Origin of the sequence: Halorubrum lacusprofundi ATCC 49239 (assembly GCF_000022205.1) — an archaeon.
GTDB lineage: Archaea > Halobacteriota > Halobacteria > Halobacteriales > Haloferacaceae > Halorubrum > Halorubrum lacusprofundi.
Map to the genome: position 1 here is coordinate 2,133,916 of NC_012029.1, position 55,130 is coordinate 2,189,045.

Genomic DNA, 55,130 nt, shown 5'->3' on the forward strand with positions numbered 1-55,130 from the left:
GTGGATAATACAATCTTGCGACATCCTGCTAACGAAGGCGAGCGCGGTCGATCATTGCCGTCGGCGGCACCGAAGAGGACGTGACCACGTTCGCCGTCGTCGCCACCGCCACCGTCGCCGCCACCACCACCGATCGCCGACGCGAGAGACCCGCTCTTACGCCGTGCGCGGCGGCGGCACGAGAAAGACGTTCCCGGTCGCGCGGGCAACGACCTCCTCGGAGACGCTCCCCAACAGGAGCCGTCGGAGCCGGCTGCGCCCGCGAGAGCCGACGAGCAGGGTACTCGGGTCGTACTCCGTCTCAGCAGCGAGGATCTCCTTGGCGGGATCGCCGCGCCGCACCTCGGTGCGAGCGTCGAGCCCCCAGTCGCCGAGTCGGTCGGCGAGGTCGGCGAGGCGCTCGTCGGGGTCGGCTTCGCCGCCCGCGTCGTCTTTCGGCGACTCGACGTGGACGAGCGTCACCTCCTCGGTCGCGTGTCGCAGGTACTCGAACGCCTGAAAGGCGCGCTCGGCGTTCTCCGAGAAGTCCGTCGCGAACAGCGTCCGTTTAAATAGGTGGCGTCGGATCGGGTCCGGGTCGTCGACGCCGCGCTCGATGCGGTCGACGAGCAGCGGGACGACGGTCGTGCGGGCGAGATTACGCGCAGTCGACCCGATCACGCGATTTTCGAGCGGACTCTTCCCGCGGGAGCCGACCAAGATGAGGTCGGCAGCGATCGACTCGGCGATCCCGTTGATCCGGCGGTGGGGCGTCCCGCGGACGACGTGGGTTTCGACCTCGAACCCGGCGTTCTCGATCGTCGATCGATACGCTCGAAGCGCCTCTTTCCGGCGTTTCTGGAAGTTCATTCCCGGCATCCCCGAGTGGACGTTCGAGGGGACGACCGTCACGAGGTGAATCCGATCGACGCCGATCCGGTCGAGACAGGAGAGCCCCGTCTCGGACTCGATCATCGTCTTGCTCGCCGCGGAAAGGTCCGTCGCGATCACCGCGGACTTCGCGCTCGGGGGCGATTCACCGAGCGGCGTAGAGCCGCCGGTCATCGTCGTCCTCCGACCGCAATGGGTCGTCGGGTGGGGTCGCCACCCCAATTGATATTTCTCATACTGCACAATACTCACGTAGAAGCGATAAATCTCCCGGTCAGATCGCGGCGTGACGACGACAGCAAGGGCTATAACCCGGCGGCGGTCGAACCAGTGACTATGAGCGATGAGACGATCGAGGCTGCGGTCGAACACTTCCTTGACGAGACTGAGTCCTCGCTGGACAGCTACGAACAGGGGTACGCGGACGCCGACGCGACGCTCACGGTGCTCCGGACGCACATCGACGAGTTAGCCGCCGCCGTCGACGACGAGAGGTCGGAGTAGACGGGTCGGTGCCCGACTGACCGCGATCGCCGAGGCCGTCTTAGGGCCCCGCGCCGATCAGCTCCCGCACGCGGGCGACATGCTCGCCGAAAGCGGGGTCGCCGCGCTCGCGCGGTCGCGGCACGTCGACATCGACGAGCTCGGCGACGCGACCGGGTTCGGCCGCCATCACGACGATCCGGTCTGCGAGCGTCACCGCCTCGGCCACGTCGTGCGTGACGAACAGGACGGTCTTGCCGGTCGACCCCCACACGTCGAGCAGCTCGCGCTGCAGCATCTCCCGGGTCTGGGCGTCGACCGCGCCAAACGGCTCGTCCATTAAGAGTAGTTCGGGGTCGACCGCGAGCGACCGCGCGATGGCGACGCGCTGTTTCATCCCGCCCGAGAGCGACTTCGGGTGCGAGTCGCGGAACTCGGTGAGCCCGACGAGGTCGAGCATCTCGTCGACCCGCTCTGCCTGCTCCGCCTCGGAGCGGTCGCTCCGTTCGAGCCCGAAGCCGACGTTCTCCTCGACCGTGAGCCACGGGAACAGGTGGTACTCCTGGAAGACGACGCCCATGTCCGTCGTCGGCCCGGTGACCGGGGTGCCGGCGAGGCGGACCTCGCCGTCGGTGGCCTCCGCGAGTCCGGCGATGATCCGGAACAGCGTCGTCTTCCCGCAGCCGGAGGGGCCGACGAGACAGACGAACTCCCCCTCGTCGACCGCGAAGGAGACGTCGTCGAGCGCGCGGACGGGATTACCGTCGCCGTTGCCCTCGTACGTCTTCCCGATGCGGTCGACGGCGACGCCGGACTCCTCGACGGCGCGCTCGGCGTCTCCGTCCGTATCGGTCTCGGCCATCGACCCGTCGTTCACGCCCGCCACACTAACACCCTCCGTTGGACCGCGCGGAACGCCACGTCGACGAGGAGGAACATCAGGCTCAACACGAGGATGTACGCGATCACCTTGTCGACGAGGAGGTTGTTGCTCGCGCGCAGGATCTCGCGGCCGACGCCGGGCACGCCGAATATCTCGGAGGCGACGACGAGCATCCAGCAGCGTCCGAGCCCGGTGCGGATCCCGGTCGTGATCCCCGGCATCGACGCCGGGAGGACGATCGATCGGACCATGTCGAGGTCGCCGCGCACGCCGAGCGTCCGGCCCACGTCGAGTAAGTCCTCGGAGACCCCTTCGACGGCGCCGTACGACGCGTAGAAGTTGATCCAGAACGCGCCGACGGCGATGATAAAGGCCGCGCCGGCGTGGTTGATACCGAACCACGCGATAGCGAACCCGATCAGCGCGAGCGGCGGCACCGGTCGGAGCGTCCGGACGAGCGGGGCGGTCACGTCGTCGAGGAGGCCGCTCCACGAGAAGGCGACCCCGGCGGCGACGCCGAGCCCGGTGCCGACGACGGTTCCGGGTATCCAGTGGCGGATGCTCGACCACAGCGCGGTCGTCATCGTCCCGGAGGCGAACTCCTCGGCGAACGCGTCCCCGACCGCCACCGGCGACGGCAACACGTACGCCGCCTGCGTGAGCGATATCAGGTGCCACACGACCACGAACCCGACGACGCCGGCGAGTCCGCGGAGGAGCCGCCGGGGATCGTCGAGGCCGAGGCCGCTGCGCAGTTCGTCCCCGTCGAACTCCCGTCCGGTGTCGGTGGCCATCAGAGCGAGTCGTACACCTCGAAGTCGAAGATCGCCTCGTTCGACAGCTGTTCGTCGATCTGTCCGTTGTTCGCCGCGAACTCCGAGAAGACCGGGGTCGCCTCGGTGATCTCGCGGGGGTCAGTGACGAAGTTCGACAGCGGCGAGTCGAGCGCCCGGCGGGCGCGGTCAGCCGGCATCCCGATCCCCGACTCGACGTGCCCGGCGGTCGCGTCCGGGTTCTCGTCGATGAAGTCGGTGGCACGGACGTGCTGCTCGACGAACTGCACGGCGAGCGGAGAGTCGCGGACCGCGTCGCTCATCAGGGTGACCGCCGCGGGCTGGCCGGGGAGGATCTGCGCGGCCGTCCGGAGCATCGTGACGGACGAGCCCTCCTCTTGGGCGATCGTTGGCACCGGCTCCATGATCGAGGTGCCGTCGATCTCGTCGTTGGCGATCGCCTGCCAGACGGCGCTCGCGCCGTTGATCTCGATTATCTCGACGTTCTCGTTCGACTCGGGGTCGACGCCGATCTCCTGGAGCCAGTAGCGGAGCAGCACGTCCGGGACGCTGCCCTGCGGGAAGGTGCCGAACCGGAAGGGCCCGCCGTTCTCCTCGGCCCACGTCGCGAACGCGTCGCCGCCCTCCGCCTCGAAGGTCTCGTGGAACGACTCCTCGGCCATGATCCCCATCGGTTCGCGGATGTTCGCCGCGGTCACCTGCGCGGGGATGTCGCGGTCGATGACGATCATCGCCGGCACGATCCCGAACATGGCGACGTCGATGTCGCCGCCGCCGATCGCCTGCACGATCGACGGGCCGTCGGTGAACTCTCGGCCGGTGATCTCGGCGTCGATCTCGGAGAAGTAGCCCTCGCCCTCCATCACGTACCACTGGAGGTCGGGGTAGATCGGCATGTGTGCGACCGTCAGTTCGTTGAGTCCGCCGTCGTCGCCGCCGAGACAGCCGGCGAGACCGACCGTGGCCGCTCCGCCCGCGGCCGCAAGAAAGGACCGTCGCGAGGCTCCCGCGTTTCGCTCGTACATACCGATCACAGGGGTCGTGCGTGCAATACCCCCTCGCCACCAGCAACTGGAGCGGATACCGGTGACGGCGCATATCGGACAGAAGCGTCGGTACTCGTGGATCCGGTCGCCACGTCCGGTGATACTCCGTTGAAACTGCGTCCGTGGTCGACGCAATACTTGCGAGGGCGATCGGCGTGATCGCTGCCGGCCTCGGCCGCCGCCGCCGATTCGCCACCGATCCGCCGGCGACCTGCCGCCGATCCGCCGTCGGCCTGCCGCCGATCCGCCAACAATCCGCCGCCGCCAACCTGCGCCGACCCGCCACCGACCTCCGCATCCGCCGCCGACCCGCCGCCGACCCGCCGTCGTTTATGAGGCCGCCCGCCAACACGCGCGTATGGTCTCGGATATCTTCGACCCCGATGCGTGGGAGCCGGTCACCGACGAGTTCGACGACATCACCTATCACCGCGGCGTCGACGTGCCGGTCGTCCGGATTGCGTTCGACCGCCCGGAGGTCCGGAACGCGTTCCGCCCGGGCACCGTCGACGAGCTGTACGCCGCGCTCGACCACGCGCGCAAGCAGGCCGACGTTGGCTGCGTGCTGCTCACCGGCAACGGCCCCTCGGAGAAGGACGGCGGCTGGGCATTCTGCTCCGGCGGCGACCAGTCGGTGCGCGGCGGCTCCGGCTACGAGTACCGTGACGACGACGAGGCGGGCGACGAGGACGACCCGCTCGTCAAGGAAGCCCGGGCGGGTCGACTCCACGTCCTCGAAGTCCAACGGCTGATCCGGTTCATGCCCAAGCCCGTCGTCGCGGTCGTCCCCGGCTGGGCGGTCGGCGGCGGCCACTCGCTGCACGTGATCTGTGACCTCACGCTCGCCAGCGAGGAGCACGCGAAGTTCCTCCAGACCGATCCCGACGTGGCCTCCTTCGACGGCGGGTTCGGCTCCGCGTACCTCGCGAAGCAGATCGGCCAGAAGAAGGCCCGCGAGGTGTTCTTCCGCGGGAAGACCTACTCAGCCGAAGAGGCCGCAGACATGGGGATGGTCAACGAGGCGATTCCCCACGAGGAACTGGAGGAGGTCGCGATCGAGTGGGCCGACGAAATGACGAAGAAGTCGCCGACCGCGATGCGGATGCTGAAGTACGCGTTCAACATGACCGACGACGGGATGGTCGGCCAACAGGTATTCGCGGGCGAGGCCACCCGCTTGGCGTACATGACCGACGAGGCGCAGGAAGGCCGCGACGCGTTCTTGGAGAAGCGGGACCCCGAATTTCGCGACTACCCGTGGCACTACTGAGGGGCCCACCGTCCGCCGTCCGCGTCTTACCCGTGCGTGTACCCACGGTCGGGAAGCGGGTCGCCGTCGGCGGTCACCCCGTCCGCGGCGTCGACGACTCTCCCCACGCGGGTCAGCCCGCCCGGACACGTCTCGCTGACGGGCTCGACCGCGTCGTCGGGGAGGGTACAGACGAGCTCGAAGTCCTCACCGAAGTGTGCGGCCAGTTCGAACCGCTCGGCCGGATCGTCGGCGACCGCGTCGACGGCGGGGTGAACGGGAACGCGGTCGGGATCGAGTTCGAACCCGACCCCGCTCGCCTCCGCGAGCTGGTGGAGTGAGCGCGCGAGCCCGTCCGAGGAGTCCATCATCGCGGTCGCCCGATCCGCGAGCGCCAGCCCGTCGGCGACGCGTGGCGTGAACCGGAACAGGTCGTTGGCGCGCTCGACCGCCTCGTCGTCGCCCCTTTTAAACAGCCGGAGCGCGGCCGCGGAGCGCCCCCACTCGCCGGTGACGCAGAGCGCGTCGCCGGGGCGCGCGCCCGACCGCGTGACGACGCCCGCGTCGGTCACGTCGCCGATCGCGGTCGAGGCCGTGGTGAACTCGTCGTGGGTGTCGAGGTCGCCGCCGACGTACTCGGCGTCGACCGCCTCGCAGACATCGATCGCGCCGGCGACGAATCGGTCGAGGTCCCCCTCGTCGAAGGCGGCATCGGCGTAGACCGCGACCGCGGCGGTCGCCGCCGCGCCCATCGCCGCCACGTCCGAGAGCGACGCGCCGACCACGCGCCACCCGGCGGTGTACCGCGTCGTCCCGGGCGGGAAGTCGGTCCGCTCGTGGAGCATGTCGGTCGTGATCACGGTGTCGTCCACGACGGCGGCGTCGTCGCCAGCGTGCGGGAGATCGGCCGTGAGCGCCCGAAGCGCATCTCGCTCGTTCACGATACCGACGGATCGGGACGGAACGGATTATAAGGGATCGATCCGGGCGGCGCGGGCTCGCTTCCCGATCGCTCATCCACGATTTGCTGATTGTTACCAAGACCCATTTAAACGAGTAATACACATTAACGAATATTATCATTATCAATCATTATGTTTATTACTCACCACTCTGACGTACCGAGTGCAATGACAGTATCCGTACACGGACACGCAGCAGCCCGAGCCGCCGACAGCACGATCACCAGACGACCACCGCAACCACCCACACGACCCGATGACGACACCTAACGACACCACGCCCACCGACGACCCGACGAATCAGACGGCCCGAACGACCGATCAAACGTCGACCGATCGACGCAACGCCGACACTTCTCCCCGGACGATCCCCGGGCGCACGCCGATCACCGAAGAAGCGGGCGCCCCGATCGTCCCGACGACACGTCCGACGACAGCGGGGTCGACCGCGACCGACACTCCCCGACGCCCGAGCCCGCCGCCGACCGACGACGAGCGGGACGCCCCGCTGGTCCCGGACCTGCGACCGACGCGTCGCCCGCGGACCGACGGGAGGTCGCGATGAGCGCCGTTCCCATGGCGGGGACCGGGCGCGGACCGCGACCGGACCCGACGACGTTCACGCGGTGTGCGACCGACCAGTTCACCGACGACGCGACCACGCGGATCGACGACACGAGCGACCAGTTCACCGACGACGCGACCACGGAGTGACACCAATGTATCCCAACGAACTCGACGACGACGTCTTCACGAAAGATATCGATAACCCCGCCGGCCGCCGGCTCCGCGAGCTGTTCGAGGAGCAGGACTACACGTTCGCGCCCGGGATCTACCACGCGCTCGACGCCCGCCTCGCGGAGATGGCCGGGCTCGACGCCGCCTACATGAGCGGCTACTCGACCGTCCTCGGCCAGTTCGGCTTCCCAGACCTGGAGATGGTCACGATGTCGGAGATGGTCGAGAACGCGAAGCGCATGGTCGAGGCGACGAACCTCCCGGTTATCGCCGACTGCGACACCGGCTACGGCGGCACCCACAACGTCCGCCGGGCAGTTCGCGAGTACGAGAAGGCCGGTGTCGCCGCGATCCACATCGAGGACCAGACGACGCCCAAGCGCTGCGGCCACATCGCCGGGAAGGAGGTCGTCTCCCAGGAGCAGGCGCGCTCGCGCTTCGAGGCCGCCGTCGACGCCAAGCAGAGCGAAGACACCGTCATCATCGCTCGCATCGACTCGTACGGCTCCGCCAACGGCGACTGGGAGGACCACCTCGAACGCGGCCGGATCTACGCCGACGCCGGCGTCGACCTCGTCTGGCCGGAGATGCCCGACCCGTCGCGCGAGGACGCGATCGAGTACGCCGAGACGATCCACGAGACCCACCCCGATCTGGATCTCGCCTTCAACTACTCCTCCTCGTTCGAGTGGGGCGCACAGGAGGACCCGCTCACCTTCGAGGAGCTGGGCGATCTGGGCTACCAGTACATCTTCATCACGCTGTACGGGCTCCACTCGGGCGCGCACGCCGCCTACGAGGACTTCGCGAACATCGCCGAAAACGACGAGGAGGCGCAGTTCGACCTCGAAGAGCGGTACATCGGCCACGAGACCGAGAGCCACCACGAGCTCTCCTTCGTCCCGCGGTACCAGGACATCGAGGCCCAGTTCGACCCCGACGCCAGCCGGCGCCACGAGGAGTCGGCCGGCTTCACCGACGAGGAGAGCGACCCGATCACCACCGAGAGCAACGACGACGACTGATCGCGTCGACGGACAACTGATCGCGTCGACAGACGATCGACCGCCAATCGCGGTGCCCGGCCGTCACCGGTTCGGGATCGCGCCCCGTTTTTTCAGCTCGTTGAGATCGCCGTCGCCGTAGCCGTACTCTCTGAGGACCGCCTCCGTGTGCTCGCCGAGCGACGGCGGATGCTGTCGGACCGTCGTCGGCGTCCGCGAGAAGTGCATCGGCGACCCCGGCACCCGCATCGGTCCGGCGGTCGGGTGATCGAACTCGGCGATCATGTTCCGCGCGGCCAGTTGCGGGTCGTCGAACACCTCCGCCATGTCGCGGACGGGACTCGCGGGGACGCCGTGCTCATCGAGCCGATCGAGGGCGTCCTGCGTCGTCAGATCGGCGAACGCGGCGTCGAGTTCGGGGTCGAGCGCGTCCCGGTTGCGCACGCGCTTCTCGTTGGTCCCGAACCGGTCGTCGGCCAGCAGGTCGGGGCGGTCGAGCGCCTCACAGAGCCGCGGCCAGAACGCGTCGGACGCGCAGGCGACGACGACGTACCCGTCGCGCGTCTCGAACGCCTGATACGGAGCGATGTTCGGGTGTTTGCTCCCCATCCGTCCCGGCGGCTCGCCGCTCGCGAAGTAGTTCGCCGCCATGTAGCTGGTCCATGCAGCCTGCCCGTCGAGCAGGCTCACGTCGATCTTCTGGCCCGTCCCGTCGCCGAGTTCGCGTTCTAAGAGGGCCGCGAGGATCGCCTGCGTCGCGTACATCCCGGCGCCGATGTCGGCGAGCGCGACGCCGATCCTGACCGGGGGGCCGCCATCGACACCCGTGATCGACATGAACCCGCCGCGCGCCTGCATCATGATGTCGTAGGCGGGCTTGTCGCGGTCCGGACCCCACTCGCCGTACCCGGAGATGCCACAGTAGATCAGCTCGGGGTTCTCCGCGGCGAGGTCGGGGTAGTCGAGGTCCCACTCGGCCATCTTCCCGACCCGGAAATTCTCGACGACCACGTCCGCCTCGCGCGCAAGGTCGCGGAACACCGCTCGCCCGGCCTCGCCCGCGAGGTTCAGCTCGACGGAGCGCTTGTTGCGGTTGACGCTGGCGTAGTAGGCGCTCTGGGCGCCGTCGCCCTCGCCGAAGGCGGGCGGACGCCACGTCCGCGTCTGGTCGCCCTCGCCCGGGCGCTCGATCTTTATCACCTCGGCACCGAGGTCGCCGAGCTGCATGGTGCAGAACGGCCCCACGAGCACCCGCGAGGCGTCGAGCACGGTGAGTCCGTCGAGCGGTCCCGTGTCGCCGTCGGGGTCGCGCGCCTCACCGACCACGCCGGGTCACCCCCGTAGCCGGCCGCCGTGTCACGTTCATGCCACCGACTCGGGCGGGCGGGTAATGAGCCTCTCGGCATCCGCCCGGAGCAGCCCCATCGCCAGCGCGGACACCGGGTTCGCCTCGCTGAACGTATTCGTCACGACGGTCGCGTCGGTCGCGTCTCTGACCCTGCTGGTCGAGTTGATCGGCGTCGTGGTGTGAGGCGGAGCGAGCGGCGGCCCAGCTCCCGGTTCTGGCGAGTCGACAGCGAGTGACGGAATGTGGAGAACGGAGGCGTTGCGGCGGGTGGTTACGGTGAGTCGACGTTGTGGTTGGGTCGGACGGGTGTCAGGCCGGCAGCGTGTCGATCCCGTTGATCTCGACGTAGCCGTACCCGCACTCGGGGCAGCGCCACTTCGTCTTCTCGCCGAGGTGGAGCGTCATCGCCGCGGTCCGGTAGAACGACTGCGTCTCTCCGCACGAGGGACAGTCAACGTCCTTTTCGAGCGCCATGTGCGCGGATCCGTTCGGCGCAGTTTTGAAGCTACTGATCCGGTGTTCCTCGCATCTCACGTGACCCCGCTCAGCCACGCCTGCCTGAGGGTCGCGGCGACGAACTTCTGTTCGGCGGCCCGATGATCTGATGGAAGGTTGGCGAGGAGATGTCGAACCGCTCGGCGAGCGACTGCTCGGGATGCCCCGTCGAGCGCGGGAAAGCGGAGTTGCGGATCGGAGAGAAACGGGGTGTGTCAGATGTGTGCCTCTGACAGTAACGTAGAGTGCCTCCTTCGGGATAGTCGCATTCCCTATTGAATTAGGTGGGGGGGGAGTCGGCGACGGTAGTCGCTACGTCTCGTCGACGTGCCGGACCTCGCTGGCGACGCCGCGCGTCGACTCGACCATCTCCGGGCCGGACATCTCGGCGCGACCGATCGCGAACGCCTTCGGTCCCTCGATGACGACCTCGTCGCCGACGCGAATATCGTCGTCCGCGTCGACGACGCCGGGCGCCAAGACGGAGCCGTGCGGGACGAACGGGTCGATCTCGACCCGCTTGGTGGGAGCGTCGCTCTCGGCCCAGCGGCGCGCGCCGGCGAGAGTAAAGGAGAGGGTGCCATACTGCGGCACCATCGTCGCGAGCTGTTCGCCCGGCTCGCCCTCGCGGCCGGCGTCGGGGTCGTCGCCCCACACCTGCAGTTTGGGGTAGCGTCCGGTGGTGCGGATGTCGGCCTCGCCGGGGCCGCCGAACAGGTCGTCGCCCGCGCCGTCGCCGAGGAGGTAGTCGGCGAGCGCCCGGACCGTGTTGTGCTCGCGCTCCCGCTTGCTGTAGGCGGGCTCGCCCTGTAAGGCGGCGTTCAGCTCCCCGAGCGACTCGTCGCTCGTCGGGTGGCCGACGCAGGTGTACTCGAAGGACACGTCGATCGCGGGGTCGCTCTCGACGCGCTCGCAGATCTCGCGGTAGCCGTCCTCGGGGACGTGCGCGACGACCCGGGAGTAGTCGTTCCGCTCCAGATACCGCCGCAGCACCTCGGCGACGAACCCGATCTCGTCTTCGCTCCAGTCGCCCGTGACGACGGCGTCGTAGTGCTGGGCGGGGTAGGTCGTCTCCAGTTCCTGGGGCACCACGCCGATCGGCGAGGTCATCGAAACGGTGTGACCGCGCCACTGGATCGCGTCGTGGAACTGCCCGTGGCTCTGAGAGTCGCTGTACGGTTTGGTGGCCGAACAGGGGACGAGGACGAGCGGCTGGTCGGTGAACCGATTCTGGTACCGGCTCGTGACGCGGTCGGCGAACCGCCGGATCTCGACGCGGTCCAGCGTCTCCGCGGTCGCCGCGGTCACCTCGGCGTCACGCATGAGCGGGGTCCGCTCCTCGACGTACCCCCACTGGTCGTCGAACTCGCGGAACGCCGCCGTGAGCCACTGCTCGTGACGGGTCTGGCCCTCGATGTAGTCTCGCAGACGACCCGCCCGGATCCGCTCGCGGACCCGTCGGAGCTCGGCGCGGAGCGCGTTGACGTTGTGCTCGGCGCAGTCCGCGCGCGTGAACTCCTCTCGAGGCCCCGCGCAGGCCGGACAGGCGCACGGGAGCTCGTCGAGGTCCTCGAGGAAGTGCTCGGCGTCGGCGGTGCAGTACATCCCCTGCGCCCCCTTCGTTCGCGCGAGCGTCTCGTCAACGAGGTCGACGCCGGCGTACGCGAGGAGCGCGACGTTCCGGGGCGTGGCGACGCCCGACAGCATCAAGGCGGTGTCGGCGGGGAGCGACTCCTTCGCGGAGACGATCGCGTCGCGGAACGCCTCGCCGTGGCCGACGAACCCGGAGGCGTCCGCAAGGACGTACGCGTCAGCGCCCACGTGGCGGGCGCTCTCGCTGTCGACGACCGCCGCGGCGGGGAAGTCGACCTCGGGGTGATCGACCGCGAACGACTCGCGGACCTCTCCGCGGGTTCCCGCGGGGAACGCGCGATGCGGCAGAACGGTGAGCGAGGCCTCGTCGCCGTCGGGGACCGTCCGCTCGGCGGCCCAGAGGCTGCCCGCGTCCGCTAAGAACGGGTCCGCGAGCGCCGGCGTCGTCACCGGGTCGGCGAGCCGGAGCTCCCCGAGCCGGGCGGCGCCGTCGCGCTCGTGGATCTCGAAGTAGTCAGTCATACCTCCTCTCGCGGGGGGACGGTCAATTCTCTTGTGTTCCGCGGCCGCGAGGCGGGCCGGAGGGTGTACCTGGTGGGAAGGAAAGAGGCCCCGGTTCGGCCCCTCCAATCTCACGACCGATACCCGCGTGCGAAACGTTTTATTTTGGACTATCGTCGCCGGAGGCGGATGACTGGACGGTACGACACGCGGGACACGAGGGAGGGCCGACTGACGGAACTGCTCGTGACGCTCGGGGTCACCGAGCCGGACCACGTCTCCGTGGAGCCGGAGGGCGGGATCGCCCGCGTGGCCGCCGCGCTGTTCGTCTCGGTTTCGGGATTCGCCCTGCTGATCCCGAACGTGACCCCGCTGGTCTCGGGAGGCGAACCCCCGATCGGGATCGCCCTCTCGGTGCTGGGGACCGTGCTTTCGGTCGCGCTGGTGCTCGTCGGCGGGCTCTTATACAGGAGCACGTTCACAACGCGCAACGCGGTCCGCATCGCCGTCTGGAGCCTCTTCGGGATCGTCGTGCTCGGCGGGATCATGCTCGGGATCATCCGGTATCAGGCGCAGCTCGGGACGCCGATGGTCGCGCCCACCTTCACGGTCGCGAAGGTGCTCTCGATCGGCGCAGTCGCACACGTGATCATCGGGGTCTACGACGCCCGACGGGTCCGCGCCCAGCAGCTCGCCAATGAGCAGCGCCGAGTCTCCGTGCTGAACCGGATGATCAGGCACAACCTCCGAAACGAGACGACGGTGCTCGGCGGGCACGCGTCGCTGATCGCCGAGCGCGTCGACGATCCGGAACTCCGCGACTCGGCTGAGGCGGTGGCGAAGAGTGCCGCAGTGATCGGCGGGCTCGCTAAGGATGCGAACCGGCTACAGGCTGCCTTCGAACGTCGCCCCGACGCGCGTGGGGCGGTCCCGGTCGAGCCGCTGATCGAGGACGCCGCCGAGGCCGCCCGCGAGGCCGGCGCCGAGACCGTCGCGGTCGATGTCGAGCCCTGCGCGGCGCTGGCCGACGACCGGCTCGCGACCGCGGTCGAGGAGCTCGCGACGAACGCGCCCGAACACGGCGCGACCGCGGTCGAGCTATCGGCTCGCGCGGTCGACGGCGGCGTCGAAATCGCCGTCACCGACGACGGTCCCGGGATCCACGAGTCCGAGAGCCGCGTGATCACCGGTCGCGACCCGGAGACGCAACTGGAGCACGCGAGCGGGCTCGGGCTTTGGATCGTCCGGGCGACCGCCGACGCGTTCGACGGGTGGCTGTCGATCGAGACGAGGCGCGCGGGCGACGAGGGCGCGAGCGACGACGAGACCGGCACGACGGTGACGATCGGGGTTCCGGCACCGTAGCCGGAGTTGCTGTCAGACCGCCGCTCCCGGCCGAACCGTTAGGTCCCCCGCGTTCTTACGGCACACATGGAGATCACCGGCCCGTGGGACCGCGAGCGCGTCGACGAGTTCCTCGACGAGGCGCGGGTCCCGGTCCGTCTCGGCTGTCGCACCCCGCGCGACGCGCCGTGGATCGTCTCGCTGTGGTTCGCGTGGGACGGCGCGATCAACTGCGCGACGAGCGCGAGCGCCGACCTCGCCGACTTCCTCGCGCACGACGATCACGTTTCCTTCGAGGTGTCGACGAACGAACCCCCTTATAAAGGCGTCAGGGGACGAGGGCACGCGACGGTAACACCGGACGCGGACAAAGAGCTGTTGCGCTCGCTGTTGGAGCGGTACCTCGACGGCGTCGATAACCCGACCGGCGACCGGCTCCTTCGGCCGGAACGCGAGGAGATACGGGTGCGGATCGAGCCGGAGCGGCTGCACTCGTGGGACTACAGCGGGCGGATGGGGCCGGCCGAGCGCTGATTCTACTTCCGCAGCTCAGCGACCGAGGTGCCGCAGATTTTCCGTCTCGACGCGGTCCGGAACCGCGTCGACCGCGCGCGGCACCCAGTCGTCGTGGCCGAGCGTGAGTTCGGTGTCGGGGTTGGACTCGGCGAGACTCGCGACGCCCTCGGCGGCCGCGACCTGCGCCGCACCGTCGATCCGCTCCGGGACCTCTGCGGTGAGCGGGTACGTCTCGGAGAGCGCGCGAGGGAAGGGACCGAACGGGGGTTTCACGCGCCACACCGCGTCGTAATCGTGGTTCGACGGCGCGTCCGACTCGGTGAGGAGAAGGCGGTCGGGGACCGCGAGCCGCGAGAGCCGGTCGTGGTGTCGACTGACCTCGGGGCGGCGGGCCGACTCGTGGGAGGTGTAGAAGAACGCGTCCTTCGAGACCGGGTCCGTCCGCTCCAGTTCGTCGGCGTGATCGAGGAGGACCCGGAACCCGTCGAGCATCGCGGGGTGGCCGCGGGCGCGGCGGTCGACGAGCTGAAGGAGGTTTCCGGACCGGATCGCGGCCTTCACGCGCCGTAGCTCTTCGAAGGTGACGTGGAGGTTGTGCTCGGCGAGGAGCTGCTCCGCGGACTGGTCGGCGCTGTCCCCGCCGCTCCCGTCCATCTCTCGGAGCTCCGCGGGCGTGTACTCGGCGCAGACGGGACACGAGCAGGGGAAGTACTCCATGTCTTCGAGGTGTTCGGTCCCCGAGACCGTCAGGTACCGGCCGTCACGGGCCATCAGCGCGTAGGCGGCCGAGTCGAACAGGTCACAGCCGGCCGCGACCGCCAGCGCGAGCATCATCGGGTGGCCGGCGCCGAACAGGTGGACCGGCGCGTCCGGGTCGAGCCCGCGTTTGGCCGCCCGCACCGCCTCAACGACCTCGGCGTAGCGGTAGGAGTTCAGCAGGGGAACCATCGCGCCGACCGGGAACACGTCCAGATCGGTCGCGCTCGCGTGGCGTCCCGCCTCCTCGCGGAGGTCCGGGAACGTCGACCCCTGCACGGGGGCGTTGACCAGCATGTCGCCCGTCTCAGCGGCCTCGGCGTCGGCGAGCGCCTGCTTCGTCGTCTCCAGTTCCCGCTCGGCGCGCTCGCGGTCGACATCGGGCGGCGTGGGCACGTCCACCGGGGTGGCCACGTCGCTGCCGATCTGCCGCTGGAACTCGATTATCTCCTCGGTGGTCACGTCGATGTCGCCGTACTCGGCGAGCTGGAAGGAGCCGGAGTCGGTCATGATCGCGCCGTCGAACCCGAGGAAGTCGTGGAGCCCCTGATCGAGGACGCGGTCGCGGATCCGGTCGGTGCTCCGGATGATGTAGGAGTTGGTGATCAGCATCTCCGCGCCGAACTCCTCGGCGAGCCGCCGCGGCTCGATCGTGAGGACGTTGGGGTTGACGACCGGCAGGAGCGCCGGCGTCTCGACGGTCACCCCGGCGCGGGGGACCTCCAGCCGCCCGATCCGCCCGGCGGCGTCGTGGTCCCGGATTTCGAAGTGATCGCGCATACCCGGAGTCCGGGGACGCGGGCGGTAAGGGTTGCGTTCGGGGGCGACGAGTCGATACTCCTCAGAGCCCGGTCGGGTGGCTCACGTACGTCGTCTCCAGTCCCCACTCCTCGGTCAGCGCCTGTAGCGACCGAACGCCGAACGTCTCGGTCGCGTAGTGGCCCGCGAGGAAGACGGTGAGTCCGGCCTCGCGCGCGTCGTGGTACACTTGCCCTTTCCCCTCGCCCGTGACCAGCGCGTCGGCGCCCGCGTCGACCGCCTCGTCGAGCCAGTCGGTCCCGGAGCCAGTGACGACCGCGATGCGCTGGATCTCGTCGGGCCCGAAGTCGATGACCTGCGTTGGCGACTCCTCATCCTCGCCGTCCGGCTGGCCCTCGAACCCGTCGAGCGTCTCACGGAGCGACGCGGCCGACCGCGGCGCGTCCGCCTCGCCGATCGTTCCGATCGTGACCGGTCCGATATCGCCGAACGGCTCCCGGTCGTCGAGACCGAGTTCCGCCGCGACGCCGGCGGCGTTGCCGAGGTCGGGATGGCCATCGAGCGGGAGGTGCGAGACGTACAGGGCGAGGTCGTGGTCTGCGAGCGCCGCGACCCGGTCGTACGTCCGGTCCGTGACGCGGTCGATCCCGCCCCACGAGATCCCGTGGTGGACGACGAGGACATCAGCGTCCGCGTCGGCCGCGGCTTCGATCGTCGCGTCCGCGGCGTCGACCGCGAACGCGACGCGCTCGATCTCCCCTCGGTCCGACCCCACCTGTAACCCGTTCGCGCTGGCGTCGACGTCGGCGTACGCGGCCGTGTCGAGCCGATCGTCGAGCCGCCGCACGTACTCGGAGCGCTCCATACCGACGCGTGCGTCGGGCGGGAGATAAAGCGCGCGGCTCCGGCGAGTCGGTATCTCGTCGACTGCTACGCTCTCTCCGCGACGAACGCCTCGACGGCCTCGCGGTCGGGGAGCGCCGTCATCCCTCCGTGGTCCCGCACCGAGAGCGCGGCCGTCGCGTTGGCGAACGCGAGCGCGTCGGCGAGGTCCGGCGGGTCACCGGCGTCGTCCGCCCCCGCCGCCAACCGGTTTATCAGCCCGGACGTGAACGCGTCGCCGGCGCCGGTGGCGTCGACCGCATCGACGGTGAATCCCCCGTGACGCGCGGTCGTCTCGCCCCACGGCGCCGCGTCCATGCTCGCTGCGACCGCGCCCGCTGAGCCGAGAGTGACGACCGCCGTGTGCGGGCCGAACTCCAGTACGTCCCGGGCCAGACCCTCGCCCTCGCGCGAGGAGATACCGGTCGCCGCCACGTCCTCGTCGCTGGCGAACGCCACGTCGGTGTCCGCGAGGATGTCGCGAATCGCCTCGACCACCGCGTCCCGCTCACCCTCCGGAACCAGATCCGGGCGGTAGTTCACATCGAACGAGACCGTACAGCCGCGCTCGTCGGCGACGGCCGCCAGCTCGCGCATCGCCGTCCGACCCACCGGGTGCGTCAGGGCGACGCCGCCGAGGTGGACCCACGAGGCGGACGCCAGCGCGTCGGTCGGGACCGTGTCGGGCTCGAACCCGAACGTCACGTCCCGCGAGCCGTAAAAACGGAACCGCCGACCGTCGACGCCGGGCGGCGATACCACCGCGAGAGTGGTGTTGCCGGCGACGCGCTGAGAGAGCGCGTCCGGGACGCCCTCCTCATCGAGCGTCTCCCGCAGGAAGTCGCCGAAGGGGTCGTCGCCGAGCCGGGTCCAGAACGCCGGCGGCGAGCCGAGCCGCGTGAGCCCGACCGCGACGTTGGCCGGAGCGCCGCCCGGTCGGTGCGTGAAGCCGTCCACGTCGTGCAGCGTCTCGCCCGCCCCGGGAAGCAGGTCGACGAGCGTCTCTCCGGCCACGAGAATGTCCGTCATGAGTGGAAGGAGGGGTGCCGGCCGGTATGAAAGTTCGCGGTTCGTCGACGGGGTCGGCAGCTCGCGGACGACCCTACTCGTCGGTTTCGGTCTCGTCCGACTCGTCCGCCGCCGCGACCTCTTCCGCGACCGCCTCGAACGCCGCGAGGATGACCCGCTTGCAGGCCTGCCCCTCGGTCGTCCAGTGCTGTGCGTAGTCGAGCATGTCGTCGTAGATGTCGGGCTTGCAGCCGGCCGCCTGCGGGTGGCCGCCCCCGTTCACCTTCCCGGCGACCTCGTGGGCGTGCTGGAAGTCCTCGGAGCCGCGGATCGACGCGGAGCCGGCGGGCTTGACGATCACGGCGCCGTCGGCACCCTGCTCGCGAAGGGCCTCGGCGACCTCGTTCTGCGAGCAGCGGCCGTACGTCACCGCGACGGTCCACTCGCCGATGTCGTGGGTGACCGCGCGGTCGACGGCGGCGTCGATCCGAGCGTCCTTCTCGACGCGCCGATCGGCGACGAACTCTCGGACCGTTTCGGGGAGATCGGCGCCGTACGCGCCCACGATCGTCGTGTACTCCTCGCTGCCGGCCCAGTAGGAGTAGTCGGCCAAGTCGTCGGAGCGCGAGTCCTCCTTGATCCAGAGGTCGTGGTCTCGCGTCACGACCGCCAGCTCGGCCCACCGGTCGTCGAAGTCGTGATCGAGCGAGCGGAGCGCCACGTCGGCGGTACACTCCTCGTCGGACTCGCCGACGACGAGGTCGACGCCGAGGTCGCGGACGGCGGCGGCCGTCGACTCGTCCCACTGGTGGTGGTCGAACCACCGGATCGAGGCGGTCGACTCGGCGAGCGCCTCCAGCGGCTCGGCGATCCACTTGTAGTCGTCGGGACAGAGGTCACAGACGAACAGGTCCACGTCGTCGTCGGCGTACGCGAGCACGCGTTCGAGCGACGTGTCGATGGAGTACGGCCCGGCGGCGATCAGCCCGACCGACGACTGCGTGTGGGCGTTCTCGGTGGGGTCGTCCTCGCTATCACCGTCGTCGGCCTCGCTCTCACCGTCGCCGAGCCGCGCCGTGATGGCCGCCTCGAAGTCCGCGGCGTCGAGCGCGGCGTCGTACGCCTCTCGGACCATCGCCGCGCAGGCGAGCCCGTCGGCGTCGCCGTCGGCGATCACGATCGCCTCGCTCCCCTCGATGACCTCTTTCGCTCGCGTCTCGGCGCGCTCGTCGTCCAGCGAGTCCGGGTAGAAAAAGCCCTTTCCCGGCAGTCGCGTGTACCGCGAACGGGGGATATCCGCCTCGTCGATGAGTTCGTCGTCCATACCGTCGAACCGAGCGGGAACGGGAAAACTCCGCCGTTCTCGGGCGATCAAAGCACGTAAATCCGTGCCGCAGGCCCTCAGATTGTCGTCCGCCGCGGGCCCTCAGATTGTCGTCCGCCGCGGGCCCTCAGATTGTCGTCCGCCGCGGGTCCTCGTCGGTGAGCTGTCGGACGGTGAGCACGGGAATCGGACACGTCCGGACGACGCGCTCGGCGACCGAGCCGATGAGGAACCGATTCTCCCCGTGTCGCCCGCGCGTCCCCATCGCGACCACGTCGGCGTCGATCTCGCGCGCGTACTTGGAGATCTCGGCCGCCGGCCGTCCCTCGCGTGCCTCGATCGTGATGTCGAGGTCGGCGTCGCGCGCGGTCGCGGCGTCGGTCACCTGGTCGAGCGCGGCCTCACCGTGATCGTCGAGCGCATCGCGGAGGTCGTCGCGGACCTCGTCCGGCGTGGACTCGACCTCGCCGCTGTCGACGACGTAGACGGCGTGGACCTCCGCGTCGAACCGCGCGGCGACGTCGACCGCGACGTCGACGGCCCGGCGGACGCTGTCGGAACCGTCGGTCGCGATCACGATCGTGTCGAACATACGCACCCGTTCGCCGAGGTGATAGTTAAAAACAGGCGGTCGGGTTCGGTAGGGCATATAAAACTGCGACCACGGCAGCGGCGGTTGCTTATAAATAGACGGCTGAGTCCGTTGAGATCCTCAGGAAGTGAGATGTTCTGACTCAGCCACGGTCAATACAGGGGTGTATGTAGCAAAAGAAATGCGTTCATTACCAGCGGCTCCCTCGAACCGTGTCGCGGATATTGTCGGCTTATTTTCGGAGTAATTTGAAGGAGCAGCATAACTTTCAGATTCGTTTGCGAGGTAGACTCATGACGCAGTCAGTGCCGGCTCCTCGATCGCTGCGGGAACGACTGGCTCGAGGCTACAATCGGGTGAGCGGCATCGTGTCCTCAACGAACAAGCAGATCACGGTGAATTATCGGATACCATGAGACTCACGCTATCGGCATCCATGACCCGTGTACTGCTCGTCAGTCTGTGCATTGGACTGATTGTTCTATCTGTGCCAACCGCTGTGGTTCAGTCGATGCCCGACGACCAAGTAACGGCATCGCCGAATCAATCAGTTCAGTCAGCAACGCCAGTTGAGTTAACAAACAGTACAACTGAGGGTCCTCCAGGGACATCAGATACCGGGATAGATAACGTGACGCGCCTCATTGAGGCCCATCAATCGACATTGAATAACAGCATCTACGAGGAGCAGATGGAGTGGGACCAGGTTGCTGCTGTGTCGAGCCAGGGTATTGATTTTGTGCCGATATCGCTAACAAGTACTAATGGTGCAAACGTTTCCCGCACCAAGATTGCCAGCGAGGGCGTTGTGAATGAGTATTGGGTCACCGAGAATTCGACTGCAGGTAAGACAACCACGGACTACCTAGGCACACAATCCGCAAATTATGATTATCACAATCGTCCACTGTCGTTTCAGGATGCAGGAAGTGAAACGGTACACGATTGGTTGAACACCTCCACGTACGATTTCACGGGGACAATCACCCGAAGCAACGGGACACTATACGAGTTCTGGGCCGATGGACTCCGGGGAGATACCACCCCAATTGAGGACGCTCACGCCCGCGTATTGATCGACCAAGAGGGGGTTATTCACGAAGCCGTCGTCACACGGATCTACAGCCAAGGGAACGAAACGGTGACCGCGAGGCTGGCCTACGCGGTCCGGCGGACTGGAACGACCCCACCAACACGGCCCGACTGGGTCACTGCTGAACTCCCCCATTTGGACGCGTCGGTAATCGGGAACGGAACGGTCATTGCGTTAGAACACACCGGCGGCACGAACGTCTCGACGGCAACGATCTCTACGTACTTTCCGGATGGCCCGCAGCCCGAGACGGAGATTGAGACCTTTGAGCGCGGCGAGACCTTGTACCTCTACCGAACCGAAGCCGATCCTGACCGGGTTTTGGTGAGCGAGAATGAGGCTCCCGCGGTGAACGACTCATTCATACCCGTCGGCGAGGATCAGGTCTTTGTTAGCGTCTTCAAGTGGCCGGCGGCATTTTCCGAGGGGAACGGAAGTCTGCACATCGAACTAGAACCCAGCAATAGGTGAGCTTCGAGGCGCGAAGCGTTGATCGGTTATTTATAAGTAATCGAGTGGTGTTGCTGGCGGCTGTTTATAACTGACCGACAATTCCGCGGTGAACACTTCCAAAGCCTCGGTCGCCCGCAACCGTACCGTGCCTCACACCTCCCAAGCCTCGTCGGCACGCAGGGCGAGAGCGACGCTCTCGCTTGCAGACGGCGGCAAAGCCGCCGCCGACGCCACCGCCGAGTTTATTTATAAGCGATCGCCGCTGTCGCTCACGACTATTTAAATACGGTATCGATGCCACCGATCTGCGTCACACCCTCGATATCGATCGAGAGATTCGTCTACCGAGCGGTCGGTTCACGACGATAGATGTCTGGAAACGAGGATTTTGACAGAACACTCACTTTTAGTTGGCCCCGTACGTTCGGTCGGTAAACCCGTCTCTCCGGCGACTGCGCCGGGGTGCCCGATCCCACCATGCAACAATATCTCGATCTCGTCGACGACACCCTGTCGACGGGCACGTACAAGCCGAACCGAACGGGCGTCGACACGATCGCGACGTTCAGCGGGCAGTACACCGTCGACCTCTCGGAGGGGTTCCCGCTCCTCACGACCAAGAAGATGGACGGCTACCGCTGGAACTCGCTGATCCACGAGGTGCTCTGGTACCTCTCCGGCGAGGAGCACATCCGGGACCTCCGCGAGGAGACGAAGATCTGGGACGCGTGGGCCGACGACGAGGGCCGCCTCGACACCGCGTACGGTCGGTTCTGGCGCCGGTTCCCCGTGCCGGACGGCGTCGACGCGCTCCCCGGCGAGACGTGGCCGAAGGATGCGCACCGCTGGGTCACCGTCGAGGAGGGGCCGGAGGGCGTCGAGCGCCGGACCTTCGACCAGATCCAGTACGTGCTCGACACCCTCGACGAGAACCCCCGGTCGCGCCGGATGGTCGTGAACGCGTGGCACCCCGCCAACGCCGCTGTCTCGACGCTGCCGCCGTGTCACTACACCTTCGTGGTGAACGTCCAGGACGGGCGGCTCAACCTCCACCTCACGCAGCGCTCGGGCGACATCGCGCTCGGGGTGCCCTTCAACATCGCCGCGTACGCGCTGCTCGCGAACGCGCTCGCACAGCGAACGGGGTTCGAGATCGGCGAGTTCGGCCACACCGTCGTCGACGCCCACATCTACTGCGGGCGCGGCGATCGCGGGCAGTGGTACGCGAACAACCTCCGGTACGTGCAAGACCGGCTCGCGACCGTCGAGAGCAAGGCCGACTACCTCGACGTGAAGAGCTGGGTCGAGCGGACCGCCCCCGACGAGGCGGACGGCGAGGAGAGGTACGACCACGTCCCCGGGCTGCTCGAACAGCTCTCGCGGGAGCCGCGCGAGCGACCCCGGATCGAGATCGCCGACAAGCCGCTCGACGAACTCACGTACGAGGACATCGAGGTCGTCGACTACGACTCCGCGGACGGCATCTCGTTCGCGGTCGCGGAGTGATGGCCGGCGACGCGTCCGCCGGCGGCGACGCTGATGCGGCCGACGGCACCGACATCGACCTCGTCCTCGTCGCCGCCGTCGCCGAGAACCGCGTCATCGGCGACGACGGAGGGATGCCGTGGCACTATCCGGCCGATCTGGCGCGCTTCAAGCGGCTCACGACCGGTCACCCCGTGATCGTCGGCCGCGCGACCTACGAGAGCATCGCCGACCGGATCGGCGGCCCGCTCCCCGACCGAACCAGCGTCGTGTTGACGACCCGCGACCTCGATCTCCCCGAGGGCGCCGTCGTCGCGAACGACCTCGACGAGGCGGTCGATCTCGCGGGCGCCGACGCCGCCGACCGCGGTGTCGACGACGTGTACGTCATCGGCGGTGCGACCGTCTACGAGCAGTTCCTCGACCGCGCCGACCGGATGGTGCTGACGGAGGTCCCCGAGCAGCCCGACGGCGACACGCGCTTCCCGGACTGGGACGACGAGGAGTGGGTCGAGACGGAGCGCGAGGTGGTCGGAGCTGACGGCGAACGCGGCGGCGAGGCCGACGCGCTCGCGTTCGTCACCTACGAACGGGTCGACGGGTGAAGACGAGAGACCGAGCCCGCTATCGGTTCACCGATCATAGTCTGCTACTGTGGAATCAGAACAGGAATTTTTCTTTATATTCATACAGTATTCAGTAGAGGCTCAACGAATATCCCACACTGTATCCGCGTAGTAGCGATCGACCAAACATTTTTGAGCCCATGGTGTGTTAGGAGTTCACATGGCACTATCAGAAACCTCGATCGAGCCCAGCCAGTGTCCGTTCTGCGGGACGGAAATCGCGTCACCCGGTGCGGGGTTCATGCGCCACGTCGAGAACGAGCCCGAGTGTCGCGACGCGTTCGACACGTGGCGCGACCGCGTCACCGACGACATGCGGGGCGGCTGGGCGGGGTGACGGCGACGCCGGCGCGCGTCGCGTTGTCTGGCGCTGACTCAGCTCCGCAGCGCCTCCACGGGTCGCTCGTTCGCCGCCTTCCACGCGGGGTACGCCCCGCTGACGATCCCCACACCGACGCCGAACACGAGCGCCAACAGGAGGTAGTAGCCGTTCGTCGGGTCGAGCACGAGTGCAGCGTCGACCGCGGGCGTCGTGGCCACCAGCCCGGCGACGAGCAGCACGGTCAGTAGGGTCCCCGCCGCCGCCCCCGCTGCGCCGATGAGCCCGGCCTCCGCCAACAGCACGCGCAACACGTCCCGACGCGTCACGCCGACCGCGCGCATCACGCCGATCTCCTGTCTGCGCTCGACCGTACTCATCAGCATGACGTTGAGGATCGAGACGCCGGCGACGACGAGCGAGATGGCACCGAGCCCGAGCAGGAAGGTGCTCAAGAGATCGAAGAAGTCGTTGATCTCGTCGACGACCGCGGCCAGCTCGAACAGGTCGACGCGCTCTTCGCGGACGTTCACCGTCTCGCGGATCGCGTCCGCGGCGGCTCGCGCCGTCGCCCCCGACTCCGCGACGACCAGCGCCTGTGCGTAGCCGTCGGCGGCGAACGCCGACTCCGGGAGGAAGACGGCGTTGTCGGGCGCGACCGGGCTGAACGTCTGGCTCTCGGCGAGCACGGCGACGACGCGGACCTGCGACCCCGCGATCCCGACGGTGTCGCCCGCACTAACCTCAAGATCCTCGGCGATCCCCGCGCCGACGATCGCGCCCCGCCGGTGGCGGTCCGGGAGCCTGCCTTCGGCGGCCTCGAACGCGAGGCCCGGCTCCTCGACGCCGTAGACCGTCACGAAGGTCTGTGTGCCCGCGCCTTCGACGACCGCGCTGTCCGAGTACAACGGGATGACGGCCGCGTCCCCGACCGCCGGGTCGTCAACGGCGCGCCGGATCGCCGCCACGTCGGCCGCCGAGAGCGACTCCACGCCGGCGTCGGCGTTCGGCGAGACCACCACCTGCGTGCCGATGTCGCCGATGGCGTCGTTGGCGCCGAGCGCGAGCACGTTTCCGAAGATCCCCAGCGCCGCGACCGCGAGCACACCGATGCAGACGCCGAGCACCGCCAGCACCGTCCGCACCCTGTTTCGCCGGAGGTTCCGCGCGGCCATCGAGACGACGGGGCGCCAGCCGCGAAACCAGCCGCCGACCCCTTCGCGGAGTCGACCGCTACCCCGCCCCTCCGACTCTCCGCTCCCCTCCGACTCTCCGCCCCCCTCCGACTCTCCGCTCCCCTCCGACTCTCCGCCCCCCTCCGACTCTCCGCCCCCCTCCGACTCTCCGCCCCCCTCCGCCTCCGCCCCCGGATCCCACGGCGGCCCCCTCTCGCCGCCGGTCATCGTTCCTCCGGTGCGGGTGCCGAGTCGGCGTCACGGGCCGACGAGAAGCCGTCCGCCGAGGACGCCCCGTCCGGGATTCCGCCGACCAGTACCCCGTCCGTGAGTTCGACGACGCGGTCCGCATACTCCTCGACCAGCGGATCGTGTGTGACGGCGATGACGGCGACCCCTTCCTCCTTCACGCGTTCGAACTCGGCGAGGATCGACTTGCCGGTCTCCGTGTCGAGGTTCCCCGTCGGCTCGTCGGCGAGCAGCACCGCCGGCTCGTTGATGAGCGCTCTGGCGATGGCGACCCGTTGTTTCTGCCCGCCGGACAGCTCCGCGGGTTTGTGATCGAGCCGGTCGCCGAGCCCGAACCGCTTGAGCAGGTCGGCGGCGCGGTCGCTCTCGTCGCCCGGATCGAACGCGGTCGGGAGCGCGACGTTCTCGACCGCGGTCAGCGTCGGCAACAGGTGGAAGTCCTGGAAGACGAACCCGATCGATTCCTTTCGAGCCGCGGTGCGCTCGGCGACCGTGAGCTCGGTCACGTCGGTACCGTCCAGCAGGCGCTGCCCCTCGGTGGGGTCATCGAGGAGCCCGAGCACGTTGAGGAGCGTCGACTTCCCGGAGCCGCTGGGGCCGACGACCGCGACGAACTCTCCCGGCTCGACCGCGAAGTCAACAGTGTCGAGCGCCACCACCGGCTCGCCGCCTCCGCCCGGGTACCGCTTGGTCACGCCGCGGAGCTCGACGCTATACATCGCGACGACGGATCACGCTCCCGGCGACCGCGACCCCCGCGCCGCCGACGAGCCCGACGATGCCGATCGCTCCGAGCGTCCCGACGGCGCCGGATCCCCCTCCACCACCGTCGCCCGAATCGGGAAGCGCCACCGTCTCGGTCTCGGTGTATCGGACGCCGCGCTCGGTGTACGCGATCCGGATCGGGACCTCGTCCGCCACGGAAGCGTTCACCGCGGTCCGCAGGTCGAAGGCGACGAAGTCGCCCGCGCCCACGCTGCCGACGAAGTACTCTCGGCCGGCCGGAGTCGGCTCGACCCCCTCGGCGCCGGCGACCGAGACGACGACGCCCTCTAGCTCGCCGGTGCCCGCGTTGCCGAGGTTGGCGTCCACGACCACTTCGCCGTCGGCGGTCGTCTCGACGGTCGCGTCGGTGACGGTCGGGCTCCCCTCCCGCGGCGGATACCGGAGCGTCGACGTCGCCGTCCGGTTCGCACCGGTGCCCGCTCGCGCGTCGAGTTCGGACCGGAACGCCGCCGTGACCGTCACGTCCGAGCGCTCGTCGAGGGGACCGAGGTCGACGACCACCTGCCGCTCTTCGCCGGGCGCGACATCCTCCACGACGAAGGGGCCGACCTCGACGGTCGGATCCGTTTCGTTACCGTCGCCGGAGCCCTCGCCGTCGCTCGTCCCGACCGGTGTTGTGACAGCGGTCAGGCTCACGCGGTCGGCCGTCGATGTCCCGGTGTTGACGACGGTCACCGCGACCGGGGAGTCGGCCGACTGGACCGACTCGGTCTCGTCGTCTTCGGCGGTCTGGAGCCCGCCGCCACCGCCGAAGACGCCCTCGATGCCGCCGAGGCTGATCCCGCCGGCGTTCTGGTCCTCGTCGTCGCTCCGGAGGTCCGCCGGCGAGAGCGCTCGGGTGCGCACGTCGAGCGCGATCTCGGCCGGCTGGACGTCGACGACCACGTCGCGGGTCACGGTGACGGTCCCGCCGTCGTCGTCGTCGCCCGTCGCCTCTTGCTCGGCGACGACCTCGACCGTGAGCCGGTGCTCGCCCGGCTCGCCGAACCGGGTCCAGAGGACCACGTCCGTCGCGTCGCCCGCCGAGAGCGCCCCGACCGCGGTCGCCTCGTCGCGGGGGTCGCCGTCTCCGTCGTTCCCTCCGTCACCGTCCCCACCGCTTGCGTCGAGGAGGCGGACGCTCGTCACGTCGGCCGCCGCGGGGCTTCCGCCGGAGTTCGAGACGGTCACGTTCAGGGCCGTCCGCTCGCCGACGGCGGGATCGCTCGAACTCACGTCGACCCCGTCGATCGCGATCCGGGCGTCGGGCACCGCCGTGACCGCGCCGACGGCCCCCAGTAGCGCCAGCAGGGCCAGCAGCGCGGCTGTGGTTCTCGTGGGTGTCAATGTCACCCCTGTTAGGGGGCCGCGCGGCATATATCCGTCGTAGGTGGGGATTGCTGACCGACGCGGACGCATATATGATGCGGGGTCTCGGACCGGATGTACCGGTTAAGGAGGGTTTTTCAACCGTCCGACGCAAGGGACGGTAATGAGCCAACGCGACACCGCGAGAGCGGGTGATCGGCGATGATGGGCGGCAACGACCAGCAGGCGTACGACCGCGGCACGTCACTATTCTCGCCCGACGGCCGGATCTACCAGGTCGAGTACGCCCGCGAGGCGGTCTCGCGCGGCGCGCCGAGCGTCGGCGTCCGGACGGCCGACGGCGTCGTCTTCGTCGCGATGTCCCGCCCCTCCTCGACGCTGATGGAGGCCGAGAGCATCGAGAAGCTCCACAAGCTTGACGACCACCTCGGCACCGCGAGCGCCGGCCACGTCGCCGACGCCCGCCAGCTGATCGACCTCGCGCGCCGCCAGTCGCAGGGGAACCGCCTGCGCTACGGCGAGCCCGTCGGCGTCGAGACGCTGACGAAGTTCGTCACCGACCACATTCAGGAGAACACCCAGCGCGGCGGCACCCGGCCGTACGGCGCCGCGCTACTCATCGGCGGCATCGACAACGGCGAGCCGCGTCTGTTCGCCGCCGACCCCTCTGGGACCCCCAACGAGTGGAAGGCGACCGTCATCGGCGGCGGCCGCTCCGACATCCAGGGCCACCTCGAAGAGAACTGGACCGAGGAGCTCTCGCTCGACGCTGGCGTCGAACTCGCCATCGCCGCGCTCGCTGCCCACGACGACGAGTTCGAGCCGACGGATCTGGCCGTCGCCACGGTCACCGAGGCCGACGGCTACCGGACCGTCCCCGTCGAGGAGGTCACCGAGGCGTTCGAGGCGGCCGGGCTGACGGTCGAAGAGGACGACGAGGGTGACGAGGAAGAGGGCGCAGACGCGGACGCCGACGACGAAGCCACCGACGCCGACAACGAAGAGTAAGCCGCTTCGCTCTTACCCTACCCCCTTCCGGACCCTTTTCTCGTCGCCCCCCGAACCGCGGGTATGGCACGCATCGCGGCGCTCGTCGCGTACCCGCTGAAGTCGAACGACGGCGCCGCAGTCGACCGCGCCGAACTCGGGCCGAACGGCGCCCTCCGCGGCGACCGTTCGTACGCACTCGTCGAAGCGGGCGTCGACCCGCACACGACCTCAGTCGGCGGCGACGGTGGCTACGTCAACGGGAAACGCGAGCCGGCGGTCCACGGCCTCTTGGCGCGCTACGAACGTGTCGGCTCGGCCGACGCGACGCCGACCGCGGTCACCCTCTCGCGGCCGGCGCGTCCCGAGACTGGGGCCGCCGCGGGCGAGCGCACCTTCGCGCTCCCCGAGGACAGCAAGGCGCTGGCGACGTGGGTCGGCGAGTACCTCGGCTACGGCGTCGACCTTGTCCGCGAGCCGAACGGGGGGCTCCCAGACGACCGGGCGGCGCCGGGGCCGACGGTCGTCTCGCGGGCGACGCTGGAGACGGTCGCCTCGTGGTTCGACGAGATTGCTGACGCAACGGAGATGCGGCGGCGGCTCCGGCCGAACCTCGTGCTCGACGACTGCCCGGCGTTCTGGGAGGACCGGCTGTTCGCCGACCACGGAGAGGCCGTGCGCGTCTCGATCGGAGCGACCGAGCTATTCGGGGTCAATCCGTGTCAGCGGTGCGTCGTCCCCTCGCGTGACCCGGACACAGGCGACGAGATCGACGGGTTCCGCGAGACGTTCCTGCGGAAGCGCCGCGAGACGCTCCCGGCGTGGACCGAGAGCGACCGGTTCGACCACGACTTCCGGCTCATGGTCAACACGGTCGTCCCGGATGAGGAGTGGGGCTCGACGCTCGCGGTCGGCGACGCGGTCGCCATCGAGGGTGTCGAACCGGAGCCGGACAGCGAAACCTGAAAAAGGGATAAACAGCCGACTACCGTCCACCGTCGGTCATCGCGACCGGGTCGTTGTCCGCGATGTCGCCGTCCGAGGCGTCGGCGTCGACCGCGCCGCGCCCCTCGGCCGCCGGGTCCGCGGCGCCGAAGTGGGTCCAGAGGGTGGCGCCGACGACCGCGTAGGCGACGAGGTCGTAGTGGACAACCCCGTCGAAGCCGGTGAACGCGGCGGCGGTGCTGTACGCGAACAGCGCGGTGACGCTCGCCACGAACACGCTCTCGTTCGTCACTCGCCCCGCGGCCGCCGCGGCGAGAGACCGCTTGATCATCGGGCCGCAGGCGACGAGGAACGCGATCCCGGAGAGCGCGCCGAGGTTGACGAAGAAGTGTGTCGCCATCTGCGAGTCGAGGAGCGACTGCAGGTACGCGACCGTGAGGGGGTCGTAGAACAGCCACTCGAGCCGGGTCGGGTACAACACCGCGATGTACGGCGTCGCGACCATCAGCCCGAACAGCACGGCGACGGCGACGCGGGCCGACGCGAACTGCGAGGCTCGGCGGATCTCGAACGCTCGGTCCGCCGGATCGACGACGAGGCCGCACGCCTCCAGCATCTCCTGAAGGTCACCACGGGACACCGACGGGTCGTGGTGGACGCCGACGGTGTCGTTCCGCGCTGTCGCCGACGCGGCGCTCACACCGTCGCAATCGCGGAGGACAGCCTCCAACAGCCCCTCCCGGCGCTTCGTGTCGATCCCCTCAACGGAGAAGGTGTCGTGGACGTGCGGCTTGGGCACATGCGCGACCCGCGGCCCGGCGCCGGAATCGGACACGCTAGCCGGGGATTCTCCGGCCGGCGCGTCGATTCCCTGCTCGCGGACCACGGCGTCGAGCCGCGTCGACCGCCCGTGGTGGTCGTCTGTCATGTGAACTACCTACACGCGCACGGGGATGAAACTTCCCCCGTTCGGGGCCGAATACGGTCTAACTTCCCCCATTCGGGGCCAAATACGGATCTAACCGGAATACGGGGAGAGAGTCAGCTAGGAGTTGACCGACTCCATGTACGAGGTGACGATCATCTGTCCCTTCCGCGTGAGCGCGGCGCCCGCGTCGCCGTCGACGACGAGGCTCTCCTCGCGGAGCGTGTCGAGGATCATCTCCGTTTGGGTGACGTCGCCGGTGACTACGTCGGCGATGTTCGCCTCGCCGCCGGCGGAGTAGATCGACACGAGAATCTCCAGCTGTTCCTCCGTCGGGTCGAACGCCTCGACGTCTTCCATCACCTCGTCGTATTCCAGCTTGATGTACCGGCCGAGCACGTTGAGGGTTCGCTTGTCGGGAACGGTCGCGATCGACGTCACGGTCTGGGTATCCGGGACGTGGCGGAATACGAGCGCGGGGCGCTTGGTGCCGGCGATCGTGCGGTTGGTCCGCTCGTAGTCGATGACGGAGGACAGCTCGACCGTGAACGGGTCGGGGCAGTCGGCAAAGCCGATCGCGCCCGGCGAGAGGCTGATCGACGCGGTGTGGTCGGCCGCGTCCGTGACGCGCCCGCCGAGCTTCGCCGGGTGACGAACTGTGACCGTCACGCCGCGCAACAGGGCCTTGAACAGCAGTCGGGTGAACCGCTCCATGTCGTCCGGCTCACCCTCTACGAGGGCCGTACACCTGTCGCCGCCTTGCTCGTAGGCGACGGTGACGCTGTCGCTGAAAAACGACTGGAGGTCGCCGGGGACGGTGCCGACGACGATGTCGAACACCTTCGAGAGGGGGACAGTCGTCTTCATGTCGTCGGTGGCAAGCACGAGCCGGCGCTGGCTCAGGAGGACGCGGCCCGTCACGGGTTCGCCGCTTCCCAGACCGGAGGTGTGGACGCGGCCGACAAAGTCGGCGACGACGGACTCTTCCATCGAATCCTGCTTGCGCCTCTCGGCTATTTACTGTTACTCACGATGTATCAGTGGTGATAACATACCGATGTGTGGAAAACGAACGTGTTCTGACGCTTAGGGCGGTCGGATCTCCAGAGAAAAGCGCGGAACAGCAAAGCCTAATGAGGTGGGCATCAAACCGGCAGGTGATGCCCACAGTAGAATACCTCAACTACGAAGTGCTCGACGACCACGGCTGGTCGATGGACGACGACGACCTGTTCGAAGAGGCCGCTGACGCGGACCTCGACGCCGAGGATTACGGTAGCCTCGACGTGAATCAGGGCGAATACATCCTCGAATCCGCCGAGGCACAGGGCTACGACTGGCCCTTCTCGTGTCGCGCCGGCGCCTGTGCGAACTGCGCCTCCATCGTCATGGAGGGCGACATCGAGATGGACATGCAGCAGATCCTCTCCGACGAGGAAGTCGAAGAGAAGAACGTCCGCCTGACCTGCATCGGCAGTCCGGCGACGGACGAGGTCAAGATCGTCTACAACGCGAAACACCTCGACTACCTGCAGAACCGCGTCATCTAACGCCGCTTCGACCACGCCGCGGTCGAACTGACAGACGGTGTTCGATGTGGGTCACCCCCATCGGTGCCACCGTTTTTTCGAAGAAACTGTCTCGACGAGCGACCGCTCGACCCGAACCCGCTTCCCGCCTACCAGGCCGACCACGCCGTCAGACTCTCGTCGCGGGCGTACACCCGCTTGCAGTCCTTGGCGTACGCGAAGTCGCCGTCGTGGTCCAGCTTCTCGTGGCGGTACTCGGGGGCGTCCTCGCGGATCTGGACGCCCTCGACGACGAACTCCTCGTCGCCGAACTCGACGGTCTCGCCGACGGTGAACTCGTAGTCGCCGGGGACGTTCACTCGCAGCGAGCGCGTCTGGTCAGCGTTGCCGTCCTTCGGGTGGAGCGTCACCGGGACGGTGACGTTGTCGACCGCGCGGGTCCACAGCGTCTCGACGTCCTCGATGTCGGCCTCCTCGACGCGCTGTTCGGGCCCGACCTCGATCCCGGTCACCCGGACCTGCATCAGGGCGTCGGGGGAGTCGACGACGAACTCCTCGCCCGTGGAGACGTAGGTGTCCGCGGGCACGTCCATCTCGGTCGAGAAGGACTCGCCGTCCTGCGAGACGATGACGGTCAGCCCGACGGTCTCCTCCTCCGGGATCTCGGTTTTGTACGTGTGATCGCAGTCGGTACAGCGGACGGTGGCCTGCCCGCCGGGACGCAACACTTCGTGAACGGTCTCCTCGCCCGGCGAACACGACGGGCAGGCGAGACCGACTCGGTCTCCTGTTTCGGTCATTACGGCGTCGTATCCGCCGCTCGCGTAAATATCCGCCCCTGTGACCGCGGTGCGTCACACGCTCGCGTGGGGCTCGGTCGGCGGCCGCTCCGCGAGGCGGGCGAGTAAGGAAACTGGTTTACCGGTGTCTGGGGTACGAACGCCCATGATCGTACCCGGATCCAGCTCACAGCTACTCGCGGCCACGCTCGCCGAGGAGACGGGTCGGCCGCTGGCGACGCCGACCTACGACCGGTTCCCGGACGGCGAGGGGCTCGCCGCAGTGCCCGACTTCGACGACGATGAGGCGACGATCGTCGCCGCGACCGACTCCGACGCGGCGTGGGTCGAACTGCTCCAGCTACAAGACGCCGTCCGCGAGGCCGGCGCCGAGCGTGTGACGACGGTGATTCCCTACATGGGGTACGCCCGACAGGACGAGTCGTTCGGCGATGGCCAGCCCGTCTCGGCGCGAGCAATGGCGCGGGCGGTCTCGACCGGCACCGACCGGGTCGTCCTCGTCAACCCTCACGAGGCCGGCGTCGCCGACTTCTACGACGTGCCGGTCGAGACGGTCGACGCCGCCAGTGTGCTCGCGGAGCCGCTCCCGACCGACCTCGCGGACCCGCTGTTCCTCGCGCCCGACGAGGGCGCGATCCGCATCGCCGAGACGGTCCGGGACGCGTACGGCACCGGCGAGACCGACTATTTCGAGAAGCACCGCGACCGCGACACGGGCGAGATCGAGGTGTCGCCGTCGGACGCCCACGTCGAGGGACGGGACGTGGTCGTCGTCGACGACATCGTCGCCACCGGGTCAACGATGAGCGAGTCCGTCGCCGTGCTGAACGACCGCGGCGCGGCGCGGGTGCTCGCGGCCTGCGTCCACCCCATGCTCGCGGCCAACGCCGTGACGAAGCTCCGCGGCGCCGGCGTCGACCGTATCGTCGGCAGCGACACGCTCGAACGCGGCTGCAGCGTCGTCAGCGTCGCGCCCGTTCTCGCCGACGCGCTCGACTGACTCTATTCGATTCTACTCGATCTCTCGAATCACCCGCGCCGGGTTCCCGCCGACGACGACGCGGTCCGGCACGTCGTCCGTGACGACCGCGCCAGAGCCGATCACCGCGCCGTCGCCGACCGTCACGCCCGGGGTGAGCACGGCGCGACCGCCGATCCAGACGTCGTCGCCGACGGTCACCGGCTCGGCGCGCTCGCGGCCGGTCGCGCGCTCCTCGGGATCGATCGGATGCGTCGGCGTGTAGACGTGAACGCCCGGCCCGAGCAGACATCGATCGCCGAACGCGATCGGGTTGCTGTCGAGGAACACGCAGCCGTAGTTCGCGAAGAAGCCGTCGCCGACCGCGACGTTGTAGCCGTAGTCGCACCGGAACGAGGGGTGGACGACCGGGTCGTCGCCGACCGCGTCGAACAACTCCCGTAAGAGCGCCTCGCGTCCCTCCGCCTCGCTCGTCGCGTTGTATCGCCGAGCGAGGTCGCGGGCGCGCTCCCGGTCGGCGACCAGTTCCGGCGCGCTCGGGTCGTAGGGCTCCCCCGCGAGCATCCGCTCCGTCTCGGTGGGCATACCCGACCGAACGCGCGCGGTCGGATAGCCGTTTCCGTCGGGGGCGATCTCTACTCCCTTTTAAATCGCCGTCACCCACGCCCGGTAGTCGTCGTCGAGTCCGTAAACCTCGCGGAACGCGCGCTCGACGAACCCTGCCACGCGGTTCGCGTCCGACCGGGCGGTGACGACGGCGTTCGTCCCCTCGGCCTCCTCCGGGCTCACCAGTTCGTCGATCCGGAACTCCGGGAACTCGCCGAGCAGGTCCTTCAACAGGTCTAGCTCCGCGTCGGTACAGTCGAGGATGAGTTCCGTGCCCGCGAGCTGGATCCACGGCGGCACCTCGCCGCCGCCGGTGGTGTCGCTGTCGGGGTCGACGTCGACAGTCATCACCTCGCTCGATCGGGCGCGGTGAGCGGTCGCCGCGTCCGCGAACAGCTTCAGCCGCTCTCCCTCGGTCGCGGCGTCGAATCTCGTCATGTCCGCACGTCTGCGCCGCCGGTTCTTAAAAAGCCGCACCGCGCGCTGGTTCGGCTCCTCCTGCTCCGCCGCAGCTTAAAAGGGCTACTCCCGTTTCGTCTCCGCCAGCACGTCCTCGGCGATCGAGACGGTTCGCTCCGCCTCGCGAACCCGGTCGTCGATAACGCCCCGTTTTAAAAGGCCTCGCTCGGGCTCGTCGAGCGCGTCGCGCACCACGGCCGCCCGGCGGAGCCGGTCGTACTCCTCGTCGCGCGCGAGGTCGCGGACTGACCGGAGCGTCGCCACCGTCTCGTCGTCGGCGACCCGCGAGACGAGGGGGATCAGCTCGTCGATCTCGTAGGCCAGCTCGTCGCCGCCCGCCGGCGGCCAGTCGAGCGTCAGCGGCTCGGCGTCGAGCCGCTCGACGTAGGTGCGGTGGACCGCGACCGCGGTCCGGAGCGCGCCGGGATCGTCGACGTAGTGCTCCAGCTTCGAGTTCGAGTAGTCGGCGTACTCCAACAGCGTCGGAAGGGGCTCCTCGCCTGCGTCGTAGTCGGTGACGTACTCGCGCAGGTCAGTCGGCGGCACGTCCGCGTCGACGAACGGGGTGCCGTCGGCGCGGTCGAGGAAGGAGAACACGTCTCGGGCCGACGCCGATTTATAAAAGGAGTCGAACGCCTCGCGGACCGCGTCGTTGTACGACTCGATCGGCTCTCGGAGCCGGTCCACGTCGGCGTCGAGGTCCGCGTCGGCCATCCCGGCGACCTCGCGCAGGTCGTCGAGCCGGGCGTCGAGCGCCTTCCGGGCCTCTCTCGCGGCCTTGCGCGCGGCCCGGTAGTCGTCGAGGGCCTCGTCGCGGTCGGCGAGCAGGTCGACGTAGTTGCCAGCCGGCTCCAACGCGTCGCGGGCGGCGGCGAAGTCGGTCTCCGAGAGCCGGCGTTTGTCGACCGCATCGTCCGCAGCGGCGAACGCGTCGGCCGCGAGCGCGTCGTCGGCGGCGTCGACCGCCTCTCCGAACTCCCCCCGGAACTGGACGTACGAACCGAAGTCGCCGGTGCCGACCGCGTCCTCCTCGTACTGATCAAGCACGCGGTGCGCCCGGCGGTACGCGTCGGCGGCGGTCTCGATCCGATCCCGACCGAGGTCGGCTATCCGGGCCTCGATCCGGGCGAGTTCGTCGTACCGCTCGCGCAGCGTCGCGGCCGCCTCGCCGGCTTCGCGGACGGGGTCGGAGGCGTCCCCACCCGGCATCAGTACACCTCGTCCGGGTCGAAGACGCGCTCGCCGACGTGTTCACCGTCGACTGTCCGGTAGAAACACGAGCGGTGCCCCGTGTGACACGCCCCCACGTTCTGGTCGACGAGGTACAGCAGGGTGTCGGCGTCGCAGTCGACTCGCACCTCGCGGACTTCCTGGGTGTGCCCCGAGGAACCGCCCTTGTGCCACAGTTCGTCGCGCGACCGCGAGTAGTAGTGCGCCTCGCCCGTCTCGCGGGTGCGTTCGAGTGCCTCCGGCGAGACGTACGCGAGCATGAGCACCTCGCCCGAATCGGCGTCCTGCGCGACCGCCGGGACGAGGCCGTCGTCGCCGAAGTCAACCTCGATAGCCCCCTGATCCGCGTCGGCGTCGGTCATGTCTCGCCGGACGCGTGGGGCTCGAATAGGCCTTTTGTCTGTCCCCACGCGGCGAGGGCGTCGGACGCCTGACGAGAGCGCGCCTCCGCCCTCATTCCCGGCGCAACACCAGCGCGTCGCCGTCGGCGTACGCGTCGGCGCGCCGGTCGACGACCTCGAACCCCAGTTCTTCGTACAGCGACAGCGCGGCGTCGTTATCGGGGTGCGCCTGTAGCGTCACGGGACCGGTCGCGTCGGCGAGGACGGCCGAGAGCAACCCGCGAGCGCGCCCCTTCCGGCGATAGTCGGGAGCGACGGCAAGCTCGGCGAGATGGACGCCGGGGCGGTTCGGCGCGTCGACCGGGAGCAGGTAGCCGACCGCCCGGCCGTCGGCGACGCTGACGAGTGCCGACCCGACCGCGAGCCCGTACTCCAGCAGGTCCGGATTGGGCTGTCGGAGGTGGCCTTGTAGCCCCCGGATCTGGTTGGCGTCGGCTGGGCGGGCGGCGCGGACTCTGGGGTCGGGGGCGTGGCGGTCCCCAGGTGACTCCCCCGTCATCTCACAGCCCCACCCCGAGCGCGACGGCAGCGGCGACGCCGACGATCGCCCCCGACAGCGTTGCGAGGAAGTTCACCGCTTGGTTCCCGATCCGCTCACCCTCGATCAGCGCGCCGAGGAGGCTGTCGACGGTCATCCCCGCGACGCCCGCGAGGACGACGATCCCCCCGCCGGCGATCGCGTCGCCAATCGGCATCCCGAACGCAGCAAGGCCGGCGACAAGGAGCGCGCCCGCGAGCCCGGCCAGTTCGCCCTGCCACGTCACCGCGCCGTCGGTGCCCGGCTCGACTCGGCTCAGGGTCGTCACCAGCCGAGGACCGTCGTAGAGCCCGCCGATCTCCGAGGAGAGCGTGTCCGCCATCGCGGTCGCGGTCGCGCCGGCGAACGCGAAGCCGAAGAGCGCACCCGGTACGCCGACGTGGGCGGTCGCCGCGTAGCCGACGACGGCGACGAGCGCGACCGCGGAGTTCGCCAGCACGTTCCCGGTGCCCCGGGCGCCCTCGTTCTCCTGTGCGACGCCTCGGTCCGCCTTCTCGTCGAAGCGGTACTTCGACGCCAACCCGCCGATCGCGTAAAACGACATGAGCGTGGCGAACCAGCCGACGCCGCCGAGGACGACGGCCAGCAGCGCGGACAACACGCCCGTCAGCATACCGGGGACAGAGGCCGTGCCGAGCGCGAACGAGACGTAGCCGAGCGCGCCGGTCACCGCCAGCCCGAAGGCGACGAGGGAGGCGGTGACCGCCGGGTCCAGCGCGACGAATCCCCAGACGGCGAACGCAACGAGGATGACCGTGATGTGGGCGTCTCGGTCGAACACGAGCGATCTGACGAGCGCCGCCGTGAGCGCAGCCACGGCCGCAAGGAAGACGAGTTCGGGAAGGCCGTCGACGAGGCCCGCCCTGTCGGTCTGGAGCAGCACGCCGACCTGTCCCGCGAGAGCGCCGAGCGTCCCGCCGGCGACGTATCCCGCCACGAGGGGGAACTCGTCGGTGGCGCGTCCGGCGACGACTGTACGACCGAGGCGACCGCCGCCGACCGCGAGCGTTGCCGCGGCGAAGGCCTCGTACGGGAGCGGGGCGCGGGGGAGGGAGGCGAACAGCGCGAGACCGGCAGCGGCGAGCGCGAACGCGACAAATCCGTAGAGGCGCTCTTCCTCGCGGTCACCGCGCAAAGCAAGCGTTTCAAACCATCTGCCGTCGCGGACCCCGAAGAAGGCGAGGCCGGCGGCGGCGAGGAACGGCACGGCGGCGGCGTCGCCGAGTGCCGGCGCGAGGACGGCGACCGCGGCCACCGCGGCAAAGATACTCGCCCGTCGAAGCCTCCGTATCACACCCTCGGATACCTGGGACGCGCACTTAACGGTCCCGACACTGCCCCGTCGCCGTCGGGGAACGCTCGCCGCGGTCGCGCAGCCGTTCGGTAACTCGACGAATCAGTAGCGGTACTCGTTGAACTGCACTGCGTGTCCCTCGATCACGCGAACGGCCTGCTCCGGGTCCTCCTCGTCGTCTCCCGTCTCGTTCTCGTGTGAGGTAACCTCTCTCATACTTTGATGGAAGCAACTATTCAATATAAATGTTACCCGTGAGGCGGAAGTGGTCGACGCCGCGATCAACACCTGAGGGGTCGGCCGTGTCGATGTGCCCACTCTCAGCCGATGACGCGGTCGATATCCCCGAGATCGTCGAGCACGTAGTCCGGCGAGACGCTCGCGTCCGCGACGGCCGCCTCGTTCGTGACGCCGGACAGCACCAGTGCGGTGGTCATCCCGGCGCGTTCGCCGAGCGCGATGTCGGTGTTGAGCCGATCCCCGACGACGAGACACTCTTCGGGGGGGTACGGCAGTCGCTCGCGGACCATCTCGATCGCTGTTTCCGAGGGCTTCCCGAGGACCGCGTCCGGCTCGCGCTCGGCGACGCCCGCGATCGCGTTGATCACGGCCCCGGAACCCGGCACGTCGCGCTCGGGAGCCGGGATGACCACGTCGGGGTCGGTGCCGATGAAGGGGATGTCACGGTCGAGTGCCCACAGCGCCGTACAGAGGTCGTCGTAATCGAACTCTCGATCGATCGAGGCCACGAGCGCGTCCGCGGCGTCGACGTCGTCGGTCGTCGCGAGCCCGGCCGCCTCGAACTGGTCGAGCAGCCCCGAGCTGCCGATACACAGCAGCTCGTCGTCCGCGTGGCGCTCGCGCAGGTACCGCGTCGTCACGGTTCCGGCCGTGAACACCTGGTCCGGATTGATCTCGTAGCCCGCGGTTCCGAGCCGGTCGACGTACGCCGGCGGGGTCTTCGTCGGGTTGTTCGAGACAAACAGCGTCTCGACCCCGGCCTCGCGGAGCCGCCGGTAACCCGCCGGCGCGCCGGGGATCGGATCGTTGCCTCGTACGACCGTACCGTCCACGTCGAGGACGGCGCCGCTGAACTTCATGCGACGGCTCAGGGCGCCACAATGGTAGGGGTTGCGCCGCTTCCTCTTCCGCATCGCTCTCGCCCTATCCGCATCGCGCTCGCCCTTCCGCCTCACCCCCACCCTTTCGACTCGATCACCGTTATTTCACATCCGGTACCCGTTCCATCTTCGGGATAACGGAAGCGTAAAGCGGGGTCGTTCCCAATCGGGAATCACTGTGACGACGACTCAGGTGACGCTGATCCAGATCGACAACTACGGGCCGTGGACGGTGACGCCGGAGCCGCGCCGGGAAATGGATCTCCAATCCCTCCAGTCGCGGCTCTTCGCCGACATCGCCCAGTTCATGGGTCCGCGGGACGCCTACGTCTTCTCCACCCGCTACGACAACATGATCGCCGTGACGAACGGGCTCGACGGCGCGGCCCACGCGGCGCTCCAGGAGTCGATCGGGAACCGCTACCCGGTGAGCGTCAGCCTCGGGACCGGGGTCTCAGAGCGTCCGATCGACGCCCTGGAGGCGGCGAACCGCCTGCTCCAAACCGAAGGGAGCGCGCAAGACGAGAGCCGAACCGAGGTGCTCGCCGGCGACTACCTCACCGAGACGGCTCCGTCGGACCTCCAGATTGCCCACTTCGACGTGGTGAACGTGACCGGGAAGTACACCGACCGCCTCAACGAGTTCGACACGTTCCTCAACATCGAGCGTGCCTACGGCTCGCTGACGCGATACCTCCGAGAATCCCACGGCGCCCTCTCGTTTTTCGTCGGCGGCGACAACGTCGTCGCCGTCTGTCCGGACCTCCCCGAGGGGGCGTTCGCCGACACGGTCGCGCACGTGGCCGACGACGTCGACATCGAACTGCAGGTCGGCGTCGGTCGCGGTGCCTCCGCCCACGAGGCAGGATTCGCGGCCAAACACGCGCTCGAAGCGTGCCGAAACGACGGAACGAGCGTCGAACTGTCAGTCGCTCCGGCACTCAGCGACTGAGCGTCGGGTCTGCGGAAGTCGTCTTTTCGACGCTCCCGAAGGATTATCACTCCAGATAATTTGGTTGTGACGTTTTTATAGGCCCGGTCGGAACACTCGGTCAACATGTCCGATGACATAGTGTTCGTCTGCACGGCGGACAACTGCGACGAGGGGCCGTGGGAGGGGTCTCACGACGCGATGGCCCACTGCGCCGAACACCCGGACCACGGTTACACCGGGCGTCCGCTCGATGAGGTCGACAAAGTCATTCCCGCGACGGCAACGCGAAAGCGCGATAATCGAAATCTCCAGCACAAGGGGCATCCAAAGGGTGCGCTCGCGCAGGACGACTGACCGCGCCCGCGAACGGACCGCCCGCGGGACTCGCGTTTGCGGCCGGGGGCGGCTCCCGGCGATCCGCGTCTCGCGGCCCCGCGACGATTGACGAGCGCTCCGCGACACCTCCCATCTCTGATGGGTCGTTCTCGCGGTTTTCGCCGTTTCTGCGTTTCTCGTCTCCGCGTTCCCCGTCAGGCTTCGTCGAAGAGTCCGAGGTCCTCTGCAACGAGGTCTGCGAGCTGGTCTTTCAGCGCGGGGTCGACCTCCGCAATCTCCTCTCCGTCGTGTTTCCCGTCGTTGTGTTTGGCGAGCGCGTCCGCCACGTCGGACAGCGGCACGCTGGTTTCCGTCTCGCAGTCGGTACACACGATTGGGACGGACGGTTCGTCGGTGGACATTGTCCGGATAGACACGGGTGACCCGTATAGACTTTCGGGACGGGGGCGGCCGGCGGGGTCCGTTCCGGGGGAGGGGGCGCGTGCTCCGTTAGTCCACCGCTCCGGACGACGCGGACTCGGGGTCCTCAGAATCGTCCGTGTTCGACTCCTCGCCGTCCGCAGCGCCGCCTTCGGCTCCCTCGGTCGCTTCGTCACTCGCTTCCTCTCGCTCGTCGCGTTCCGCTGCCGCGGAGAACTCCTCCGGCGTGGCGTCGATCCGCTCAAACGCCCCGAAATCGCGCTCGTGATGGCGGATTATCTGCTCGACGATCCACGCGCTGTAGCGCTCGGAGTACGCCCACTCGCCCTCGGCGTCGTCCACCTCGAACCGGTCGTCGGTGGCGAGCGCGGCGTACAGGTGGTAGAAGCCGAGCACCACGTCGCCGAACTCCTTCGCCTCGGCACCGATCTCGCGGCGTTTCTCGACGAGTTCCTCGCGGCCCGCGTCGGTGAGCGCGAAGTACTTGCGGTCGGGCTCGTCGGCGCGCTCGACGCGCTCGGCGACGCCCTCCTCCTCGAACTTGTAGAGGATCGGGTACACCGACCCGTACGAAGGCTCCCAGTGGCCGCCGCTGATTTCGGTGATATCGCCCAGCAGCTCGTATCCGTATCGGGGTCGCTCGGCGAGTAGCTCCAACACGAGATACGAGATCAGTCCTTTCGGCGGCCCGCTTTTCCGCATCGTCCCTACGTTTCTGAGTCGTCGTGAAAGGGTTTCGGTCGCGGCGATCGGTAGTCGAACTGCGAGGTCGAACCGCGAGCGTGTTCACCTGTGAGTATCGCTTCGAGACGCGTCGTCCGACTCGGCCGAGAGCGTCCGGATGGTCTCGTGAATGCCGAGGACAAGTGCCGGCACGACGATCATGAAGAGGTGCTCCTCGATCGGGATCCCGAACAGGTCGTATCCGGTGCGCATCGTGATCTCGAAGACGCCGATCTCCAGCGTGTACCAGTCCCAGAGGTACGCGATCGGATACAGGGCGGCGATCGTCCGGGCCGACTGACGGAGCGCGCCGGCGTAGCGGAGCAGGCCGAACGCGAGCGCGCCGAAGACGATCTCGGTGGCGAGGTACGTGTACGACCCGAGAACGGTGATGTCCGGAAGCGGGGTGCCGGACAGCGGTCGAAACCAGACGGCCACGATCAGGACGGCCAGGAAGACGTAGGCGCCACGGATCAGTAGCATCGTCGCGATCGTCGGGCGGGCCCGTCTGGCCACCAGTGCTATCGGGGCGAACGCGAGCGCCGCGGCCGGCGCCGACGGGGGAAACAGTCCGTCGACTGTCCCCCAGAGAACGCCGACGAGCCCGGCCATCAGCAGAGAGAACGCCAGCGTCCGGGCTCGGGGTCGGCCGAGCAGTACCGAGACGGTCCGTTTGTCGATCGATCTGTCGTACGCGTAGTCCTGTTCGTCGTCGATGATCTTCACCCCGGCGAGTGTCACGAGGAAGACGAGCGCGAATCCGAGTATCGCCGCGGTCATCTCGGTCGTCTGGACGTAGAACCCGCCGAGCAGCGCGAGCGCGATGCCGCTCGGGTACCCCAGCGTCGTGGTGAGCGGATTCGTATCGAGCTGTGGCGCGTGGAGATACCCGATGAACCAGGTCGGAAGGGTGACGAGCGCGGCGCCCGGGCCGACGAATACTCCGAGCGTGAGCGTACAGACGGCGAAGCCGACGCCGGCGGCGAGAAGGGAGAGGCGACAGCCGCGGATCGTCATCGGATGGTCGTCGTCCTCGCCGCGCCGATGGAAGTCGACGTAGCCGTCCTTCACGTGTGCCGTATACACCGCGAAGAAGATCGCGGTCATGTGAATCGCGCCCACCGAGAGCGCGAACTCGCCGGCGACGGCCGCACCGAACCACGAGGCCGCAAGCGGCGGCAACATGAACACCGGGTGGACCTGCGAGAGCAACGCCCGCAGGTCAGCCTGTAGTCCGTGTTCGTGCCGAGCGATGGCCATGCGTCACCAACGCGCTAATCATGATTAATCTTGTTGGCGGTTTCACACGTGTGGCTACTCGACTCACCGAGACGACTTCGGTCCCGGAGACGCGACGGCGACGACTCGCAAACCCCTAAGTCCCGGCGACCCAAGTCGGCGTATGGTCGAGGCACCACAGACCGAGGAGGGGTGGTTCGCGCTGCACGACTTCCGCTCTATCGACTGGGACGCGTGGCGAGACGCCCCCGAGCGAGAGCGGAAACGGGCGATCGAGGAGGGCAAGGCCTTCCTGAAACACCGGGAGCTGGTCGCCGACGCCGACGAGGGCGACTCCGGGCTGTTCTCCGTTCTCGGGCACAAGGCCGACCTGCTGTTCGTCCACTTCCGCCCCACGCTCGACGACCTCTCGTCGATCGAGCGCCGGTTCGAGGACACTGCGCTCGCGAACTTCACCGAGCGGACGACCTCCTACGTCTCCGTCACCGAGGTCTCCGGCTACGTCTCCGACGAGTTCTTCGAGGACCCCGAATCGGTCGATACGGGGCTCAAACGCTACATCGAGGGGAAAATGACGCCGGAGATCCCCGACGACGAGTACGTCTGCTTCTACCCGATGAGCAAGCGCCGCGGCGAGGAGTACAACTGGTACGACCTCTCCTTTGAGGACCGCGCCGACCTCATGGCCGACCACGGCGAGGTCGGCAAGGAGTACGCCGGCAAGATCAAGCAGGTGATCGCCTCCTCCGTCGGCTTCGACAGCCACGAGTGGGGCGTTACCCTGTTCGGCTCGGACCCGACCGACATCAAGGACATCGTCTACGAGATGCGCTTCGACCCCGCCTCCTCGCGATACGGCGAGTTCGGCGAGTTCTACATCGGTCGCCGGTTCCCGCCCGAGGATCTGGGCGCGTACTTCGCGGGCGAGACGGTGCCGACGCCAGCGGGCGACGGCGATACCGGAGATACCGAGGACGGGCACGGACACGCTCACGGCGAGGGCCACGACCATGCCGGTTCCGGCGGCGGATCCGCACACGGCGACCACCCCCACGGCGAGGAGGAGACGAGCGGCGAGGGCGACCACCCGCATTCGGGTGAGGAGGGCGGACACGGCGGCGAGGATGGTGACGACCCCTCCGACGCCGATATCCGCGGCGAGCTCGCGGATCTCAACATCTACGCCGGTAAACCCAGCGGCGAGGACGTGTACGCGACTGTGCTCTACAGCGAGGCCGACGTCGACGAGTTGTTCGACGAGGTCGAGGGGCTCCGCGGCAACTTCGACCACTACGGCACCCACGTGAAGACGGCGGTGTACGAGGGTCGCGTGACCGATCGCGCCGCGGTCGTCTCCATCTGGGACACGGCCTCCGCCGCCGAGACCGCGGCCGGCTTCCTCTCGGAGCTACCGGAGGTCGTCGCCCGCGCCGGCGAGGAGTCCGGATTCGGCACGATGGGGATGTTCTACACCGTCAAGCCGGAACATCAGGAGGACTTCACCGACACCTTCGACGACGTCGGGGAGATACTCGCGGAGATGGACGGCCACGTCGAGACCGACCTGATGATGAACGTCGAAGACGAGAACGACATGTTCATCGCGAGCCAGTGGCACGCCAAGGAGGACGCGATGGCGTTCTTCGGCTCCGACGAGTTCCGCGAGACGGTCCAGTGGGGCCGAGAGGTGCTGGCCGACCGGCCGCGTCACGTCTTCCTGGCGTAAGTCGGGGCATACGCGGAGCGGTATTTATAAGCGGTTTTCCGCGCGGTTAATCGCTTATAAGCGACTTTATAATCGATCAACAGCGCCGACAGCAGCAGTACAGCCACGGAAGAGTTACTCGAGAAAGCCGAGACTACTCGGCTAGACCAGTTAGAAACCGCACCGGCCGAGACTCCCCGCGAGCAGAGAGGGACCGATGGTCCCTCTTGCAGCCGGCGCGTAGCGCCGGCGACGAAGCGAACGAGGAGTCTGGGCGGTGCACGACCGAAGGGAGTTACTGAACGAAGTGAGACAAACGTCGACTGACGCAGTTACTCGGTGATTTCTCTCACTATGTTCGAGAAATGCACCGGCCGAGATTTGAACTCGGGTTGCAACCATGGCAAGGTTGCGTGATACCACTACACTACCGGTGCGTGCTTCGCATCCACTGATTGGATGGAGGGTTACTTAAATCTGTCACATCCGACCGACTCGACTCACCTCCGGCGCTCTGCCGCGATGTCGTCGGCGTATGTACGCACGAGGTCGGCGAACGCGGTCGCCTCCGCGCGCTCCTGCGTCTCGTCCTCGCGCCGGTCACGTATCCGGCGTTTGATCACGTGGAGCGCGTCCGGCTCGCCGCTCGCGATCGCGTCCGCGACCGATCGCGGGTCGTCGACGACCCGAGAGACGAGCCCGGTCCGAAGCGCCTCGTCGGCGTCGAGCACGCGCCCCGACAGTGCGAAGTCGAGCGCGTCTCCCTCGCGCATCACCCGCGGGAGGCGGACGGTTCCGCCCCACGCGCCGAACAGCCCGAACTCGACGCCCGGCTCCGCGAACGTCGCGGCGGGCGTGGCCACCCGGAGGTCCGCCGCGAGCGCAAGCTCGACGCCGCCGCCGCGAGCCGCGCCGTCAATCCCGCAGACCACGACCGTCTCCGCGTCCGCGATCGCCGCGGCCGTCCGCTGGCCCGCGCGGGCGAACAATGCCGGATCGTCGAGGTTGGCGACGACATCGAGGTCGGCGCCGGCACAGAACGCCTCGCCGGCACCGCAGAGGTACGTCACCGGCGCGTCGGTATCGGTGACAGCCGTGCGAAGCGCGGTCAGGTCCTCGGGCCGGAGGGCGTTCCGGTGCGCCGGTCGGTCGATCGTCACCACGCGGACCGCGTCGTCGTCTCGGGTGCGGATCACGTCCGCGTATCCCGTTCGTTTCCAAAGGTCTTTGCCCCTCGATCGACTACCAATACATAATGGACGATGCCGCGCGAGCGCGTGACGCCGCGTGTGAGGCGCTCGCCGACGTCGAGCCCGATCAGCTGCGTGAGGCCCTCGAAGACCGGATCGCGAACGCCGCCGTGACCCCCGGCGTGCTGGTACTAGTCACCGCTCGGGCGGTCGACCCCACGGTCGATCCTGACACGGTGGTCGATCGGGCAGCCGGCGTGCAGCTCATCTACGAAGGGCTCCGGCTTACCCGGTCGGTGGCCCACGAGGAGCCGTGGGTGACCGCGGCCACGCAGGAGTCGGACATCGACGCCGACATGGACGTGCTCACTGCTGACGTGCTCGTCGCGCGTGGATTCGCCCTACTTGCATGCACCGACGCCGCCGCAGCCGCGGTCGAGGTCGTGCGCGCGTTCGGCCGCGACCAGACGCTCCGAGAGCGCGAGGGGACCGACCCCGCCGCGGCGACCGCGCTCGACCGGAACCTGGAGATCGACGCTCTCGAACTCGCCGTCGTCGCCGGCACCACCGCGGTCGGCGGCGACCCGCCCGAAGAGCTGTTGACGTACGCCCGCGATCTGGCGGCCGACTACGACGGCGAGTTTCCGCCGCCGGGCCGCGCGCTCCCCGAGACGACCGCCGACCGGATCGCCGACATCTCCGATCGCGCCGTGAGTGCGACCGATCGGTGAGGTCGCCCGACGGCAGTGGAGTGGTGTGTGTCTCTGTGTCGGGACGCCCCCGAATCGAAACCCATAAAGTCGAATCCGGTCAACGATTGATTGCGCCTGGGTAGCTTAGCGGTAAAGCGCGTCCTTGGTAAGGACGAGACCCCGAGTTCAAATCTCGGCCTAGGCTTCCTTTGCGATACAACGCTTCGAGAGCGACCTATCTCCAAATCCACCATCGGTGAGAATCGTCTCAAGAACGGCCGGTATCGCCAACTCTCGGATTCGGGGCGTCTACGGCGTCTCACCTCGTGTGGCTCACTCGACACCGAGTGCGGCCGCGACGTCGAGGCGGCCGTAGCCCTGTTCGTCCTCGCGCAGGCCCACGTCGGCCGCGGTCTCCCGGAGACGCTCGCGGGCCTCAACGTTCGAGAGGCCGACATCGCTCATTAACAGTGCGCCCGCGCCGGCGACGTGTGGGGCCGCGAAAGAGGTCCCAGACAGTTCGATGTAGCGGTTGAACGGCTCCTCCACGTTCGAGTAGATGTTGATCGGCAGGGCCGTGGACAGCACGTCCGTGCCGGGGGCGGCGAGTTCGACCTCCGGACCGACCGAGGAGAACGCCGCGAGGTCGTCGTTCCGGTCGGTCGCGCCAACGGCGATGACTTCCTCGAAGGCCGCCGGGTAGGAAACCGCCGATTCTCCGTCACTCGCGGGCGGGTCGTTTTCGAGGAGGCCATCGTTTCCGGCCGCCGCCACGAGGAGGACTCCGCGCTCGTAGGCGTCCGCTACCGCGTCCGCGAGCACGTCGACCCGTCCGGTCTCCCCTAAGCTGAGGTTTGCGACATCCCATCCCTGATCAGCCACGAACTCCACGCCCGCCGCGATGCCGGCCGCCGAGCCGCCGCCGAGCACGCCGATAAGGACTTTCACGGCGTGGAGAGTCGCCGCGGGACTGACACCGACGATACCGGTGTCGTTGTCGTTCGCGCCGACCACGCCGGCGACGTGCGTGCCGTGCGAGACGAGGATGTCGTCGTCCTGGCCGGCCGGGAAGTCGAACTCCTCGATGTCGCTGACGCTCGGGACGAACGCGGCCCCTCTCCCCCGGTTCGTCGCGAGGTCGGGGTGCGTGCTGTCGATACCGGTGTCGAGTACCGCGACGTTCGCTCCGCTACCGGTGTAGCCGTGTTCCGCGGCCACGTCGGCCCCCGTCACGGCGACGCCGTACGGGACGCGCTGTCCGTCGACCTGACGGCGGGGTTGCCTCCGCGGCGTAACGATACCGCCGAGAGCGCGGTCCTCCTCGACGTACCGGATCTCGCGTTGGGCCGCCAGCGCGTCGGTCTCCGACTCGGGCATCTGGGCTGTGAGCGCGTCGAAGCCGAACTCGTGGTCCACCGCCGACGCGCGAGACAGCGCGGCGCTCCGGCCGCTCTCCGACGCGTATCCAACGTTGACGGTCACGGTTTCGTCGGCGGTTCGCGTCGCCGCGCCCGTTCCGGTCCCGAGCGTCGCGAGCGATCCGACCGCGGATCCACTCCCGATCGTTCGGAGCACGCCACGACGGGTGTAGGCTGGCTCTGTCATGGGAGAGCGACACCACGAGAGCGCTTTGCTATGCGCAGCCTACGGAAGCGTAACCCCAGGCAACCGCACGCTCGGAGAGCGTGGTCGGCGCCACTCACGGCGAGAGAGCGATGCGCCGCCACCGCATTCTCGCTCCTCGTGCACACCGATCTCGGCCAAACACTATCCCGGCACGGACCGTACCCGCGCTCATGCGCTCCGAAGACGAGGTTCGCGAGCAGTACGAGTTCCTCCGCGAGCAGTTGGACGACGAAGAGATGCACCACCGCGGTGTCGAGGAACTGTTCACCCACTACAAGCGCGCGCTCGGCTGGGTGTTAGAAGAAGAACACATGTAGCGCGCGCTCGTTAGGTTTATCAGTCGGTACCCTCTACAAACAGGTGACGCTTCGTCTGGAGGGCCGAAGCGTCAGCGGGGACCAACGGCAGGCCCGACGCGGCTTTTTTCCGCGTCGGGCGTGCCTCTTTCCGACCTGATGACAACATCGAAGAGCGACAGCGTCGTCGCCGTCGGCGCGTTCGACAAGATCGAGTCGCTCGGAGATCGTCGAAGGGCGCTTCAGGCGTTTGATCGACGCTCTTGACGCCGTCCGTTGGCCGCTCGATCCGCTGCACGTATCAGAGGGCCGGAATGAGTTTGCTGCGGCTCGACGACGACGGGATCCGAGAGATAGTTGATCCGCTGACACAACTGATCCCGTGATATCCACGGATTACGCGGGGTGACAGAAGGATAGGCGTCTCTTATAACGGTATATTTATTTATTCAGGATGGGTATGTACGAACCGTTGCATGTACGACCTCACAGGTTTCCAGCGTGACCTGCTCTACGTGATCGCCGGCTTAGACGAGCCCCACGGACTCGCCATCAAGGAGGAGCTCGAAGACTACTACGAAAAGGAGATCCACCACGGCCGACTCTATCCCAACCTCGACACGCTCGTCGAGAAGGGGCTCGTCGAGAAGGGCCAACGCGACCGGCGTACGAACTACTACACGCTGACCCGTCGCGGTCGACGCGAGATCGACGCGCGGACCGAGTGGGAAGCGCAGTACGTCGACCACTGATCGATCGATCCCGCCGACGGATCGACGGTCCATAGCGATTGGTCCTCGCCTCTACCACTTTTCCGTCTCCGGTTCTCTTCTCCGCTGGAGTCGCGCGCCTTTTTCAACTCTTCCCCTCGTTCGGCCAGCCCGTTTCGTCCGTCTTTTGTCCGCGTCTGGGCGCTCCGCATCGAGAGTTGGACGTTTCTCCAACTCGATCGAGGACGCCTGTACTTTATTCTCTCGGGGTGCCACACGACCGCATGGATCGCGATACCGCCGCGCCCGACGTGACTGACCTCCCGGGCGACCGCGCACGAGAGTGGGTGGAGTACCACCACGAGTCGGCCGCGCCGAGCACGTACGTCTACGAGTTCGTCTGGGACCGCACCGCGCCCGCCGAAGGACCGTTCTGCACCGACGTCGACGGCAACGTCCTCATGGACTTCACGAGCCACGTCGCCGCCGCGCCGCTGGGGTACAACAACCCGAAGATTATGGAGCCGCTCGCGGAGTTCGACCTCGTCGACCCGCTGAAGATCGCGGGCCAGGACTTCTACGTCGCCGGCGGCGAGTCGCCCGGCGACGGGCTTCCGGGTTCGTCCGGGTTGATGGAACGGCTCACTGAGATCACCGCCCACTACGACATGGACACCGTCTTCCTCTCGAACTCGGGGGCAGAGGCGGTCGAGAACGCGATCAAGATCGCGTACGACGACTCCGGCGGCGCCAAACACGCGATCACGTTCGACGGCGCGTTCCACGGGCGGACGCTCGGCGCGCTCTCGCTCAACCGCTCGAAATCCGTGTATCGCCGCGATTTCCCGGAGATCAGCGGGATTCACGACGCACCCTTCTGCGACGACCGGAACTGCACCGCCGAGACCTGCTCGTGCGGCTTCTTCGTCGACGGCGCGTCGCAACTCCGACGCAAGCTCGACCCCGAGCGCGGTCACATCGACCCCGACGACGTAGCGTACCTCATCTTAGAGCCGATCCAAGGGGAAGGGGGATACCGGTTCCCCTCCGACGCGTTCACCGACGAGATCGCCGCCTTGGTCGACGAACACGACATCACGCTGATCGCCGACGAGATCCAGTCGGGCGTCGGTCGCACCGGCGAGATGTGGGGCTCGGACCACTACGCGCTCGAACCCGACGTGATCACCAGCGCGAAGGGACTCCGTGTCGGCGCCACGATCTCCCGCTCGGACGTGTTTCCCGAGGAAAAGAGCCGGCTCTCCTCGACGTGGGGGGCGGGCGACATCATCGCTTCCGCGCAGGGCGCGCTCACGCTCGACGCGATCCGTGAGCACGACCTGATGGACAACGCCACGGTTCGAGGGCGACAGTTCAAAGAGACGATGCGCGACGCCGACCTCCCGGGCGTCGACGACGTGCGCGGGAAGGGGCTGCTGCTCGCGGTCGAGTTCGACTCGAAGGAGCGCCGCGACGCGGTCCAGAAAGGCGCGTTCTCCCGGGGCCTGCTCACGCTGGCGTGCGGCCACGACGTACTCCGCGTCCTCCCGCCGCTCGACGTCACCGAACGCGAGATCGAGCTCGGCTGCGACCTCCTCACGAGCGCGATCGCCGACGCGGCGTAGTGGAACAGTCGCGCGCGCGACGACCTAGCGGTCCGTGTACCACTCAGCGAACTTACCGGTCCGCGTACCACTCAGCGAACTTCTCTAACGCGCGACCGCGGTGCGACACGGCGTTTTTCCGGTCGGTGTCCATCTCGGCAAACGTCTCGCCGTCGTGTTCGAAGATCGGGTCGTAGCCGAACCCGCCCTCCCCGCGCGGCGCGACGATCCGGCCGGGGACGTACCCCTCGAACAGTTTGACCGGGAGTGTCTCGACATCGCCGCGCTCGACTCCACCGTCTTCACCGTCCCGTCCACCCTCACCGTCCGGCCCCGCCGCCGCGGCCGCGTCGCGGTCCCCGCGGTCGACCGGGTCCGGACTCGCGGCGAACCCGTCGCCGTCGCAGTAGCCGAGCACGCACCGGAACGCGGCGCGGCGGTCGGCGAGGTCGGCGGCGATGTCGTGAACGCGCTCGATCCCCAGCGTCTCCTCGACGTACGAGGAGTAGGGACCGGGGAACCCGTCGAGCCCCTCGACGAACATTCCCGCGTCGTCGACGAGAACCGGCTCGCCGGCGTGACGGTACGCCTCGCGAGCGCCCTGCGCGGCGATCGGTCCGAGTTCCGCCGCCTGAATCTCCGGATAATCGAAGTCGAGACGCTCCACCGAGCCGTCCGGGAGGTAGCGCTCCGCCTCGCGCACCTTCCCGGGGTTCGTCGTCACGTATCTGAGCACGGATCCAGATGCGGGTGGGCGGAACGAATAGCCGTCGGTCGCGGGCGACACACCGCTCTCGGAAGCCCGCCTTGAACGAACACCCTCTTAAGAGCCGACCGTCAGGAACGGACGGACATGCTGATCGCCGGAACCGTCATCGCCGACCCCGAGACCGTGATCCCCGACGGCGCCGTCGTCGTCGAGGGCGAGACGATCGCCGCGGTCGGCGACGCCGAGATCCTCCGCGAGGCGTACCCCGACCACGAGCGACGCGATATCGACATCGTCGCCCCCGGGCTGGTCGGCGGCCACGTGCACTCGGTGCAGTCGCTCGGCCGCGGGATCGCCGACGACGCCGCCCTCCTCGACTGGCTGTTCGACGCCGTGCTCCCGATGGAGGCCGCGATGGACGCCGGCGCGACCCGGGCCGCCGCCGAACTCGGATACCTCGAATGCCTCGAATCGGGAACGACGACGGTCGTCGACCACCTCTCCGTCAACCACGCAGAGGAGGCGTTCGAGGCCGCGATCGAGACGGGGATCCGCGCACGACTCGGAAAGGTGCTGATGGACCGCGACTCGCCCGAGGGGCTGCTGGAGGACACCGACGCCGCGCTCGCCGAGAGCGAGGCGCTGATCGAGGAGTATCACGGCGCCGCCGACGGCCGGGTGCGGTACGCGGTGACACCCCGGTTTGCCGTCACCTGCTCGGAGGCGTGTTTGCGGGGCTGTCGCGACCTCGTCGACCGCCACGACGGGGTGACGATCCACACCCACGCCAGCGAGAACGAGGACGAGATCGAAACGGTGGAGGCCGACACCGGGAAGCGGAACGTCCTCTGGCTCGACGAGGTCGGGCTGACGGGGCCGGACGTGACGCTCGCGCACTGCGTCCACACCGACGAGCGCGAGCGCGAGGTGCTCGCCGAGACCGACACGGTCGTCACCCACTGCCCCTCGTCGAACATGAAGCTCGCGTCCGGGATCGCTCCGGTTCAGGACTACCTCGACCGCGGAATCACCGTCGCGCTCGGCAACGACGGACCGCCCTGCAACAACACGCTCGACCCGTTCACCGAGATGCGGCAGGCGAGCCTCCTGGGGAAGGTCGACGCCCGCGACCCGACTCGACTCCCGGCCTCGACGGTGTTGGAGATGGCGACGACGAACGGGGCGCACGCCGCCGGCTTCGACCGTCTCGGCACCCTTCGGGAGGGTCAGCGCGCCGACGTGATCGGGATCACCACCGACCGCACCCGCGCCACCCCGCTTCACGACCCGCTCTCGCATCTGGTGTACGCCGCCCACGGCGACGATGTGGTGTTCACCATGGTCGACGGCCGGATCCGGTACGACGACGGCGAGCACGTCGGGATCGACGCCGACGCGGTCCGCGAGCGCGCCACGCGCCACGCGAAGCGGGTCGTCGAGGAAGCGGGTATCGACACGGCCGAGTCGTAATCGTCGACGGAGCAATCGCCCGCCCACTTATAAAGAACCGAGAAGAACCCCCGCAAAACGGGCTTGATTCACACTAATTCGGATAGAGGATCTTCCTTATATACCCGTGCAGAGCGCGTTCGGTGAATCACCATGACGGACCGATCGCGGACGACAGACGACGACCGCTCACAGGACACTTCCACCGACGGCTTCCGGCGACGGGAGTTCGTGGCGCTCGGCGCGGGCGTGAGCGCGACGATGCTCGCGGGCTGCGCCGGAGACGGGGGGGCCACCTCGTCCGACGGGTCCGACGGGTCGGACGGATCGGAGACGCTTACCGGCAACTTCAGACTGCTCATTAGCGACGCGCCGGCCGACATCGGCGACTTCGACCAACTGAACGTCACTCTCGACGAGGCTCGGATCTTCGAGGCGAATGAGGGAGGAGACGACGACGAAGAGGCGGACGACGACGAAGAGGCGGACGACGAGGAGGAGACCGATGAAGAGGAGGAAGACGACGCGGATGCGGACGACGAAGACGACGAGAGCAATCAGACCGGCAACGAGACCGAAGAGGATGACCCCACGAACGGAACCGCGGACGAAGAAGACGATGCGGACGTGGAGGACGAGGACGACGCTGGCGACGACGACGAGGAAGCGGACGACGACGACGAGGAAGCGGACGACGACGACGAGTCCGACCGCGGCTTCACCGTCGTCGAACTCGACGGTGCGACGGTCGATCTCACACAGGTGATCGAGGACGACGCGATCGCCGTGTTCGACGGCGAGATCTCGGCGGGAAGCTACGAGAAGATCGAGCTCTCCGTCACCGACATCGAGGGGATCGTCGACGGCGAGGAGGTCGACGTGAAGCTCCCGAGCGAGAAGCTCCAGATCACGAACGACTTCGAGGTCACGCCCGACGAGCCCGTCAGCTTCGTCTTCGACATCAACGTCGTCAAGCGTGGTCCGAACAACGGCTACATCCTCCAGCCCGTGATCTCCGGGAGCGGGGTTGCCGGTCGAGATATCGATGTGAACGAAATCGACGAGGACGGTGACGACGGAGATGATGAAGATGGCGACGAGGGCGACGACGACAACGAAGACGACGACGACAGCGAAGACGACGACGACAGCGACGACAGCGACGACGACAGCGACGACAGCGACGACGACAGCGGCGAGAGCGACGGATCGACCACCGGCGGAAGCGAGACCGACGACGGGTCGAGCGGCACCGAAAACGAAACGGCCACTGGGAACGTAAGCGAGAGCTGATCGAGACTGACAGCGGGAGCGTGAGCGGGGGCCGAACGCGGCACAGCACACCGATCATGCGGTCGATTTTTGACGAGGCGGACCCGACAGAGCGTATGACCATCGATCCGGCGGAGATCGCAGACCTCATCGAGGACGGAATTCCGGATGCCGTCGCCCGGGTGACGACCCCGCGCGTCCACGACGACGAGGACGAGGACGCCCACTTCGCGGCGTGGGTCGTCTCGCCCGCCTTCGAGGGGGAGTCGCTCGTCGACCAGCACCAGCGCGTGTACGACGCCGTCGGCGACCACATGACTCGGTCGGTCCACGCCTTAGAGATCAAGACGTACACCCCCGAAGACTACGCGGAACACGGCGACGGGGCCCTCAACGACGACCTCCGGGAAGCAGGGTTGTTCCCGATCGAGGGAGAGTGAGGCCGGACCGGTGAACCACGTCGTCGGACTCGCGCTGATCGGCGCGGTCGCGTAGGGGTTCTGGGCGGTGTTGGCGGACGTGGCGACGCGCTCGATGGCGCCGGAGGCGGCGATGATCGTCTCCTACACGGTCGGGATCGGCGTCGCCGGACTGTACGTTCTCCACCGGGGGACGACGGTCCTCGGGAACGACCCGACCGCGATCGGGATCGCGGCGCTCGCGGGCGTCGCCTCCGGGATCGGCGCAGTCGCGTACTACGGGGCGCTGCAGGCCGGCGCGGCGGGGATCGCGACGACGATCACGGCGATGTACTTCGTCGTGGCCGCGGCGCTCGGCGTCGTCGTGCTCGGCGACTCGCTCGCCGCCACCGACATCGCCGGTATCGGTGCCGCGGTCGTCGCGGTCGTGCTGATCGCGTACTGAGCGATCGGCGGAGCCGACGGCGCTCGCACCCGTTCGGATCTCCCTCCCGGCCCGCTTCCAGTAGCTTTTACCCGGTCTCGCGGGAACGCGCACGTATGAGTGAGGACTACCGCACGGAGGAGGACAGCCTCGGAGAGATGCAGGTACCGGCGGACGCCTACTGGGGCGCACAGACCCAGCGCGCCGTCGAGAACTTCCCCATCTCTGGGATCCCGATGAGCCGCCGGTTCATCCGCGCGCTCGGCGTCGTCAAGAAGGCCGCCGCGCAGGCCAACCGCGATCTGGGCCTCATCGATGACGACACCGCCGACGCGATCGTCGCTGCCGCCGACGAAGTCATCGCCGGCGACCACGACGACCAGTTCCCGGTCGACGTGTTCCAGACAGGCTCCGGCACCTCTTCGAACATGAACGCAAACGAGGTCATCGCCAACCGCGCCGCCGAGATCGCGGGCGCGGAGATCGGCGACCGCGTCGTCCACCCGAACGACCACGTCAACTACGGCCAGTCGAGCAACGACGTGATCCCGACCGCGATGCACGTCGCGGCGCTCGAAGCCGTCGAGAAGGACCTGGTCCCTGCCCTTGAGACCCTTCACACCGAACTCGAAGCCAAGGAGACCGAGTTCGACGGCGTCGTCAAAACCGGTCGCACCCACCTCCAGGACGCCACCCCGATCCGACTCGGCCAGGAATTCAGCGGCTACCGCACCCAGACCGCCAAGGGGATCGAGCGCGCCGAAACCGTCCAGTCGAACCTCCGCGAACTCGCCTTGGGCGGCACCGCCGTCGGCACCGGGCTCAACACGCACCCCGACTTCCCCGAGCTCGCCGCCGAGTACATCTCCGACGAGACAGGCACCGAGTTCCGCGAGGCCGACAACCACTTCGAGGCGCAAGCCGCCC

At 68.1% G+C, this 55,130-nt stretch carries 60 protein-coding genes and 2 tRNA genes (1 of these 62 running past the window's edge); 29 read left to right on the top strand and 33 right to left on the bottom strand.

From position 1 onward, the window contains the following. Nucleotides 1-156: 156 nt before the first annotated feature. A complete protein-coding gene (locus HLAC_RS10675) occupies nt 157-1,044 on the bottom strand; it encodes a universal stress protein (protein WP_015910845.1) in 888 nt (295 codons plus the stop codon). A gap of 162 nt (nt 1,045-1,206) precedes the next feature. Between HLAC_RS10675 and HLAC_RS19300 the strand changes: the two genes are divergently transcribed. Then, the gene (locus tag HLAC_RS19300; protein ID WP_169304929.1) at nt 1,207-1,374 is read left to right on the top strand and encodes a hypothetical protein; all 168 of its coding nucleotides are present in this window, start codon (nt 1,207-1,209) and stop codon (nt 1,372-1,374) included. Nucleotides 1,375-1,414: 40 nt separating this feature from the next. On the opposite strand, the gene HLAC_RS10680 is transcribed toward HLAC_RS19300, so the two are convergent. From HLAC_RS10680 to HLAC_RS10690, 3 genes are read right to left on the bottom strand one after another with little or no spacing between them, the layout of a single operon-like run. Then, on the bottom strand, nt 1,415-2,239 hold the full coding sequence (locus HLAC_RS10680; protein ID WP_015910847.1) for an ABC transporter ATP-binding protein: 825 nt from the start codon (nt 2,237-2,239) through the stop codon (nt 1,415-1,417). Beyond that, nucleotides 2,227-3,030, bottom strand: coding sequence for an ABC transporter permease (locus tag HLAC_RS10685; RefSeq protein ID WP_015910848.1), 804 nt, complete (start codon nt 3,028-3,030; stop codon nt 2,227-2,229). The genes HLAC_RS10680 and HLAC_RS10685 overlap by 13 nt, the downstream gene beginning before the upstream one ends. Further along, nucleotides 3,030-4,055: an ABC transporter substrate-binding protein gene (locus HLAC_RS10690; RefSeq protein WP_015910849.1), complete on the bottom strand. Its 1,026-nt coding sequence runs from the start codon at nt 4,053-4,055 to the stop codon at nt 3,030-3,032. Before HLAC_RS10690 ends, HLAC_RS10685 begins: the two co-directional genes overlap by 1 nt. 379 nt (nt 4,056-4,434) lie before the next feature. On the opposite strand from HLAC_RS10690, the gene HLAC_RS10695 reads away from it, so the two are divergent. Next, entirely contained in the window at nt 4,435-5,346 is a 912-nt protein-coding gene (locus HLAC_RS10695; RefSeq protein ID WP_015910850.1) for a 1,4-dihydroxy-2-naphthoyl-CoA synthase, read from the top strand. Nucleotides 5,347-5,372: 26 nt separating this feature from the next. Here the strand turns inward: HLAC_RS10695 and thiL are convergent, their stop codons facing one another. Beyond that, nucleotides 5,373-6,266, bottom strand: a complete 894-nt coding sequence (gene thiL / locus HLAC_RS10700; RefSeq protein ID WP_015910851.1) for a thiamine-phosphate kinase — start codon at nt 6,264-6,266, stop codon at nt 5,373-5,375. Nucleotides 6,267-6,543: 277 nt separating this feature from the next. On the opposite strand from thiL, the gene HLAC_RS10705 reads away from it, so the two are divergent. Genes HLAC_RS10705 through HLAC_RS10710 form a run of 3 tightly spaced genes read left to right on the top strand, consistent with a single transcriptional unit; the run spans nt 6,544 to nt 8,050 of the window. Then, complete coding sequence (locus tag HLAC_RS10705) at nt 6,544-6,852, top strand: hypothetical protein (RefSeq protein ID WP_049933549.1); 309 nt, start codon at nt 6,544-6,546, stop codon at nt 6,850-6,852. Then, the gene (locus tag HLAC_RS19305) at nt 6,849-7,001 is read left to right on the top strand and encodes a hypothetical protein (protein WP_015910852.1); all 153 of its coding nucleotides are present in this window, start codon (nt 6,849-6,851) and stop codon (nt 6,999-7,001) included. Before HLAC_RS10705 ends, HLAC_RS19305 begins: the two co-directional genes overlap by 4 nt. Nucleotides 7,002-7,006: 5 nt before the next feature. Further along, on the top strand, nt 7,007-8,050 hold the full coding sequence (locus tag HLAC_RS10710; protein WP_015910853.1) for an isocitrate lyase/PEP mutase family protein: 1,044 nt from the start codon (nt 7,007-7,009) through the stop codon (nt 8,048-8,050). 63 nt (nt 8,051-8,113) lie between these two features. Here HLAC_RS10710 and HLAC_RS10715 read toward each other — a convergent pair whose 3' ends face one another. Beyond that, the gene (locus HLAC_RS10715) at nt 8,114-9,355 is read right to left on the bottom strand and encodes a CaiB/BaiF CoA transferase family protein (RefSeq protein WP_015910854.1); all 1,242 of its coding nucleotides are present in this window, start codon (nt 9,353-9,355) and stop codon (nt 8,114-8,116) included. A gap of 64 nt (nt 9,356-9,419) precedes the next feature. Here HLAC_RS10715 and HLAC_RS18795 point away from each other — a divergent pair, with 64 nt between their 5' ends. Next, a complete protein-coding gene (locus HLAC_RS18795; RefSeq protein WP_015910855.1) occupies nt 9,420-9,560 on the top strand; it encodes a hypothetical protein in 141 nt (46 codons plus the stop codon). A 126-nt stretch (nt 9,561-9,686) separates the two neighbouring features. On the opposite strand, the gene HLAC_RS19310 is transcribed toward HLAC_RS18795, so the two are convergent. Together HLAC_RS19310 and arcS are read right to left on the bottom strand one after the other, a co-directional pair. Further along, the gene (locus HLAC_RS19310; RefSeq protein ID WP_008006832.1) at nt 9,687-9,851 is read right to left on the bottom strand and encodes a DUF7838 family putative zinc beta-ribbon protein; all 165 of its coding nucleotides are present in this window, start codon (nt 9,849-9,851) and stop codon (nt 9,687-9,689) included. Nucleotides 9,852-10,184: 333 nt separating this feature from the next. Continuing rightward, nucleotides 10,185-11,987 (bottom strand): archaeosine synthase subunit alpha, encoded by a 1,803-nt coding sequence (gene arcS, locus HLAC_RS10720; protein WP_015910856.1) that lies wholly within the window; start codon nt 11,985-11,987, stop codon nt 10,185-10,187. A 168-nt stretch (nt 11,988-12,155) separates the two neighbouring features. On the opposite strand from arcS, the gene HLAC_RS10725 reads away from it, so the two are divergent. Further along, complete coding sequence (locus tag HLAC_RS10725) at nt 12,156-13,331, top strand: sensor histidine kinase (protein ID WP_015910857.1); 1,176 nt, start codon at nt 12,156-12,158, stop codon at nt 13,329-13,331. Between the two features lie 66 nt (nt 13,332-13,397). Further along, entirely contained in the window at nt 13,398-13,844 is a 447-nt protein-coding gene (locus HLAC_RS10730) for a pyridoxamine 5'-phosphate oxidase family protein (RefSeq protein WP_015910858.1), read from the top strand. A 15-nt stretch (nt 13,845-13,859) separates the two neighbouring features. On the opposite strand, the gene tgtA is transcribed toward HLAC_RS10730, so the two are convergent. From tgtA to HLAC_RS10755, 5 genes are all read right to left on the bottom strand, one after another. Beyond that, nucleotides 13,860-15,362 (bottom strand): tRNA guanosine(15) transglycosylase TgtA, encoded by a 1,503-nt coding sequence (gene tgtA / locus HLAC_RS10735; RefSeq protein ID WP_015910859.1) that lies wholly within the window; start codon nt 15,360-15,362, stop codon nt 13,860-13,862. Nucleotides 15,363-15,423: 61 nt separating this feature from the next. Beyond that, nucleotides 15,424-16,206, bottom strand: a complete 783-nt coding sequence (locus tag HLAC_RS10740) for a Nif3-like dinuclear metal center hexameric protein (protein ID WP_015910860.1) — start codon at nt 16,204-16,206, stop codon at nt 15,424-15,426. 65 nt (nt 16,207-16,271) lie between these two features. Further along, a complete protein-coding gene (locus HLAC_RS10745; protein ID WP_015910861.1) occupies nt 16,272-17,252 on the bottom strand; it encodes a carbohydrate kinase family protein in 981 nt (326 codons plus the stop codon). Between the two features lie 73 nt (nt 17,253-17,325). Then, complete coding sequence (locus HLAC_RS10750) at nt 17,326-18,555, bottom strand: DHH family phosphoesterase (RefSeq protein ID WP_015910862.1); 1,230 nt, start codon at nt 18,553-18,555, stop codon at nt 17,326-17,328. Nucleotides 18,556-18,682: 127 nt separating this feature from the next. Next, nucleotides 18,683-19,147 (bottom strand): universal stress protein, encoded by a 465-nt coding sequence (locus tag HLAC_RS10755; RefSeq protein ID WP_015910863.1) that lies wholly within the window; start codon nt 19,145-19,147, stop codon nt 18,683-18,685. A gap of 511 nt (nt 19,148-19,658) precedes the next feature. Here HLAC_RS10755 and HLAC_RS10760 point away from each other — a divergent pair. From HLAC_RS10760 to HLAC_RS19315, 4 genes are all read left to right on the top strand, one after another. Continuing rightward, entirely contained in the window at nt 19,659-20,711 is a 1,053-nt protein-coding gene (locus tag HLAC_RS10760) for a hypothetical protein (protein WP_015910864.1), read from the top strand. A 459-nt stretch (nt 20,712-21,170) separates the two neighbouring features. Beyond that, nucleotides 21,171-22,199: a thymidylate synthase gene (gene thyA / locus HLAC_RS10765; protein ID WP_015910865.1), complete on the top strand. Its 1,029-nt coding sequence runs from the start codon at nt 21,171-21,173 to the stop codon at nt 22,197-22,199. Then, the gene (locus tag HLAC_RS10770; protein WP_015910866.1) at nt 22,199-22,783 is read left to right on the top strand and encodes a dihydrofolate reductase; all 585 of its coding nucleotides are present in this window, start codon (nt 22,199-22,201) and stop codon (nt 22,781-22,783) included. The genes thyA and HLAC_RS10770 overlap by 1 nt, the downstream gene beginning before the upstream one ends. Nucleotides 22,784-22,964: 181 nt before the next feature. After that, nucleotides 22,965-23,141: a DUF7501 family protein gene (locus HLAC_RS19315; protein WP_015910867.1), complete on the top strand. Its 177-nt coding sequence runs from the start codon at nt 22,965-22,967 to the stop codon at nt 23,139-23,141. Nucleotides 23,142-23,179: 38 nt separating this feature from the next. On the opposite strand, the gene HLAC_RS10775 is transcribed toward HLAC_RS19315, so the two are convergent. The 3 genes from HLAC_RS10775 to HLAC_RS10785 form a co-directional block, all read right to left on the bottom strand. After that, a complete protein-coding gene (locus HLAC_RS10775) occupies nt 23,180-24,298 on the bottom strand; it encodes an ABC transporter permease (protein ID WP_154018580.1) in 1,119 nt (372 codons plus the stop codon). Nucleotides 24,299-24,522: 224 nt separating this feature from the next. Beyond that, on the bottom strand, nt 24,523-25,266 hold the full coding sequence (locus HLAC_RS10780) for an ABC transporter ATP-binding protein (RefSeq protein ID WP_015910869.1): 744 nt from the start codon (nt 25,264-25,266) through the stop codon (nt 24,523-24,525). Further along, nucleotides 25,259-26,689: a COG1361 family protein gene (locus HLAC_RS10785; RefSeq protein WP_015910870.1), complete on the bottom strand. Its 1,431-nt coding sequence runs from the start codon at nt 26,687-26,689 to the stop codon at nt 25,259-25,261. Before HLAC_RS10785 ends, HLAC_RS10780 begins: the two co-directional genes overlap by 8 nt. A 153-nt stretch (nt 26,690-26,842) precedes the next feature. Between HLAC_RS10785 and psmA the strand changes: the two genes are divergently transcribed. After that, nucleotides 26,843-27,649, top strand: a complete 807-nt coding sequence (gene psmA, locus HLAC_RS10790; protein ID WP_015910871.1) for an archaeal proteasome endopeptidase complex subunit alpha — start codon at nt 26,843-26,845, stop codon at nt 27,647-27,649. 63 nt (nt 27,650-27,712) lie between these two features. Next, on the top strand, nt 27,713-28,594 hold the full coding sequence (locus tag HLAC_RS10795) for an MOSC domain-containing protein (protein ID WP_015910872.1): 882 nt from the start codon (nt 27,713-27,715) through the stop codon (nt 28,592-28,594). A gap of 19 nt (nt 28,595-28,613) precedes the next feature. On the opposite strand, the gene HLAC_RS10800 is transcribed toward HLAC_RS10795, so the two are convergent. Together HLAC_RS10800 and HLAC_RS10805 are read right to left on the bottom strand one after the other, a co-directional pair. Next, the gene (locus HLAC_RS10800) at nt 28,614-29,501 is read right to left on the bottom strand and encodes a hypothetical protein (protein WP_015910873.1); all 888 of its coding nucleotides are present in this window, start codon (nt 29,499-29,501) and stop codon (nt 28,614-28,616) included. 117 nt (nt 29,502-29,618) lie between these two features. Further along, a complete protein-coding gene (locus tag HLAC_RS10805) occupies nt 29,619-30,488 on the bottom strand; it encodes a CheF family chemotaxis protein (protein ID WP_015910874.1) in 870 nt (289 codons plus the stop codon). A 170-nt stretch (nt 30,489-30,658) separates the two neighbouring features. On the opposite strand from HLAC_RS10805, the gene fer reads away from it, so the two are divergent. Then, nucleotides 30,659-31,048 carry a ferredoxin Fer gene (fer, locus tag HLAC_RS10810; RefSeq protein WP_049933555.1) on the top strand — a complete coding sequence of 130 codons (390 nt, stop codon included), beginning with the start codon at nt 30,659-30,661 and terminating at the stop codon, nt 31,046-31,048. 128 nt (nt 31,049-31,176) lie between these two features. Here fer and HLAC_RS10815 read toward each other — a convergent pair whose 3' ends face one another. Then, nucleotides 31,177-31,827: an HVO_0476 family zinc finger protein gene (locus HLAC_RS10815; protein ID WP_015910876.1), complete on the bottom strand. Its 651-nt coding sequence runs from the start codon at nt 31,825-31,827 to the stop codon at nt 31,177-31,179. Nucleotides 31,828-31,972: 145 nt separating this feature from the next. On the opposite strand from HLAC_RS10815, the gene prs reads away from it, so the two are divergent. Continuing rightward, entirely contained in the window at nt 31,973-32,827 is an 855-nt protein-coding gene (gene prs / locus HLAC_RS10820; RefSeq protein ID WP_015910877.1) for a ribose-phosphate diphosphokinase, read from the top strand. 12 nt (nt 32,828-32,839) lie between these two features. Here prs and HLAC_RS10825 read toward each other — a convergent pair whose 3' ends face one another. From HLAC_RS10825 to HLAC_RS10855, 7 genes are all read right to left on the bottom strand, one after another. Continuing rightward, entirely contained in the window at nt 32,840-33,391 is a 552-nt protein-coding gene (locus HLAC_RS10825) for a sugar O-acetyltransferase (protein ID WP_015910878.1), read from the bottom strand. Nucleotides 33,392-33,451: 60 nt separating this feature from the next. Then, entirely contained in the window at nt 33,452-33,850 is a 399-nt protein-coding gene (locus tag HLAC_RS10830; RefSeq protein ID WP_015910879.1) for a DUF7975 family protein, read from the bottom strand. Nucleotides 33,851-33,934: 84 nt separating this feature from the next. Next, nucleotides 33,935-35,080, bottom strand: coding sequence for a DUF7118 family protein (locus tag HLAC_RS10835; RefSeq protein ID WP_015910880.1), 1,146 nt, complete (start codon nt 35,078-35,080; stop codon nt 33,935-33,937). Beyond that, the gene (gene hisI / locus HLAC_RS10840) at nt 35,080-35,463 is read right to left on the bottom strand and encodes a phosphoribosyl-AMP cyclohydrolase (RefSeq protein WP_015910881.1); all 384 of its coding nucleotides are present in this window, start codon (nt 35,461-35,463) and stop codon (nt 35,080-35,082) included. Before hisI ends, HLAC_RS10835 begins: the two co-directional genes overlap by 1 nt. Before the next feature lie 91 nt (nt 35,464-35,554). Next, nucleotides 35,555-36,001: a GNAT family N-acetyltransferase gene (locus HLAC_RS10845; RefSeq protein ID WP_015910883.1), complete on the bottom strand. Its 447-nt coding sequence runs from the start codon at nt 35,999-36,001 to the stop codon at nt 35,555-35,557. 1 nt (nt 36,002) lies between these two features. Next, complete coding sequence (locus HLAC_RS10850; protein WP_049933557.1) at nt 36,003-37,334, bottom strand: DUF92 domain-containing protein; 1,332 nt, start codon at nt 37,332-37,334, stop codon at nt 36,003-36,005. A gap of 320 nt (nt 37,335-37,654) precedes the next feature. After that, a complete protein-coding gene (locus tag HLAC_RS10855; RefSeq protein WP_015910886.1) occupies nt 37,655-38,434 on the bottom strand; it encodes an HAD-IIA family hydrolase in 780 nt (259 codons plus the stop codon). 199 nt (nt 38,435-38,633) lie between these two features. Between HLAC_RS10855 and HLAC_RS10860 the strand changes: the two genes are divergently transcribed. Both HLAC_RS10860 and HLAC_RS10865 read left to right on the top strand, forming a co-directional pair. Next, nucleotides 38,634-39,407, top strand: a complete 774-nt coding sequence (locus tag HLAC_RS10860; protein WP_015910887.1) for a GTP cyclohydrolase III — start codon at nt 38,634-38,636, stop codon at nt 39,405-39,407. A 105-nt stretch (nt 39,408-39,512) separates the two neighbouring features. Next, nucleotides 39,513-39,743 carry a hypothetical protein gene (locus tag HLAC_RS10865; RefSeq protein ID WP_015910888.1) on the top strand — a complete coding sequence of 77 codons (231 nt, stop codon included), beginning with the start codon at nt 39,513-39,515 and terminating at the stop codon, nt 39,741-39,743. A 176-nt stretch (nt 39,744-39,919) separates the two neighbouring features. Here the strand turns inward: HLAC_RS10865 and HLAC_RS10870 are convergent, their stop codons facing one another. From HLAC_RS10870 to HLAC_RS10880, 3 genes are all read right to left on the bottom strand, one after another. After that, a complete protein-coding gene (locus HLAC_RS10870; RefSeq protein WP_015910889.1) occupies nt 39,920-40,126 on the bottom strand; it encodes a DUF8149 family protein in 207 nt (68 codons plus the stop codon). Between the two features lie 88 nt (nt 40,127-40,214). Continuing rightward, the gene (locus HLAC_RS10875) at nt 40,215-40,847 is read right to left on the bottom strand and encodes a PadR family transcriptional regulator (RefSeq protein ID WP_015910890.1); all 633 of its coding nucleotides are present in this window, start codon (nt 40,845-40,847) and stop codon (nt 40,215-40,217) included. Nucleotides 40,848-40,931: 84 nt separating this feature from the next. Next, a complete protein-coding gene (locus HLAC_RS10880; RefSeq protein WP_015910891.1) occupies nt 40,932-42,128 on the bottom strand; it encodes a UbiA family prenyltransferase in 1,197 nt (398 codons plus the stop codon). 142 nt (nt 42,129-42,270) lie between these two features. On the opposite strand from HLAC_RS10880, the gene HLAC_RS10885 reads away from it, so the two are divergent. Continuing rightward, the gene (locus HLAC_RS10885; RefSeq protein ID WP_015910892.1) at nt 42,271-43,833 is read left to right on the top strand and encodes a heme-binding protein; all 1,563 of its coding nucleotides are present in this window, start codon (nt 42,271-42,273) and stop codon (nt 43,831-43,833) included. Between the two features lie 345 nt (nt 43,834-44,178). Here the strand turns inward: HLAC_RS10885 and HLAC_RS10890 are convergent. Continuing rightward, nucleotides 44,179-44,249, bottom strand: a tRNA-Gly gene (locus HLAC_RS10890). Nucleotides 44,250-44,312: 63 nt separating this feature from the next. Further along, entirely contained in the window at nt 44,313-45,008 is a 696-nt protein-coding gene (locus tag HLAC_RS10895; protein ID WP_015910893.1) for an enoyl-CoA hydratase/isomerase family protein, read from the bottom strand. Nucleotides 45,009-45,067: 59 nt separating this feature from the next. Here HLAC_RS10895 and HLAC_RS10900 point away from each other — a divergent pair, with 59 nt between their 5' ends. Together HLAC_RS10900 and HLAC_RS10905 are read left to right on the top strand one after the other, a co-directional pair. Further along, nucleotides 45,068-45,733 (top strand): DUF7114 family protein, encoded by a 666-nt coding sequence (locus tag HLAC_RS10900; RefSeq protein ID WP_015910894.1) that lies wholly within the window; start codon nt 45,068-45,070, stop codon nt 45,731-45,733. Nucleotides 45,734-45,827: 94 nt separating this feature from the next. After that, nucleotides 45,828-45,899, top strand: a tRNA-Thr gene (locus HLAC_RS10905). Between the two features lie 128 nt (nt 45,900-46,027). Here HLAC_RS10905 and HLAC_RS10910 read toward each other — a convergent pair. Further along, a complete protein-coding gene (locus HLAC_RS10910) occupies nt 46,028-47,299 on the bottom strand; it encodes a S8 family peptidase (protein ID WP_015910895.1) in 1,272 nt (423 codons plus the stop codon). A gap of 191 nt (nt 47,300-47,490) precedes the next feature. Here HLAC_RS10910 and HLAC_RS19320 point away from each other — a divergent pair, with 191 nt between their 5' ends. The 3 genes from HLAC_RS19320 (at nt 47,491) to HLAC_RS10920 (ending at nt 49,951) form a co-directional block, all read left to right on the top strand. Further along, nucleotides 47,491-47,637, top strand: a complete 147-nt coding sequence (locus HLAC_RS19320) for a hypothetical protein (protein ID WP_015910896.1) — start codon at nt 47,491-47,493, stop codon at nt 47,635-47,637. A 455-nt stretch (nt 47,638-48,092) separates the two neighbouring features. Further along, nucleotides 48,093-48,368, top strand: coding sequence for a PadR family transcriptional regulator (locus HLAC_RS10915; RefSeq protein ID WP_004046948.1), 276 nt, complete (start codon nt 48,093-48,095; stop codon nt 48,366-48,368). A gap of 242 nt (nt 48,369-48,610) precedes the next feature. Next, the gene (locus tag HLAC_RS10920) at nt 48,611-49,951 is read left to right on the top strand and encodes an aminotransferase class III-fold pyridoxal phosphate-dependent enzyme (protein ID WP_015910897.1); all 1,341 of its coding nucleotides are present in this window, start codon (nt 48,611-48,613) and stop codon (nt 49,949-49,951) included. 52 nt (nt 49,952-50,003) lie between these two features. Here the strand turns inward: HLAC_RS10920 and HLAC_RS10925 are convergent, their stop codons facing one another. After that, complete coding sequence (locus HLAC_RS10925; protein ID WP_015910898.1) at nt 50,004-50,666, bottom strand: non-canonical purine NTP pyrophosphatase; 663 nt, start codon at nt 50,664-50,666, stop codon at nt 50,004-50,006. Nucleotides 50,667-50,783: 117 nt separating this feature from the next. On the opposite strand from HLAC_RS10925, the gene HLAC_RS10930 reads away from it, so the two are divergent. From HLAC_RS10930 to HLAC_RS10950, 5 genes are all read left to right on the top strand, one after another. Then, entirely contained in the window at nt 50,784-52,109 is a 1,326-nt protein-coding gene (locus tag HLAC_RS10930) for a 5'-deoxyadenosine deaminase (protein WP_015910899.1), read from the top strand. Between the two features lie 132 nt (nt 52,110-52,241). Then, nucleotides 52,242-53,381, top strand: coding sequence for a DUF4382 domain-containing protein (locus HLAC_RS10935; protein WP_015910900.1), 1,140 nt, complete (start codon nt 52,242-52,244; stop codon nt 53,379-53,381). A gap of 95 nt (nt 53,382-53,476) precedes the next feature. Then, nucleotides 53,477-53,800 (top strand): BolA family protein, encoded by a 324-nt coding sequence (locus HLAC_RS10940; RefSeq protein WP_015910901.1) that lies wholly within the window; start codon nt 53,477-53,479, stop codon nt 53,798-53,800. A gap of 79 nt (nt 53,801-53,879) precedes the next feature. Further along, complete coding sequence (locus HLAC_RS10945) at nt 53,880-54,224, top strand: EamA family transporter (protein ID WP_237583040.1); 345 nt, start codon at nt 53,880-53,882, stop codon at nt 54,222-54,224. A 95-nt stretch (nt 54,225-54,319) separates the two neighbouring features. Beyond that, on the top strand, nt 54,320-55,130 hold the 5' portion of the coding sequence (locus HLAC_RS10950) for a class II fumarate hydratase (RefSeq protein ID WP_015910903.1). The gene runs 599 nt beyond the window's last position; 811 of the gene's 1,410 nt are visible here — the first part of the coding sequence; the start codon lies at nt 54,320-54,322; the stop codon falls past the right edge of the window.

Coding starts and splice junctions, on each gene's coding strand:
- HLAC_RS10885 (WP_015910892.1), top strand. CDS start 42,271: ATGGTCGAGGCACCACAGACCGAGGAGGGGTGGTTCGCGCTGCACGAC.
- HLAC_RS10750 (WP_015910862.1), bottom strand. CDS start 18,555: ATGGACGACGAACTCATCGACGAGGCGGATATCCCCCGTTCGCGGTAC.
- HLAC_RS10740 (WP_015910860.1), bottom strand. CDS start 16,206: ATGGAGCGCTCCGAGTACGTGCGGCGGCTCGACGATCGGCTCGACACG.
- HLAC_RS10710 (WP_015910853.1), top strand. CDS start 7,007: ATGTATCCCAACGAACTCGACGACGACGTCTTCACGAAAGATATCGAT.
- HLAC_RS10935 (WP_015910900.1), top strand. CDS start 52,242: ATGACGGACCGATCGCGGACGACAGACGACGACCGCTCACAGGACACT.
- HLAC_RS10915 (WP_004046948.1), top strand. CDS start 48,093: ATGTACGACCTCACAGGTTTCCAGCGTGACCTGCTCTACGTGATCGCC.
- HLAC_RS10835 (WP_015910880.1), bottom strand. CDS start 35,080: ATGCCGGGTGGGGACGCCTCCGACCCCGTCCGCGAAGCCGGCGAGGCG.
- HLAC_RS10830 (WP_015910879.1), bottom strand. CDS start 33,850: ATGACGAGATTCGACGCCGCGACCGAGGGAGAGCGGCTGAAGCTGTTC.
- HLAC_RS10880 (WP_015910891.1), bottom strand. CDS start 42,128: ATGGCCATCGCTCGGCACGAACACGGACTACAGGCTGACCTGCGGGCG.
- fer (WP_049933555.1), top strand. CDS start 30,659: ATGCCCACAGTAGAATACCTCAACTACGAAGTGCTCGACGACCACGGC.
- HLAC_RS19315 (WP_015910867.1), top strand. CDS start 22,965: ATGGCACTATCAGAAACCTCGATCGAGCCCAGCCAGTGTCCGTTCTGC.
- hisI (WP_015910881.1), bottom strand. CDS start 35,463: ATGACCGACGCCGACGCGGATCAGGGGGCTATCGAGGTTGACTTCGGC.
- HLAC_RS10760 (WP_015910864.1), top strand. CDS start 19,659: ATGCCCGACGACCAAGTAACGGCATCGCCGAATCAATCAGTTCAGTCA.
- prs (WP_015910877.1), top strand. CDS start 31,973: ATGATCGTACCCGGATCCAGCTCACAGCTACTCGCGGCCACGCTCGCC.
- HLAC_RS10805 (WP_015910874.1), bottom strand. CDS start 30,488: ATGGAAGAGTCCGTCGTCGCCGACTTTGTCGGCCGCGTCCACACCTCC.
- HLAC_RS10725 (WP_015910857.1), top strand. CDS start 12,156: ATGACTGGACGGTACGACACGCGGGACACGAGGGAGGGCCGACTGACG.
- psmA (WP_015910871.1), top strand. CDS start 26,843: ATGATGGGCGGCAACGACCAGCAGGCGTACGACCGCGGCACGTCACTA.
- HLAC_RS10920 (WP_015910897.1), top strand. CDS start 48,611: ATGGATCGCGATACCGCCGCGCCCGACGTGACTGACCTCCCGGGCGAC.
- arcS (WP_015910856.1), bottom strand. CDS start 11,987: ATGACTGACTACTTCGAGATCCACGAGCGCGACGGCGCCGCCCGGCTC.
- HLAC_RS10775 (WP_154018580.1), bottom strand. CDS start 24,298: ATGGCCGCGCGGAACCTCCGGCGAAACAGGGTGCGGACGGTGCTGGCG.
- HLAC_RS10825 (WP_015910878.1), bottom strand. CDS start 33,391: ATGCCCACCGAGACGGAGCGGATGCTCGCGGGGGAGCCCTACGACCCG.
- HLAC_RS10795 (WP_015910872.1), top strand. CDS start 27,713: ATGGCACGCATCGCGGCGCTCGTCGCGTACCCGCTGAAGTCGAACGAC.
- HLAC_RS19305 (WP_015910852.1), top strand. CDS start 6,849: ATGAGCGCCGTTCCCATGGCGGGGACCGGGCGCGGACCGCGACCGGAC.
- HLAC_RS10745 (WP_015910861.1), bottom strand. CDS start 17,252: ATGACGGACATTCTCGTGGCCGGAGAGACGCTCGTCGACCTGCTTCCC.
- HLAC_RS10910 (WP_015910895.1), bottom strand. CDS start 47,299: ATGACAGAGCCAGCCTACACCCGTCGTGGCGTGCTCCGAACGATCGGG.
- HLAC_RS18795 (WP_015910855.1), top strand. CDS start 9,420: ATGAGCCTCTCGGCATCCGCCCGGAGCAGCCCCATCGCCAGCGCGGAC.
- thyA (WP_015910865.1), top strand. CDS start 21,171: ATGCAACAATATCTCGATCTCGTCGACGACACCCTGTCGACGGGCACG.
- HLAC_RS10755 (WP_015910863.1), bottom strand. CDS start 19,147: ATGTTCGACACGATCGTGATCGCGACCGACGGTTCCGACAGCGTCCGC.
- HLAC_RS10785 (WP_015910870.1), bottom strand. CDS start 26,689: ATGCCGCGCGGCCCCCTAACAGGGGTGACATTGACACCCACGAGAACC.
- HLAC_RS10870 (WP_015910889.1), bottom strand. CDS start 40,126: ATGTCCACCGACGAACCGTCCGTCCCAATCGTGTGTACCGACTGCGAG.
- HLAC_RS19310 (WP_008006832.1), bottom strand. CDS start 9,851: ATGGCGCTCGAAAAGGACGTTGACTGTCCCTCGTGCGGAGAGACGCAG.
- HLAC_RS10940 (WP_015910901.1), top strand. CDS start 53,477: ATGACCATCGATCCGGCGGAGATCGCAGACCTCATCGAGGACGGAATT.
- HLAC_RS10690 (WP_015910849.1), bottom strand. CDS start 4,055: ATGTACGAGCGAAACGCGGGAGCCTCGCGACGGTCCTTTCTTGCGGCC.
- HLAC_RS19320 (WP_015910896.1), top strand. CDS start 47,491: ATGCGCTCCGAAGACGAGGTTCGCGAGCAGTACGAGTTCCTCCGCGAG.
- HLAC_RS10845 (WP_015910883.1), bottom strand. CDS start 36,001: ATGACGGGGGAGTCACCTGGGGACCGCCACGCCCCCGACCCCAGAGTC.
- tgtA (WP_015910859.1), bottom strand. CDS start 15,362: ATGCGCGATCACTTCGAAATCCGGGACCACGACGCCGCCGGGCGGATC.
- HLAC_RS10705 (WP_049933549.1), top strand. CDS start 6,544: ATGACGACACCTAACGACACCACGCCCACCGACGACCCGACGAATCAG.
- HLAC_RS10875 (WP_015910890.1), bottom strand. CDS start 40,847: ATGCGGAAAAGCGGGCCGCCGAAAGGACTGATCTCGTATCTCGTGTTG.
- HLAC_RS10675 (WP_015910845.1), bottom strand. CDS start 1,044: ATGACCGGCGGCTCTACGCCGCTCGGTGAATCGCCCCCGAGCGCGAAG.
- HLAC_RS10770 (WP_015910866.1), top strand. CDS start 22,199: ATGGCCGGCGACGCGTCCGCCGGCGGCGACGCTGATGCGGCCGACGGC.
- HLAC_RS10730 (WP_015910858.1), top strand. CDS start 13,398: ATGGAGATCACCGGCCCGTGGGACCGCGAGCGCGTCGACGAGTTCCTC.
- HLAC_RS10865 (WP_015910888.1), top strand. CDS start 39,513: ATGTCCGATGACATAGTGTTCGTCTGCACGGCGGACAACTGCGACGAG.
- HLAC_RS10855 (WP_015910886.1), bottom strand. CDS start 38,434: ATGAAGTTCAGCGGCGCCGTCCTCGACGTGGACGGTACGGTCGTACGA.
- HLAC_RS10800 (WP_015910873.1), bottom strand. CDS start 29,501: ATGACAGACGACCACCACGGGCGGTCGACGCGGCTCGACGCCGTGGTC.
- HLAC_RS19300 (WP_169304929.1), top strand. CDS start 1,207: ATGAGCGATGAGACGATCGAGGCTGCGGTCGAACACTTCCTTGACGAG.
- HLAC_RS10815 (WP_015910876.1), bottom strand. CDS start 31,827: ATGACCGAAACAGGAGACCGAGTCGGTCTCGCCTGCCCGTCGTGTTCG.
- HLAC_RS10900 (WP_015910894.1), top strand. CDS start 45,068: ATGGACGATGCCGCGCGAGCGCGTGACGCCGCGTGTGAGGCGCTCGCC.
- HLAC_RS10930 (WP_015910899.1), top strand. CDS start 50,784: ATGCTGATCGCCGGAACCGTCATCGCCGACCCCGAGACCGTGATCCCC.
- HLAC_RS10695 (WP_015910850.1), top strand. CDS start 4,435: ATGGTCTCGGATATCTTCGACCCCGATGCGTGGGAGCCGGTCACCGAC.
- HLAC_RS10685 (WP_015910848.1), bottom strand. CDS start 3,030: ATGGCCACCGACACCGGACGGGAGTTCGACGGGGACGAACTGCGCAGC.
- HLAC_RS10780 (WP_015910869.1), bottom strand. CDS start 25,266: ATGTATAGCGTCGAGCTCCGCGGCGTGACCAAGCGGTACCCGGGCGGA.